Consider the following 57,671-nt stretch of genomic DNA (forward strand, 5'->3'; position numbering starts at 1 on the left):
AACGTCACAAAAAAATTCTGAAACTTGCTAAAGGCTACTACGGCGCTCGCTCGCGCGTATTCCGTGTTGCCAAGCAAGCGGTAATCAAGGCAGGCCAATACGCCTACCGTGACCGTCGTCAGAAAAAACGTCAGTTCCGCGCTCTGTGGATCGCTCGTATCAACGCTGGTGCACGTATCAACGGTCTGTCCTACAGCCGTTTCATCGCCGGCCTGAAAAAAGCGTCCATCGAGATCGACCGTAAGGTTCTGGCTGATCTGGCAGTGAACGAAAAAGCGGCGTTTGCTGCGATTGTCGAGAAAGCTAAAGCCACCTTGGCTTAAGTACCCCCGACAGTCACCCGGCCTCACCTCTGTGGGGCCAGGTGTTAAACGTCATAAATAGGGGAAGAGCCTTCAAGCTCTTCCCCTATTTTGTATCTGGAGTCTGTACATGGAAAACCTGGATGCGCTCGTCTCTCAAGCACTAGAGGCTGTGCAAAGCGCTGAAGATATCAATGCCCTGGAGCAAATCCGGGTTCACTACCTTGGCAAAAAGGGCGAATTGACTCAGGTGATGAAGACCCTGGGGAATTTGCCGGCAGAAGAGCGCCCGCAAGTCGGCGCGCTGATCAACGTTGCCAAGGAGCGTGTCACAGAGGTTCTCAATGCGCGCAAGGCACTGTTTGAGGAGGCCGACCTGGCCGCCAAACTGTCCGCCGAGTCCATTGACGTGACCCTGCCTGGCCGCGGTCAGACCTCCGGTGGTCTGCATCCGGTTACTCGCACTCTGGAACGTATCGAACAGTTCTTCACCCACATCGGCTACGGTATCGCCGAAGGTCCTGAGGTCGAAGACGATTACCACAACTTTGAAGCGCTCAACATCCCAGGCCATCACCCGGCCCGGTCGATGCATGACACCTTCTATTTCAATGCCAACATGTTGCTGCGCACCCATACCTCGCCGGTACAGGTCCGCACCATGGAATCGAAACAGCCGCCGATCCGCATCGTCTGCCCAGGCCGTGTGTACCGTAGCGACTCCGATATCACTCACTCCCCGATGTTCCACCAGGTCGAAGGCCTGCTGGTCGACCGCGATATCAATTTCGCCGACCTGAAAGGCACCATCGAAGAGTTCTTGCGCGTGTTCTTCGAAAAAGAACTGGCCGTGCGTTTCCGTCCTTCGTACTTCCCGTTCACCGAGCCGTCCGCTGAAGTCGACATGGAATGCGTGATGTGCAGCGGTAAAGGCTGCCGCGTCTGCAAGCAGACTGGCTGGTTGGAAGTCATGGGCTGCGGCATGGTTCACCCGAATGTGCTGCGCATGTCCGGGATTGACCCGGAAGAGTTTTCGGGCTTTGCCTTCGGCATGGGCGTTGAGCGTCTGGCCATGCTGCGTTACGGCGTGAACGACTTGCGTCTGTTCTTCGACAACGACTTGCGGTTCCTCGCGCAATTTCGCTAGTCGTAACGAATTCTTAGGAGAGCAGGATGAAATTCAGTGAACAATGGCTGCGTGGCTGGGTAAGCCCGCAGGTAAGTCGCGACGAGCTGGTTGCTCGTCTGTCGATGGCCGGTCTTGAGGTCGATAGCGTTACGCCGGCCGCCGGTGAATTCAGTGGCGTGGTGGTGGGCGAGGTGCAGAGCACCGAGCAACACCCGGACGCCGACAAGTTGCGTGTTTGCCAGGTCAGCAATGGTTCGGAGACCTTCCAGGTCGTGTGCGGTGCGCCAAACGTGCGCCCGGGCCTGAAGATCCCGTTCGCCATGATCGGTGCCGAACTGCCGGGCGACTTCAAAATCAAGAAAGCCAAGCTGCGTGGCGTTGAATCCAACGGCATGCTGTGCTCCCAGGCCGAGCTGCAAATTGGCGAAGGCAACGATGGCCTGATGGAATTGCCGGCCGATGCGCCGGTCGGTCAGGACATTCGTGAGTACCTGAGCCTGGATGACGCCAGCATCGAGGTCGATCTGACCCCGAACCGCGGTGACTGCCTGTCGCTGGCCGGTCTGGCCCGCGAAGTCGGTGCGCTTTATGCTGCCCAAGTCGTGCGCCCGGCGATTGCCAGCGTTCCGGCCGTGCACGATGAAGTGCGTTCGATTGAAGTACTGGCACCGGCCGCGTGCCCGCGTTACCTGGGTCGTGTGATCCGTAACGTTGACCTGTCCAAGCCTACGCCGCTGTGGATGGTCGAGCGTCTGCGTCGTGCCGACGTGCGCAGCATCGACGCTGCCGTCGACATCACCAACTACGTGATGCTGGAACTGGGTCAGCCGCTGCACGCGTTTGATCTCGCCGAAATCAATGGCGGCATCCGCGTACGCATGGCCGAAGAAGGCGAGAAACTGGTTCTGCTTGATGGTCAGGAAGTCAGCCTGCGTAGCGATACGCTGGTGATTGCAGACCACACCCGTGCCTTGGCTATCGCCGGCGTCATGGGTGGCGAGCACAGCGGCGTCAACACCGCGACCACTCGCGATATTTTCCTGGAAAGCGCGTTCTTCGATCAAATTGCTGTCGCTGGCAAGGCTCGTTCCTACGGCTTGCACACCGACGCCTCGCACCGCTACGAGCGTGGCGTGGACTGGAAGCTGGCCCGCGAAGCCATGGAGCGCGCCACTGGCCTGCTGCTGGAAATCACCGGTGGCGAAGCCGGCCCGATCATCGAAACCGTCAGCGAGCAGCACCTGCCGTCGATCGCGCCGATCACTTTGCGTGCCCAGCGCATCACCCAGATGCTGGGCATGGAAATGGATTCGGCCGAAGTCGAGCGTCTGCTCAGCGCTTTGGGCCTGGCCATTACCGCCGATGGGGCAGGGCAGTGGCGCGTAGAGGTGCCAAGCTTCCGCTTCGATATCAGCCTGGAAGTCGACCTGATCGAAGAACTGGCCCGTCTGTACGGTTACAACCGTCTGCCGGTTCGCTACCCGCAAGCCCGTCTGGCGCCGCAAGCCAAGGCCGAAGCGCGCAGCGATCTGCCTGAACTGCGTCGTCTGCTGGTGGCTCGTGGTTATCAGGAAGCGATCACCTACAGCTTCATCGATCCGAAACAGTTCGAGTTGTTTAATCCGGGTGTCGAGCCACTGCTGCTGGCTAACCCGATTTCCAACGACATGGCTGCCATGCGTTCGTCCCTGTGGCCTGGTCTGGTCAAGGCGCTTCAGCACAACCTGAACCGTCAACAGGATCGCGTCCGTCTGTTCGAAAGCGGCCTGCGCTTCGTCGGTCAACTGGAAGGCTTGAAGCAAGAGCCGATGCTGGCGGGTGTGGTGTGCGGTAGCCGTCTGCCGGAAGGCTGGGCACAAGGTCGCGATGTCGTGGACTTCTTCGACGTCAAAGCTGATGCGGAAGCGGTACTGGGCTTCGCCGGCGCACTGGACTCGTTCACTTTCGTGCCGGGCAAACACCCAGCATTGCACCCGGGTCAAACCGCGCGCATCGAACGTGAAGGCCGTTTGGTAGGTTTCGTTGGCGCGATCCACCCTGAATTGTCGAAAACCCTCGGTCTCGACCGTCCGGTCTTCGTATTCGAGCTGGTTCTGGCCGAAGTGGCGTTGGGCAAAATGCCTAAATTCCAGGAGTTATCACGCTTTCCTGAAGTGCGTCGTGACCTTGCACTGCTGGCGGACAAAGACGTTGCGGCCACTGCCGTACTGGACGTAATCCGTGAAAATGCAGGTGAATGGCTGACAGACCTCAGGCTATTTGACGTGTATCAGGGTAAAGGCATTGATCCGCATAGAAAAAGCCTTGCAGTTGGCTTGACCTGGCAGCATCCATCGCGCACTCTTAATGACGATGAGGTGAATACCACGACGCAAAACATCCTCACCTCGCTCGAACAAAGGTTGAACGCCACGTTAAGGAAGTGACGTATGGGGGCTTTGACGAAAGCTGAGATGGCGGAACGTCTGTATGAAGAGCTGGGCCTGAACAAGCGGGAGGCCAAGGAATTGGTCGAACTGTTTTTTGAAGAAATCAGGCACGCTCTTGAAGACAACGAACAAGTCAAATTGTCCGGTTTCGGCAATTTCGACCTTCGGGACAAACGCCAGCGGCCTGGCCGCAATCCGAAAACGGGAGAAGAAATCCCGATCACGGCTCGCCGTGTGGTCACCTTTCGTCCAGGGCAGAAGTTGAAGGCCCGAGTTGAGGCTTATGCTGGAACCAAGTCATAACGACGAACTACCCGTCATCCCGGGCAAACGCTACTTCACCATTGGTGAAGTCAGCGAGCTATGTGCGGTAAAACCGCACGTGCTGCGCTACTGGGAGCAGGAGTTTCCTCAACTCAACCCCGTCAAACGCCGCGGAAACCGCCGGTATTATCAGCGCCAGGACGTGCTGATGATCCGGCAGATCCGCGCGCTTCTTTACGATCAGGGGTTTACCATCGGCGGCGCACGCTTGCGTTTGTCCGGCGATGAAGCCAAAGACGACACCACCCAATACAAACAAATGATCCGCCAGATGATCGCCGAGCTGGAAGATGTTCTGGTGGTTCTCAAGAAATAAATTCCTGCTTTTAAATACTTCCAGTTTTCAAAAGCTTGCGATATATTCTTGAGCGTTCCTCGAGATGAGGGACGGATACAACGCCTAGTCGGGGCGTAGCGCAGTCCGGTAGCGCACTAGCATGGGGTGCTAGGGGTCGAGTGTTCGAATCACTCCGTCCCGACCATATAATTCAAAGGGTTGCGAGATTTTATCTCGCGACCCTTTTTTACTTTTGGTCGTTTTTACCCCTACAAAACGACTGGCTCTGGGTGGAATCTTCGGCTGGTACCTGTGAGTTCGCGCCGCTTTTGGCCCTTCCTTTTTCGCGCTGCCTTTGGCACCAATCCAGTCTGGAATTTTTCTTCCTTTTTCAGCTTTTTCGCATGTCAGATAGCCTTACCAAACGCCACGTTTCCGGGCGATTAGGGCGTTTTTCCTCACCTGCTCTGCAGCGCGAATCCATGGAAGCTCAGTTCCGATTCTTCGTTCTTGAAGGTCACCATCCCAAATCAGCGAAACTGACTGTACGTCACGCCGGCTGTGCCTTTGAAGAAAACGGAAGCAGCGAAAAGCACCTTTAGGCCGGACTTCCGATTGTGCGCTAGGGAAACGGAGCAGAGCGCGGGGAGGGCGCATCTATTCGAATTGATTGCTGACGAACTGTGGGCCTCCTGAAGATCCTTTGATCACAAGGTCCAGGGGCCAATTTGGAATCAAACCATCGCGTCCGCGGCGTTTTTTGGGCCCAAGCCGCAGTGCCAAACAGACCGCAAATTCACCCGACTTCTTGCTGTTTTGGTGACAAACCATTTTGCAGGTAGTTGGCACCGATTGAGTGCCGCTGAACCCACGAAAGATCCGTCGGCCGCGGCTTCTAGCGGTCAGCTCGGAATCTCTTGCAAGGTCCTGGTCGGTGCCAAATCCGCTGCTAACTCACACCAACTCAAAAAACTTTTCTGGTTGGCTGCGGGCATAGCGCCCTAATGGATCTGTACAGATAAGGTCAAGCTTGACCGTTCTCCCTCTTTGATCGGTGAGCGCGGATTAGATTTGTCGACTTTACTCACCCGCATCGGATGCGTCAGTACAGCAGATGGACTATGAGAAATGAAAGAATCCTACCTACCAACATTGCTGCAAATGAGACTGCTCGTTGGCTTCCTTGGCGAGCGCGCTCAGTGTGCTTGGTGGCCAACCGCTTTCTATGAGGCATCAAGTCGGATCTTCCTGGAGCCCGTCTTCTCGAAAACATCTCGCCTCGCCCAGTACCACGGTGTGCTGGAAGCAGCCAGACGATTGCATGACGAGCATTTGAGCGTAGGCAGCTACCACCTGTTTCGGGTGCCGGAAGAGGTTGAGCAGGATTTACATGCGATCGTGCAAAGCATCGTGGGCGAAGAAATCGCCAGTCAGGTCCCTCAAAGCAAAGAAGCTGCACTGGATGCGTTGAAACGCTTGGCCGCGACGAGCGATGTGTCCAGCGTGGGGCCAATGGCGGTCGGGAGCATTAATGATCTCGATTCCACCGACACCCTGAAGGTCATCGCCGCTACCTATCTATCTGCGTTCACTCAGAACGTCAAAGCCTATCCATATTTGGTGGGGTAGCTGTGACCGATAACAAGCCCTACACGACCCAGTTGCAAGCAGGACTTGGTCTCGTCAGTGAGACCAAGACGCTGCTCGATCTGTGGTCGCCCGGTATGTCGGCGAACCAGTTGCAGCAGGTCGCGCTGGAATCCGGTCGATTCCCGACCGTCACTGCACGCCGGCTTCGCAACATTGTCGTTGAATGTTTCGCTCCGCGCTATCTAGTGGCAGGAGGGGCGACAGCCATATACCTCAAGCGCCTTTCCGCAACGATCTCTAGGGCAGACCTGACGCAGCTCATGTTTGTATTTACGAGTCGAGCCAACCCGATCCTTGGCGACTTCGTGCGCCACGTTTATTGGGGGCGGTATGCTGGCGGATACACGCAGCTCACTAATGACGACGCTCGCAGTTTTGTCGAGCGTGGCATAGATGATGGCAAGACCATCAAACGCTGGTCTGAAACAACAGTGCGGCGTGTCTCCGGCTATCTGACTGGGTGCTGCGCCGACTGCGGAATGCTCGAACGCGGATTGCGTTCAAGCCGGCGCATCCTGCCGTTCCGCATCTCACCAATCGTGGCCGCTTATCTCGCCTACGAGCTGCATTTTTCCGGTGTTGGTGATAACGCTCTGCTGACACACGAAGACTGGCAGCTGTTTGGCTTGGCACGTGAAGACGTGCTGGAAGAAATCAAACGGCTCTCGCTGAAAGGGTTGCTCATAGTCCAAGCGGCTGGCGATGTGATCCGGATCAGCTGGAAACAACAAGACATGGAGGCGCTTTGCGATGTCCTCACTCAAAGCTGATTTCGACGAGCTGCGTGAGCGCATCCGGCAGGGGCGTGAACTCGGTCATGCGAGTTTTGAACCGATCTACTTCCTCGTCTTTTCCCCCGAACAAATCCTTGAGGTGAAACGGCAGACGCCCGCCTGGGTGGCGAAGCTCCATCAGGAAGGGTGGGATGTGCACACATTCTCCATTGCAGAACAGGCCTGGGCCTTGCTCAAAGACGACCCGTTCTGGTCGTTGTGCGTGATGGAAGACAAGTCCGCTCCGCTGGATTGGCAGCGCACCAATAAGGCGTTGGCGGACATTCTGACGGCGGACAACGGCCTACTGAAACGTCTGGAAGATGCCCTGCAGCCACTCGAAGGCCAGCAGAACGCGCTGCTTTTGGTGACCGACCTTGAAGCGCTCCACCCGTTTCTGCGCATTGGTGCCATCGAAAGCCAGCTCCAAGGCAAGTTTCACGTGCCGACGATTTTTCTGTACCCAGGCGTGCGAACCGGCAAGACGCGCTTGAAGTTTCTCGGCTTCTATCCAGAAGACGGCAATTACCGATCAGTCCACGTCGGCGGCTGAACAAATAAAAGAACCCAGGGACGAATCTATGACCATCCGATCACTCTTCGATCCAAGCAAGGATATCTCCCGGACCATCGAGAAGGTCATCACCTATGGCGCCTCACAAGAAGGCCGCCTCAAGGCTGAAATCTCCGAGTACGTAGTCACGGAGAGCATTGAGGAGCAATTCCGAAAGCTCCTCGATAGCATGCAGTTGGCGATGGAGTCGGGCGGGGAGAATGAGGTCGGTGTTTGGGTCTCTGGCTTCTACGGTTCAGGTAAGAGCTCGTTCACTAAGTATCTAGGCTTGGCGTTTGATGCTCAGCGCACCATCGACGGCACACCGTTCATTAAGTACCTACAGGATCGCCTGCACAAGCCGCAGACCAAGGCCTTACTGAGCACCGTTGCACAACGGTTCCCGGCAGCAGTGGTCATGCTGGACCTCGCCAGCGAAATGCTCGCCGGCGCCACGATGGAAGATGTTTCCACCGTCCTCTACTTCAAGGTGCTCCAGTGGGCTGGCTACTCACGAAACCTCAAAGTTGCAGCCTTCGAGCGCATGGTCGAGAAGGATGGCCGAACCCACGAGCTGCATGAGCGTATCGCCCAGGCGCTGCCTGGTGCGATCTGGGCTCGGGTTCAAAACAACCCGCTTGCCATCGACGGGCTGATCCCGAAGATCGCCCACGAGATGTACTCGACACTCTTCCCGGAAGCCAAGTCTTTCTCGTCCAGCACCGAGGGCTTCTTCCAGTTCGAAGACCAACGCGTGCAGGAGATGATCGACATCGTCCGCGAGAAAAGCGGCAAGCAGAACATCATCTTCATCGTCGACGAAGTTGGCCAGTACGTTGCTTCGCGCGACAACCTGATCCTCAACCTTGATGGCCTGGCCAAGAACCTTAAACGGCTGGGCGACGGCAAGGCTTGGATCATCTCCACTGCGCAGCAGACGCTTACTGAAGATGACCCGCGCGCAGCGCTGAACTCGGACAAGCTCTACAAGCTCAAGGATCGCTTCCCGATTCAGATTGACTTGGAATCGAGCGACATCAAAGAGATTTGCTATCGCCGTCTGCTCGGCAAATCACCGGCCGGGGAGGCTGAGCTGGGCAAGCTGTTCGACGCCCACGGCCAGGCGCTGCGGCACAACTCAAGGCTGCAGGACGCCAAGTATTACGACGCCGATTTCAGCAAGGAGAGCTTCACCAATCTCTACCCGTTCCTACCAGCTCATTTTGACATCCTGCTGCACCTGCTGGGCGCACTGGCCAAGTCCACCGGTGGCATTGGCCTACGCTCGGCGATCAAGGTGATCCAAGACGTCCTCAAAGGCGAAGGCGGCTCCAAGGCGATGGCCGATCAGCCTTTGGGATGGCTGGCCACCACCGTCACTCTGTACGACGAGCTGGAGAAGGATATCCGCCGAGCCTTCACCTCCATTCATCAGGCGGTTGGCAAGGTCCAGATTCGCTTTCCCGATTTGCAGCTACATCAGGACATCGCCAAGTCCGTAGCCGTGTTGCAGATTCTCGGCAACTTGCCGGTGTCGGTGCAAAACGTTGCTAGCCTGATGCACTCATCTGTCTCTGCGCCCTCGCAGCTCGACACAGTGCGCAAAGCTGTAGAAGAAATGTTGGGTGACATGCACGTGCCGCTTGGTGAGAAAGATGGCAGCCTCGTCTTCCTCAGCGAAAAGCTGCGGGACATCGAACAGGAGCGTGGCGCCATTGCGCTGAGGACCGTGGATGTGAAGCGCATCTTCAACGATGCGCTGCGCGAATCCTTCGACCCGCTGCCGCGCGTCAGTCTCCACGGCACGATGGCTGTCACCACTGGATTGAAGATCCAGGCCGGCAGCGCCATCATCAGTCTGGCGGGAGATCAGAGCACCATCCAAACCCTCGTGGAACAGGTATCTGCCAGCGACTACGAGACCGCTAAAAACCGCATGCTAGACGACTCCCGCAGCCGCTCGGGGCGCAACATCATTGGGCTGTTGGCCCGGTCTAACCCCGAGCTCGACGATCTGGCCAACGAAATCTATCGCTGCCAGCGCATCGCCGAATTGCACCGCAATCAGCCGGACCAGGAGGTCAAGGACTACTGCACCGGCCAACTCGATCGGGCCGCCAAGCTTGCGACTCAACTCCAGAGCAAGATCAAGCAAACCCTGCAGGCCGGCTCATTTGTTTTTCGTGGCCAGGCCACGGCGGTATCGGCACTGAATGCCGATCTGCTGGAAGCAGCCAAGAAGTTGCTCTCCGATGTGGCTGACCAGGTGTTCGACCGCTATGTCGAAGCCCCGGTGCGCGCCGGCACCGACACCGCCGAGAAATTCCTGAAAGTCGCTAATCCCGCCGCCATCGGCAGCAGTCTTGACCTACTCGGCTTGGTGCAAATAGTTGCAGGACGCGCCTCATTCAAGACTGATCACAAGGCGATGACCAGCATCCGCGACTACATTGACAAGCGTGGCACAGTCGATGGCAAGCGCCTGCTCGACGATTTCAGTAGCGACCCGTTCGGCTGGTCGCCAGATACGACGCGCTACATCGTGGCCGTCATGCTGATGGCCGGTGAAATCAAGCTCAAAGTCTCAGGGCGAGAAGTCACGGCCGCAGGCCAGCAGGCGATCGATGCTCTGAAGACCAACAACTCCTTCAAGCAGATTGGCGTCACGCTGCGCGACGAGCGCCCCTCCATTGAAACGCTCGGTCGGGCGGCGGAGCGGCTGACTGAACTGGTCGGCGACATGGTCATTCCGCTGGAGCAGGAGATCAGCAAGGTGTCGGCCAAGCACTTCCCGCGCTTCCAGCACGACTACGGTTCCTTGGCCGAGAAGCTCACTGGCCTCGGGCTGGCGGGAAGCGACCGCATCCGCACTTTGAACCAGGACATTGCCGATGTCCTATTTACCGATGCCTCAGACGCCCCTCAGCGTCTGGGGGCCGAAACCTCCGCCATTTACGACAACCTCAAGTGGGCGATTGAGGTCAAACGCGTGCTCGACAACGGGCTCGACGTTACCTTGTGGGATCTTCAAGCCCATCGCCGCGACATCGAGGCTCTGCCCGACACCGGCGTGCCGGGAGAGCTGCGTCGCGAACTTAGCGAAGACCTGGGCACTCTGTTAGAGCGCCTGGGCAAAGAGGACTTCTACAAGCACACCGCGGGCTTCAATTCGCAGCTCACCCGCCTGAAGGGCCGTGTGCGTGATGCGGTCATCACTCTATCTGAGCAGCAAAAACAGCGTTTGAAGGAAGGTGTAGAGGACCTGCAGCGCATCCCTGAGTGGGAAGAACTCACCCAAGAGGAGCGCGGCAACGCCGTGAACCGGCTGGACGGGCTCGCCCTAGCAGCCACGCAGGACCTAGCTGGACTCAAAAAGCTCCTGGCCCGTGACTACGACATCAACAGCACCCTCAAAGAACTCAAACGCTCCATCCAGAGCCAGGGTCAGGAACGCCTGCGCCAGCGTATAGAGGAGGAGCGTGCCAAGACCGGTGAAAAAGGCCCGGCCAAACTCTCCAAGTCGATCTCCGTACCTGTGAAGATGACATCGGCCGCAGACATCGACGCGCTGATCCAGCAGCTCCACGAGATCAAGGCACAGCTCGGCCTCTATGCAGAGATCGAAGTGACGTTCTCCCTGGGCGACGGGGGCGAAAAATAAGCATGGCCTTCGACCAAGCTACAAGAAACCGCTTGCAGCGCTTCGTTAACGACGCGCGCCGCGTGTTGGAAGAGGAGTTCACCCGTCAACTCCAGAACGACTACGGCATGGACCCAAATGCGGGCAGCGTTACGGATCTGGCCAACCTGCGCCATATCAATGATGCCCAGCGCGAATCCGCGCGCATCTTGCGCGACACCCTGGCGCATTACTGTGCTGGTGGCGACATGGATGCCAAGCAGGGGTTGGACCGGATCGTTCGTGAGCAGGCGTTTACGGTGCTCAACCGCTTGGCAGCATTACGCATGGCGGAGGCACGCGGGTTGTTGGTCGAGTCGGTGGGCAATGGTTTCCAGGCCAAAGGCTTTCAACTCTACGCTCGCCTTGCTAGCACAGGATTGGGTGAAACTGGCGATGCCTACCGCACCTATTTGTTCAGTGTGTTCGATGAGCTGAGCCAAGACTTGCCCGGTCTTTTCGACCGCTTCTCACCGCAGGGCCGTTTGTTCCCGCGCGAAGCAGCGCTGCTGCAAGTACTCAATCTTATCAACAATGCCGACATCGCCCCTCTGTGGAGCGAGGATGAAACGATCGGCTGGATCTACCAGTATTTCAACTCCAAAGAAGAGCGCAAGGCGATGCGCGATGCCTCGCAGGCGCCGCGCAACAGCCGCGAACTGGCGGTGCGCAACCAGTTCTTTACGCCGCGCTATGTGGTCGAGCTTCTGGTGGACAACACTCTGGGCCGCCTGTGGTTCAACGCCACCGGTGGGCAAACATCTTTGCATGAGCGGTGCCAATATCTGCTGGTCAAACCCAACGAAGCGCCTCAGGCCACCACCAAGCTGCGCGATCCGCGTACCTTGAAGTTGCTGGACCCGGCCTGTGGCTCCATGCACTTCGGCCTGTACGCATTCGACCTGTTTGCCGAGATTTATCGCGAAGCCTGGGCCTGGGAACAACAACACGGCCTTGGTTCGCTTGATGTGTCGACTCAGCCCAAGGCGGCACTCAAGCCGCTAAGCCAGACCTACGCCGACGATACGGCATTTCTGCGCGATGTGCCGCGCCTGATCATCGAGCACAACATCTATGGTGTCGACATTGATCCGCGCGCCGCGCAGATCGCCTCACTGGCGCTGTGGCTGCGAGCGCAGCGCGCATGGCACGATGCAGGGGTCAAGGCTAAAGATCGCCCACTGATCGGGCATGGACATGTGGTCGCCGCCACTGCGCCGCCGGCTGAGCGCGAATTGCGCCAGCAGTTTGCCGCTAGCCTGGATCAGCGCGATGCCGAGCTGTTCGAGAAGACCCTGCAACTGCTCAAGGGGCTCCCCGAGCTTGGCGTGCTGCTTCAGGTCGAACGGGAGTTGCCACATTTGATTCGCCAGGTTTATGTCGGCAACGGTACCGGCCTGTTTGCGCAGCAGGAGCAAGAAAACTGGCTGCAGGCCGAGGCACGGTTACGCGTGGCGCTCACTGAGTTTGCCCAGGCAGGGCAGTCCACATATCAAGGCCGTTTGTTTGCTCAGGATGCTCTGCAGGGCCTGCGATTGATCGACCTATGTCGCGAGGTGTTCGATGTTGTGGTGATGAACCCGCCTTTTGGTGCTTTGGCCTCAGGCACAAAAGATCAGCTAGCCAAAGCATATCCGCGCAGTAAGAACGATCTACTGGCCATCATGGTGGAGCGTGGGCTGGAATTGCTGCGCAGCGGTGGGCGTATTGGTGCAATAACCTCGCGCACTTGCTTTTTCCTCTCCAGTTTTCAGAAGTGGCGTGAACAAATTGTCTTGGGTATTGCCAAGCCGGAGGTCATGGCTGACCTGGGGCACGGCGTGATGGATGACGCCATGGTGGAAGCCGCCGCCTACGTTCTGGAGAAACAGGCATGAGTCAATTTCTGAGATTGTTGTCGGAAGAAAACAAGGCGGAGGCGCTCGCAACCACTTGCGCCCGCTGGCGCAGTGGTGAAGCTGACACACGACTTTTCGATGTGTCTCCGGAGTCTTTCTATGCGGTGCCAGGAAGTCCTTTTGCATACTGGGTAAGCGAAGCCATCCGGTGCACTTTCAAACGACTGCAGCGCTTTGAAAGCCAGGGTAGGGTTACGCAGCATGGCGCGTCGACTAAGGACGATTTTAGATTCCTGCGGACATGCTGGGAGCACGATGACCCCCATGATCGATGGGTGCCGTTTGCTAAAGGCGGGAAGCGCTCGAGCTTCTATTCCGATATTTATATGGTCGTGCTTTGGGAACACGACGCGAAAGAGCTTGAGGCCGCTCTATTGAAAAAGTATCCATATCTCGGGGAGAGCGCGAACTGGATACTTCATCGTGAATGCAACTACCTAAAGCCTGGTCTGACTTGGCCACTTCGAGGCATACGCTTTTCATCGCAGCTTGTGCCAGCGGGCTGCATTTTTAGTGTCGCTGGGAAGATGGCCTTCGTTCCAGGCGCTGACCTGATGAGTTGGCTTGCTCTATTCAATAGCAGCGCCTTCGACTACCTAATTCGTATTTTTGCCGGCAAGGTTGGTGGTGTTCAGTATGAAATCGGGCTGATCGGAGGTATCCCTGTTCCTGAGTTAGATGAGTTGTCGCGAATGAGATTGGCTGAACTGGGCTACCTAGGGTGGTTCTGTAGGCGACGCCTGGCGTCCGTTGATGAGCGATCCCAAGCATTCCTGCTCCCTAGTGCCTTACGGGCGCATATCGGGGACTACGACGCGCCATCGCTAGAAGTTGAATTGACGAGCATCCAGGCCCAGATCGACGCCATCGCCTTCGACCTTTACGGACTTGCCGAGTCGGATCGTCAGGCCATCGTGGGTGGTGGTGGTGGTGGTGGTGGTGGTGGTGGTGGTGGTGGTGCGGTGGAGAATGGGGCAGGCGCTGACACGGATGACGATGAGGATGAAGACAGCGAGGCAGAAACCCCTGCGTCGGATGCGCTGCTGTCCTGGGCCGTTGGGGTGGCCTTTGGTCGGTTCGACTGGCGCCTAGCCACCGGCGAGCGCCAAGCCCCGCCCGAGCCTGATCCGTTCGAACCGCTGCCCGCTAAGAGCCCCGGCATGTTGCCGGACGGTGCCACGCCGTTCCATGCCTACGTGGGCATCCTGGTGGACGACCAAGGGCATCCGCACGACCTTGCGCGCCTGGTCGAGGCGGTGCTCGCTCGCGTTGAAGTGACGGTACCAGATGACGCCCGCCGCTGGCTGCAGCGTGATTTCTTCGCCTTTCATCTGCAGCGCTACTCCAAGAGCCGCCGCAAAGCGCCCATTTACTGGCCGCTGACCACGACTTCTTGCAGCTACACGCTGTGGGTCTATTACCCCAGCCTCACCAGCCAAACGCTTTATACCGCCATCAACGACTTCGTCGAGCCGAAGCTGAAACAAGTCGGCGCTGACGTGACCGCGCTGCGCAACAAGGGTTCTGCCCGCACACGTGACAACGAAAAGCAGTTCGAGGCCCTGCAAGCTTTCGAGCTGGAGCTGATCGAGCTGCGCGACACCCTGCTCAAGCTCGCACCCACCTACCAGCCCAATCACGACGACGGGGTGCAGATCAGCGCCACACCGCTGTGGCCGCTATTCCGCCACAAGCCTTGGCAGAAAGTGCTCAAGGACACCTGGGCCAAGCTGAAAGAAGGCGACTACGACTGGGCGCACCTGGCCATGAACTACCGGCCTGAGCAGGTGCGTGAGAAGTGCAAGACCGACAAGTCCCTGGCCATCGCGCACGGCTTGGAGGATCTGTACGTCGAGCCCGAGGCCAAACCGAGAAAGGCGCGCGGCAAAAAGAAGGGCGGGGGTGATGAATGAGTATTGCAGAATTTATCCGCGAGAGCGTGCTGCGTCCGCGCTTAAAACAAGCCGGTGCCCTGGTGGTGTATGACGTTGATAAGCGCTACCGCGAGCAGTGTTTCGACCTGGCAGCTGACAAGGTGCGGGTGGTGGATACCTCAGACAGCAGCATTGAAAGCCGCGAGGCGGCAATGCTGGCGCTGCGTGATGTGGGGCAACCCAAGGCGCCATTGGAAGGGGTGTTGATCTATGTGCCTTTCCGGCGGCCAGAGACTGATGAGCAAAAGCAGGCAGACCCCTTCGCGCTGTACGTCGAATGTGGCGCAGTGTTTCCGCAGGATGATGGTGACGAGTACCTGAGCCTGTGCTTGCGTGCCCGGCCCGACCATGCCACCGAGATCCGCCAGGTGTTTGCCGGGTCACCTGCGGAGCCGAGCTTTGCGGTTATCGATGCCATCGGGGGCGGCGTGAGCTGGCCCCAGTTGCGAGCAACCTTGCGGGTGGAATCTGGCAGGGAGATTCTGGCGGCTCTACTGGCGCCGAGTGTTTCCCAAATAGAAGCGCTGAAGATCCAGGAAGGCTGGGTGCAAGAGGCGCGCGACTTCCTCCGCGCTACCTTGGGGATGAGCATTAAGACGCGCAGCAAGACCTGGGCCGCCCTGGCGGATGAGCTGTGGCGCTATGTGCTGTTCAGTGAGTTCGTTTTTGATTTGCCGGTGGCGCTGCCAGAAACCCTGAAGGGGGTACCACATGCGCCTATTGAGGCCAGGCCTATCGTGGAGGATGTGTGCGATCGGCTGCGCAGCGACCCGAGGTCGCGCGCGATTTATATCGAGCGTGCGGAGGCCATCGAAGCAGAACTCAATCTGGTAGAACTGTGTGGGGCGATTGAAAACCTCGGTGAGCGTGACACCTTCCCCTTCGAGGAGCGGACCTTTCTGCGCACGGCGATCAAGGGCATTGTGACGGGTGATACAGATGCCACACGTTGTGTGCTGACCCGCTACAAGAGTTCAGTTTGGCTCGGCAAGGGTGAGAGCCAGGCGCAGTGGGAGTTGGTGCGTTCTGGCCTTAGTTTGGTCGAGGCCTGCGAAGACCTTGAGCGTCAGTTGCCAGACCATGCCCGCTCTCAGGCGGAGCTGATCGATTTCTACCTGGGCAGCCTGCGCGAAGCAGATCGCCTGCAGCGCGAGTTTGAGCAAGCTGCTGGCGACTTCCTCGACCAACACGGTTTGATGCACGAAGTGATTAATCAAGCGCGGGCCCGCTATCGGCGCCTGGCCGAAAAGGTCCAGGGCGTATTTGTTAAGCATGTCGAGACCGCTGGTTGGCCGCCTACCGGGCGCCTGGCCAATGCCGATGCCTTTGATCGTCTGGTGGCGGATCGCCTCAAGGAAAGCGGACGCAAGGTGGCCTACTTGATGGTAGACGCCCTGCGGTACGAGTTGGGCGTAGCGCTTGAAAAAATGCTGGCAGAAGACGGCCCGGTCGAACTGCAGGCGGCCTACGCGCAGCTGCCGACAATCACCCTAGTGGGCATGGCGAGCTTGTTGCCTGGCGCACGCACGGGATTGAGCTTGTCGCTGGAAAACGAATCACTCCTGCCCAAGCTGGCGGGCGCACCGGTGGGCAACGTCCCGCAGCGCATGAACGTGCTGGCCAAGCGTTACGGAGATCGCTTCTCTGAAATGTTGCTCAACGATTTCGTGCGTGGCAAACCGAATATTGCGGAGACCGTCGATCTGCTGGTGCTGCGTTCCACGGAGATCGACAGTCAGCTGGAAAGCAACCCCGAGACGACGCTGGGTCTGATCCCCGGTACGCTCAAGCTGATCCGCGTCGCGCTGCACAAGCTTCGTGGCATGGGATTCAAAGAAGCGGTCATCGTGACCGACCACGGTTTCTTCCTCAATGCGCAAGCGGAGGCTGGGGATGTCTGCGTCAAACCCCAGGGCAAGTGGCCGGTGAATGCGCATGACCGCATGATGCTGGGTGACGGATCCACCGATAGTCACAGCCTGGTCGTCAGCTCGGAGCGGGTCGGCATTCGTGGTGATTTCTCCCAAGTAGCCTTGCCTCGCAGCATGGCGCCCTATCGCTCAGGGCATCTGTATTTTCACGGCGGGGCATCCCTCGCCGAGGCCGTTGTGCCGGTGCTAGTTGCGCGTCTGGATACCGCAGGCCATACGGAGCTTCGCAAAGTGGTGGTGGAACTGACCTACAAGAACGGCGCAAAGCGAATTACTACAAGGCTGCCGGTCATCGAGGTCATATTGGTCGCCGACGATATGTTTTTGCAATATATGAGCGTCGAGATCCTGCTGGAAGCGCAGGACAGCAAGGGCAACGTTGTCGGTGAACCACGCCCGGGCGGCGATGTGAATCCTGCCACCCGAACCGTGACTTTGATGCCAGGCCAGCGCAAGCAAATTGCATTGCGCATGGATGACGAGTTCAGGGGCAAGTTCTCTGTCAAGGCGCTGAATCCGACTACGCTTGCGGCATACAACGCTCTTGCGATTGAAACCGACTATACGGAATGAGCCCTATGGACGAACTCGACCAAAAGCTAAACGCGACTTTCGACGGGAAAGTGCTGCGCAAGGACTTGCTGCATCGGATCAAGAAAGGCACCAACGTACCTACGTTCGTCTTGGAGTTTCTGCTCGCTAAGTATTGCGCCAGTAATGATCAGGCGGAGATGGATGCCGGTATGGAGGCAGTGCTGTCGTCCTTGCAGGAGAACTACGTTCGCCCCGATGAAGCCAACGCCGCTCAGTCCAAGGTTGCCACTCAGGGCAAACACCGGTTCATCGACAAGGTTCACGTGCGCTATGTCGAGAAAGAGAAGCGTCACTGGGCATCGCTGGAAAACTTCAACTCGCAGCGGATTGCGATCGGCGAGAAGTTCTACCGCGACAACGATCGATTGCTTGAAGGTGGCATTTGGGCCGAGGTGACCCTGGCTCACAACGACATTGAGGAAGACGACTACGCGTTTTCTATCGAAAATTTGCGGCCGATCCAACTCTCGCGCTTCGACTTCGAACGCTACACCGAAGGCCGCGCGGCTTTCACGCGGGACGAGTGGATTGCGGCTGTTCTGCGGTCGGTCGGGTTGGAGCCAAGCAAGCTGTCGAAGCGGGTGCAGATGCATTTCATTGCCCGGCTGGCAGTCTTGGTGGAGCCGAATTACAACTACATCGAATTGGGTCCGCGTGGTACTGGTAAGTCTTACTTTTTTAGTGAATTTTCGCCTTACGCCACGTTGATCTCTGGCGGCCAGGCGACCAAGTCTACGCTTTTCTACAACAACGCACGCCGCAAGGTGGGCCTAGTTGGGTATTGGGACACCGTTGCATTCGACGAAGTGGGTGGGATCAAAGTGCGTGATCCGGACACGATCCAGATCATGAAGGACTTCATGGCCAACGGCCGCTTTTCGCGAGGTGCCGAGATCATTGCCGATGCCAGTTTGAGCTTCGTTGGCAACATCGATGTCTCGGTGCAGCAAGTGGTTAACTCCGACAAACACGATTTGTTCCAGCCACTTCCGCCCGAGTTTGACCTCGCTGTGATGGATCGTTTTGCTGCCTATATTCCAGGTTGGGAGATGCCAAAAAATAGCAGCGAGTTCCTGACCAGCCGCTACGGATTCATCACCGACTACTTAGCTGAGGCCTTCCATTACCAGTTCAAGCACACGAACCGGTATGAGGAGGTCGGCAAGCGTATTCGTCTTGGCAAGTCGATTGAGGGACGCGACGAAAAAGGCATCAAGAAAACCGTCTGTGCCTTCTTAAAGATTCTCCATCCGAATGGGCCTCCGACCGACGACGAATTCGAAGAGTACGTGGCCTATGCGACCGAGTGCCGCCGCCGCGTCAAGGAGCAGATGAACAAGCGTAAACCGGATGACGAGTTTGCACGCATTAACCTGTCCTACTTCAAATCGAGCGGCGAGGAAATCGTCGTCTTCTGCCCGGAGTCTAAGGATGCATTGGCGACGCAACAGCCGGCTCGTCGTAGGCTGAGTAAAACCAACGAGCAGCATGGTGCGGTTGTCGAAGTACAGTCCGTAGCGCAACCTGCACAGACCGTCGAAGTGGCGCGTTCATCGGCGCCGCAATCGATTACTCCGACTCATGCGGTGTTCGAATCTGTCACCTTGGAGGAACTCAAGGAGCAGCACTTTACAATCCTGTACGGGGACACCGGCTACAGCTATGAGTCGATCATAGGGCCGTATCTCCGAGGTGCGAAAACGGTTGTCATTGAGGACCCATACATTCGGCTGCACCACCAGATTCAGAACTTCGTTCGCTTTTGTGAGACGGTGCTAAAGGCCGGCACTGTGAAGAAGATCAGTCTGATCACGGGCTATGACGACAAGACGCAGTTGGCCGAGATCGCCGAAAAGCTCGAAGAACTCAAGCAGAGTCTGTTGGAGTTGGATGCCGAGCTGGAGGTGAAACTCAACCCTAACATCCATGACCGTGAGATCCGTCTCGACAACGGCTGGGTCATCAAGATCGGTCGTGGGCTCGATTTTTACCAAAAGCCTGGGGGGTGGTTCGAGATTGGAGCGAACGATCTGAGCCTTCGTAAGTGTCTGGAGACGAAGGTAGATATTTTCCGAGCTTGAGGTTACGGCTCATGACCGGGTGAGGTATGCGGCGACTCAGCTTGCGCTACAGCTTAGTTTCTATAGCCAGTGTCGAGGTATCTCTATTCCGTAGTTCTTCACCACGGTCTGTAGTGTGCCGATGATCTCAGCGTACCGTGTCTGATCTGCAGTGTGCCAGCTGGCGCGACGATCTAGAAGTGTTTTCAGCTCGCCCAGGTTGTACATGCCCAGTCGATGGAAATGCCCCAGCTGGGGATCACCGAACAGGTTGTAAATGACCACGGTGGCATCACGCTCACTGGCAAGGCGCTTATCGCCGATCAGCTTTTCGCATGTCCTCACAACGGTCTTGCATCGCTTTTTGTGCTGTGGTCTCGAGCTACGCCGGCTGCTGGGACCTGCTGTTGCACGATCTACAAGCGTTTACCAATTGAGAGTGCCTAAAAGTGTCAGCTCCTACCGAGAACACTGCCGAAATATGAGAATAAATATCGCTAAAACCTTGATAAAAATGGTTTTTCATTGGATAGGCCATCTTTTCTGAGTTCATAGTCCCTTGGGCGTACCTACTAGGAAAACAAACACTTAGGTCAACCTGTAATGGCCAGGGTGGTCCTTTGCATTCTATGGAATCTTGCACTACTCTCTACCGAGAAAGTAATGATGAGGTTATCTATGCTTTAAGTTGTATTTAATTGTTTTTATTGGTTTTTATTTCTGTGAATATTGGTTTGGGTAGGGGGTGTAAAACTGGCATAAAGTATCACTTGCTGTTGTTGCATAATATTCTTTAGTCAGGGAGGCTGAAATAGAAGGCAAAAGCCAAAGGCGGGGTGGATTGTAATACTTGTCACTCGGTGATGGCATTGCTGTGATCTTGGCCTTATCAAAGACTACCACTCTTGTAGTGGCAGTGTAACTGCCTGGGTCAATGGTAAATCACACTTGCTGATTGTCTTTATGTAAGTGCATAACAAGAGTGATGCACCGATTGGCCTGATTGGTAAGTTTAGATGCGCCCTAGTAAGGTGTACCGAGTCAGGGTACGGCTTAAATATCTCCAACCGGGCTTTGACCATCAGATGGAATTGGTCAAGTGAGGCTACGTGGTCGTAAAAGTAAAACAGATAGATATCGCTGGCCGTACGTTAATAGTTAATGCATGTCGTCAACTTTTGACGTAGCAGAACCCACAAAGCCCGCAAGTGAAAGGCCATCCATACAGAGAGGCGTAATAGTGGAGGTTGCATGAGCTTTGAAGCTGGCATTGCTGTGAGTAGCATCGATAATCCCGGTCGGCAGGGTGTGGTGACGAACACCCCGCCTCGTAAGAAGCCTTCAGGGCTTTACGTTCAGGTCCGGTGGTCCGATGGCGGTGTTGACTTCGTGCATGAGGAAGAGATCGAGCCTCTTGATAATCTCGACTCGCAGGACCCATTCTCGCTGGTGGACAAGGGGCGGTATGGACGTGCGGCGGATCTACGCTGCAACCTGACCTACGTGCACCTTTCTGGACGGCTGGCAAATCTGGTTTATGCCATGGGTATCACCAATACAGAATTCTACCCCCACCAGTATCGGCCGTTACTCACACTACTCGAATCTCCTATCAACGGTTTGCTCATTGCCGACGAAGTAGGCCTGGGTAAGACCATAGAAGCTGGTCTGATTTGGACGGAGCTTAGAGCCCGTTTTGACATGCGCCGATTGCTGGTGGTCTGCCCCGCAATGTTGCGGGAAAAATGGCGAGATGAGCTGCGCAATCGATTCGGCGTGGATGCCCAGATCGTGAAAGCAGAGGACCTGCTTGATGCTATGAGGCAGCCCCGCCATCAAATTGGTGAAGGCAAAGCCTGGATCATCAGCTACCAAGCTGCGCGTGCATCGCGTGCATGGAGGCCAGATGGAAAAACCAAACCGAAAAACCCCAGCGCGCGCTGGCAGTTGGCAGATTTTTTGTATGAGAACGCAGAAGAGGAGCCGCTTATTGACATGGTGGTCTTCGACGAAGCGCATTACATGCGCAATAGTGAAAGCGCCACGTGGAACTTGGGTGAATTGCTTCGCGGGGTGTCTGACTACCAAGCGATGCTCTCAGCCACACCGATCAGCCTCCAGAATCAAGATTTATTCAACCTATTGCGACTACTTGATCCTGACCATTTCAGTTCGGAGCAGGACTTCACTCGGCTAATTGAATCAAACAAGCCGCTGGTTGCGGCACGGGATGCGGTGCTCAACTATCAATCGAACAGCAAGCAGATAATGTCCCATTTGCAGGCCGCTGCCACCGAACAACTTCTGATGAACTCATTACAACTTGCGGCAGTACTTCGTGACCCGCCCACGGACGAACGGCTGGCAACAAAAGGTTATAGGGCTGAGCTAGCGGATACGCTTGAGCGCATGAATCTGCTCTCACATGTGATTGTAAGGACACGCAAGCGCGACGTGCAGGAGCGCCGCGTAACCCGCGATGTACGCAGAGAGGAGGTGGAAATGAGCCCGGTGGAGCGCGAGCTCTATTTAGCTGTTACCGAGACAACACGAGAGTTCGCCTGGAGACGGGGTATCAGCGACGGTTTCCTCCTAGCCAGTCCCCAGAGACAGGTGACTTCCTGTCCTGCTGCTGTCGCCGAGGCCTGGCTTATGGGAGGGAATAGTGCTGAGGAGTTAATAGAGGATCTGGAGGATGAGTACGAGGACGAACTTGAACTTGAAGAAGTGGACCAGTCACCGCTCCCCTTACGTGAGTTGCTGCGTGCAACCATACCTAGATCGGTGGATCTGGCGGCTCTTCGGCGTGAAGACACCAAGTTCGCCCGCCTTCTAAAAGTAGCAGGCGACTTCCTGAGGAACCACCCACAGGAAAAGATTGTGCTCTTCACCACTTTCCGCGCCACAGCCCGATATCTAGTTGAGCGTCTGCTCCACGAGGGATTCTCGTCCAGGTTACTCTGGGGTAATCAAGCCCAAAATAAGCAGGAAGTAATCGACGAGTTCCGACGGAGCAAGACTCTTCGAATCCTTGTTTCGACCGAGGTAGCCGCTGAAGGTGTGGACCTCCAATTTTGCAGGGTTTTAGTGAATTATGACCTGCCTTGGAACCCTGCCCGCATCGAGCAGCGTATCGGTCGCATCGATCGGCTTGGGCAGCAGGCAGATATAGTCCACATCTGGAACCTCTACTTCAAGGACACGATCGATCAGAGAATAGTTTCCAGGCTTCTAGACCGTTTGCGCATCTTCGAGGAAGCCTTGGGGGAGGCCGAGGCAGTGGTGGGTGATCAGATTCGCAAGCTGGAATCTTCGCTATTGAGCCGCCAGCTGACTCAAGTGGAAGAAGACGCGGAAATCGAGCGAGCAGCACAGGCGCTCGAAAATCTGCGTCTGCGTCGCGAGGAACTGGAGAGTAACGCCGCACACATGATGGCCCACGGTCAGCGGGTTATGGAACGAATCGAGGCTGCTCACGAACTTGCGCGTCGAGTCACGGAAACTGATCTCTACATTTATATTAAAGACTATCTCAACAAATACTGGCCTGGACATCGCTTTGCCCAAGAAACTGATGATAGCCGTCTAATCAGCATCCAACTTCCAGGAGAGCTGGCAGCAAGGCTGGATGATTTCCTCAGAGCGGAAGGATTGATAGGTAAGACACTGCTGGGTGCGGGCGGAGTGAGAATCTGCCGCTTTCTCAACAGGGTAAGCGAAATATCGCGCAGGGGTGAGGAGATAATTCATCAATTTCACCCTCTGATTCGTTTTATAAGTCGAGACCTTAAGGCGCGCAACGAACACTTTTACCCTTTGATTGCACTGCGTCTTGGTGGTAGCGAACAACAGAGCTATTTGCCGAACGGCACCTATGTCTTCTACGTACGCTCTTGGGCATTCTCCGGTGTACGGGAAGAGGAAGTTCTGGCCGTCGCCGCTTTGCGGCTACAAGACGGGGATGTGCTTGATGAAGACGCTGCCGATCAGCTAGTACAGCTCGCTCGCGTGAATGGCTGCGACTGGCTAGGTGCAGACCAGGCAGTAGCCCCCTGTCTTGTTCGAACCCGCCTCGAGGAGGCGGAGACCTTGCTCGATGGACGCTATCGCATAGCCTTGGAGCGGAAGAGGAATGAGAATTCAGACCGTGCGCACTTTCAACTCGACTCGATAGACCGCTACCTCGATCGCCGCCTACCCAAATTACACAACACGCTGCAAACACATATCGACGCGGGCCGGCCTTCCCTCGCCAATATGACGCAAGGGAAGATTGACAAACTCTTGGCCCGTATAAACACACGCCGGGAGCGTATCCGCGAAAAAGAAAAGGTACTCGCCGACCGGTACTTCGTTTGCGCAGGGATCTTGCAGGTCGATGGCTGACTTGAGGGAGGAGAGATGGGAAGCCTACAAGAAGAGCTCGCCAAGGTGTTTCCAGAGTTAGGCAGTCGACTCGTAAAGGAGAAGTCCGTAACAAAGACGGGCGATCAGCCAGTACCCCCATCACAGATCAAGTACTCATCCGAGCAAGATTGGAAAGATGACGCCCGGCCTCTCAAGCATTCCAAGGACTCAAGAACCCCAGAAATCGGCTCGGAGGTAACACATAAAAAAAGCCCACGGCCCGCTGCGAAGCCACCATCGAGTCAAAAACGAAACAAGCAACGAGCCCCCGATACACAAGCCTCGAAAATTGACAGCGGGGATATGAAATTTGTGCACGAGGTATATCACCCTGCATCGAAGACGTCCCCGCGTCCCCCTGCCAAAGTCGATACGATTACGATTGCCGAACTAGGCTTTGACGCCGTCAGCCAGGCAGTACTGACGCGGGTGTCCGAGTTCAAGATGCCTGAGGACTGGGTAAAGGAAGGATCCGCCTTGCAAGCAAATGGTGGTGGGACCTCACGTGCCTTATCCGTCAGAGTGGGCATCGATTTCGGAACAGCCTATACGAAACTCGCCATCAGAGCCGCTGACAAGGTGTTTTTTGTCGACTGGGATGGAGTTCGCAGCAGCCCCCATCGATATTTTCTGCCTGGCGAATTATCGTGCTGCACTGATGGGGGTGTTTGGCTGGGAAGAACGCCTGAGAAGTCCGAGGTGCTCAGTAATCTCAAACTGCCCTTTATCTCCAGCCACCCAGTACAGTCTCGGCAACTGGCGGCTGCAGTAGTTTTCCTTGCATGGGTGATGCGCTATGCGCGTGCTTGGCTATATCGACATCAGGCGCCGCTTGTTGGAAACAGGCGTTTAGTATGGGAGGTCAACCTTGGTATTCCAACGAATTCCTGGTTGTCACCATTAAAAGATGACTACAACCGTATCGGGTGTTGGGGGTGGCAACTTAGCCAAACTCACGACAAGCTGACCTTGGAAGCCGCCGACGCATTGATGCAAGCCACTCCTGTAGGTTTGGCCGACATAGGACTGGATGGTCTCTACCCTATGCCAGAGTTTGTTGCGCAGATTGCCGGCTACGTCAAATCTCCACAGCGTCGGAATGGCCTGCATCTATTGCTGGATGTTGGCGCCGGCACGATGGATGTCGCGGTTTTTAACGTTTATCGAGAATCACAAGAAAGCGAGGATCGATTTCCAATCTTTGCTAGCACCGTCAAACCATTGGGAACGCATTTCTTGATGGCTAGGCGATCTGATGAATTAGGCTTAAGCAGCCATCACTGGGATGATATTGAGGGAACCCCAACGACGGATAAACTCGCCGAACGCCTAGCAATAGATCGTGCTCTGCTTCTAAGCATCGATAAGTATTTCGCTTTACGTGTGAGCGATGTAATAGGTGAGATTCTTCACTATACCAAGGCACACCGCTATCCGAATGCCCCAGAGTGGACTGCGGGGATACCGGTTTTTCTCGCCGGCGGCGGCTCCACCTGCGATGTTTACCTACGCGCCTTAAAGCAAGCTTTCGAGAAGATCAAGGCGCAACCTCTGCGCACTCAGTTCCCAATGCTTGAGACTACGGCGGTCAGCAGCATAGGCCCCGATGATTTTCACCGGTTATCAGTAGCTCACGGGTTGACCTACGACGCAGTAAGCATAGGCAATATCATGCGCCTCATGAGATAGAAGACATTGAACGCCACGCAACGGTGCGAGAAAGACCGGATCGTGACGAACTTTATCCGAAATGACGTTTTCCGGCGGCCGCTTGCTGGAAGTGCCTGTGCTGGTCGAGGTATTGGGCCATGAAGGCTGACGAGATCTGTGCCTAGGAGCTCCGCCTCGTAGCGCTGACCATTGAGCAATTGCCGTTCCGGGTCTGGATATGTCCACTTTGCGTCGAAAGCCTCCGAACTATGAAGGGGAGGAGGTTGTATCGAATCTCACATTTACTGCGAGCATTGGAGCGGTTCAGCATTGAGGCGCTTTTTGACATTTAACGTAAATCACTTGTTCGTAAGCGTCCGGCGAACACATCCCCCTGAAGCTGATATGGAGCCATCGCCTCCATTGAACCGAGGCAGTAGTGGTTATGCGGATTCTGTTCTCTATAATGACTGACCGGCCATGTTTAGGGTGCTTGTTATGCCAGCCTCCGCTGATCAAAACTCCGCTGTCGTTTTATGCGCAGCTTCCAATAACGACCTGGAAGATCTGGTAGCCATCAGGATTGAGGCCATGCGCGAGAGCCTTGAACGGCTTGGACGATTTAACCCAGATCGTGCGCGCGAACGATTTCTTGGTGGGTTCGACGCTAACAGCACACGCCGCATAGAAGTATCAGGTGATCTGGTCGGTTTTGTCGTTATCAAAGACCATCAGAGCGAGCTTCTGCTTGACCACTTGTATGTGATACCCAGTGCTCAAGGAGCAGGAATCGGCTCTGAAGTTCTTACTCAGATTTTCAGAGAGGCTGATGAGATCGGGCGTCCCATCAAGGTTGGTGCTCTCAAGGAAAGCGCTTCAAATCGTTTTTACACTCGCCATGGCTTCGTGTTCGTCGAAAGCGGTGAATTCGATAATTATTATGTCCGGATTAACGGTAATGCCGTTAATTTGGGCGACTAGGCAGATCTTGATACGGTGCCCCGTCAGAGGTTGCACCGTTAGATGGGCATCCACCTGTGCGGCAGTAGGTCGGTAATCTCATTCGCCCGCTGCGTCGGCAGGCGCGTGAGAACATCCTTCAGATACGCGTACGGATCATGACCATTCAGCCGCGCAGACTGGATCAAGCTCATGATCGCCGCCGCTCGTTTGCCAAGTCCTCCTGGCCAAGCAGATCCTTGGCGCGGTCACGCTGCAATCGCTGAACTCGGAGCGCATCTACCTGTATGGCGCTGATGAGCAGCAACACGCTGCCTGGCCCGTGTACAGTTGCCTTGAGGCGGAGATCGAGTTCGAAGAAAAAATCTACCTGCTCAGCGAGGGGGATTGGTACCAGATTGATCGAGACTACACTGATCAGGTCAACCAATACTTCGAAGCGGCTACCCGATCCATCCTGCAGTTCCCTCGGTACGATACCGACCAGGAAGGCCCGTACTTAAGACGGGTCGTCGACAACGTAAATTTCTTTCTGCTTGATCAGAAGCTGATTCGTTTGAGCGGCGCTGCGGGCCCATTCGAGTTCTGTGACCTTCTGACGCTGGAATACCACATCATCCACGTAAAAAAGTACTCATCGTCCAGCGTCTTGAGCCATCTGTTCTCCCAGGCGTACGTGTCCGCAGAGGCGCTCATCAATGACCCCGACGTAACGGCTCAGGTCAATAGATATCTCGCTCAGGAGGGGGAGTTTCAGTTCGTATTCGACTCGGCCACGCAGCCTAGAAACAAGATAGTGTTCGCCATCATGCAAACCAACGAAGTCCTGCATATGCCCTTCTTCTCAAAGGTCAACTTCAGGCAGTTTTCTCAGCGATTGATCGCTATGGGGTATCAGGTTGAGGTGTGTAGGATCGCTAACTGAAAAACAATGGTGAATCGAGAAGATAGCTTTGACTGTAAGGTTGATTTGCATGACTTCCCCGCAATCGTAGAGGCCATGTCTCTTTGTGGGGTATAGCCCTCTTGAGGTTGGAAATTAGTGCAGATGAGCATCGGCTGGTACTTCACGCCAAGTCATCCAAGGATGAAAGACTTTTGACAACACCAAATTGCAGCAACCTCATCGCCCATCTGCGTTTGTCAACCTGCACCAATGGTCCCGCCTTAGACCCGGATGTTTCAATGGAAAGCATGGCCACCGAAGCGCCGAGCCTGTGTGCAACTGACGTCAGGAAAACTCGCCCGAGTGTACCGCAGCCAGCTGGTGTTGAGGCGACATCAGCGTTTTCCTCGCGATTGTTAACGACGCCAGGTATCTTCAATCTCGCCAATCTAAGTCCGACAGGGTGCGTATTTTTCAGATACTTGCAGGTGCAATAATACTGAAATGAAATAATTTTTATTGCAATTATGTATAGAGTGCGAAATTGGCTCTGACATACTCTGACGAATGGAAGTGAGCACTGGTATGGATAATTCTGGCACAGGTTAAAGTAATCGGTTTTTTATATGACAGCGGTTGCGGCTCTTGCGTCGAGCAGGAAATCTTCAGAGCGCATATTTGGCTACGATGTATTTATTTCTTTTGCATTGGGTGAACCGCCACGCGGTAATTTTCTCTACGCTTCCGACTTGACTCGGCGGTTACAAGATGCTGGGCTGGTTGTATTTTTTTGCGAGGAGGAGCTGGGCTATGAAGATACTTTGACCGCCTCAATACTCAAGGCGCTGGCCAATACAAAAGTGCTTATTGTAATTACCAATGCTGAAGTTCTTAAATATCCACGGTGGATCCAAACCGAGGTAGAGCAGTTCAGAAAATGTCACCCCCAAAGACCCATTATTCCTATCTCTCTCGATGGCTGTCTCCAAGCAATAGCAGCTGAAAAGACGGTAGTCGACAACTGGCATGGCTTCGAGAAACGAAAGTTTATTGTTGAGACTTTCGATGGTGGGGCTTCAAATACTGCTTCCTTGCAGACCTTCAACAGTATTGTTGCCAGCGTCGGACGTCTTCGTGCGAATACAAAATGGCGAGTGCTGGTAGTGTCCATTGTATTGTTGTTACTTGTGCTTACCGTAATTTCTTGGCGTATGAAATTTGCAGCCGATAATGCTCGTGACGAAGCCCTACACAAGCAGCATGCAGCGAATATGTTGGTAGTCGCTGCTGAGCAAACAAACGGTGAATTCCTCAAGGCCGCAGACAGGGCATCAGAAAGCAATGTCTTCCCGAAATCATTTCAGGAAAATATACAGCAGGCTTTATTTCAAAAAGCCGTGGTAGCCGATATCCAGGGTGTAAGTAGTATAAAATTAATTAAGGGCGGGTCGTCCAGTAACTTTGTCCTTGGCAGTCGTTATCAAAGTGTTCGTATATTGCCTGTGAGCGGCAAACAGGACGCTTATGATTGTGAGAATTTTGCACGCGATTTTTCTAACGTGGCAGTTTCAGCTGATCATTTTTTTTGGGTAGGATATGATGTTGGGACTTCGGATGAAGGATCAGCGATAGTACGACGTTGGCCTGATTGTGAGGCATTGGGGTCAGAACTCTCCCGTTGGGAAGACATGTTGTCGCAAACCCGCTCTAATATGCCCCTGCAATCGTTAGTGCCTCTGCCGAAGCAGCGTTTGCTGGTGGGATGGTTAAATGGCCGGTTAGAAATTTACAATGCTAATGCTCAAAGCATATCTCTCCCTATTAAACCGCTCCCTTTAGCGGCGGTGTGGGCAGATAGCGAAGGAAATCGACTTGCAGTGCTTGATCAAGGAGATCAATTGCGGCTCTTCGATCTGGAAGGTAAAACAATTGGCTCGCCAATGAAACTGACCATAGGAAAACCAGAGCGCACTACCTCAAGAGCTTGGATGAGCTTTTTCGGGAACTTGGCAGATGGGAAGCCCCAGGTGTTGAAGGCTAAAATACACAACAAAGTAGTTCGTAAAGATTTGGTGTTGATAGTCGTACCTGAAGAAACCGGGGCGATTCTGTTGCTTCAGTATTTTGAAGGTGAGAGTGACCCGCTTTTGGATGCGGCTGCGGTGAAAGATGAAGTGAGTGGCTGTAGCTATTCTTATTATTTAACATCGAAGAGGATTGGGAGAGTTTTGCTGCATGATCGGTGTTTAGGTGACGATGAAGAGCGGAAAGTTGAAGTTGATTACCCTCGTTCAAGTTTAGGTTATACGGCCGGGGGTTTTTGTCAGAATGGCGGATTTGTTGTAGGAGATTGGGAGGGAAATGTTTATTGGATGCGCTATGCTCACTCGCTTTTCGAAGATTTGAAAGTTGAAACTGAGCATGTTGAGCACTCATGGCCTGATGCAGTATCTGGTGTTGCGTGCGCTGTCGATGATTCAGCTTATGTGTCATTCAGAGATCACGGCGTGAAACTGTTTACACCGTCATGGCGATTGCATGAGCGTGAACTAGACAGAAAGATAATCATTCCCGCTTCAGATGACTCCTCTTCAAGTGATTTACCGGAGAAAGACGTCGTGTGGGAGGTGAATACGTTCCATGGGCCTGCAACTCTGTACTTGCACCCCGGCCAGGGGGATATTGAATTGGTTTCCCAAGAGCAACTGGTCTGGAGAAAAAATTTCGCTCGACCAAGAGCCTATGAAACAGGAGACTTTACCGATGCGATTCAATCCGTCGTTATGGATTTCGCTCGCAATCGATTTTGGGTTTTGACTTCTTTCGGTCGTCTTTCTCTTGTTGAATTGAATACCGGCAGTATTTTAGCTCGCTTTGCTACTAATTTTTTCTCAGCAGCTCAAGCAATTCCTTCAGGGTTCGATAAACTAGTTGTGTCTAATCAAGGCGGTGTTTCTTTCAGTTATGAGCTGAATGGAAAAATTATTGAGGTGGCTGTAACGCCAAAAGTCGAATAGCGCCAACCAAGATGGTTGCTTCTTGGTTTAAAGAGATACTCAGTAATAGCCTGCTCCCCATTCTTGGCAAATTGAGTACCTCTAACCAGCTACCTTGTTGGCGCTGGTGCGATTTTGACCCCGACTGCTGATTTTGACTGACCCACATGCTGCATCCGAAATCGCCCGCAAGGTCTTCATTTTTGAGTACTCGGGTGGTTCAATGAATTCCGGCAGCCTAGGTCAAATCAGCGCCAAGACATCGGAGCCTGCGGCGTCGACGATCCGAACCAGACCTTTGCCTTCGAGTTGAAACCGACGACGCTCAATGCCGACCCGAAGGCGTTGGAAGTAACAGGGCTTTCGCTTGAGCGCCTCGCGAAGGTGGGGGGCTTGAACCTAGCAGGGTATGCGAGCTTTCAAGGCGTGGGCGGTGCAGATGACAGGAGATGACTCAATAGCGGTTTTTGTGGGGTTCACGCACTGTTTGATTGGTCATTCGTGAATTATTACTTCCATCGGTATCCGGGCGAAAATCCTTTTGGTTTCGCTGCGCTGGATATTAAGTCTATGTATATGGGCGCGATGAAAATGGACGGATACTCGCTCCAGTAGAATCGCAGAGGCACTTAATCCGAAGCGAGGAGGCGATCATGACGCGCTACACGATGCCCTTTATCAAGCTGAGCTTTTTTGTATTACTCGTAAGCTGATGAGAGACGAGTAACGCCTGTTCCACTATTTAGAGTCACGGGGCAGGCACACGCCCCGATAGTTAATACCTGCGCTTGATTTGGGTGGTGGTATCCATGATTTTAATACTCGCGGCCGTCGGTGTTCTGGAATATCGCGGCAACCTCGTGTATGTGCTCTCGAACTATGGCCAGGTATTGGTATAGCATCGTCAAGTCACTGCCTCGATCGGAAAAATTGTTGTTTGTCGCCAATTCAGTACTGGATTTTTTCTCGCGGCAGCCAGTAGGGAGTACAGCTTCAGTGACGTTTTAGATGCCAATATTAACTATCTGAGTAAGCCATGGAAGAAGTACGAAGCACCTGCACTAATGTTCGAAAGTACCGGGCATTCATCAGCTACTCTCACGAGGATGGCGAGGCCGCAAAATGGTTACACAACGCCCTTGAGACTTGGAAGCTGCCATCAGGCATACGGGCGCTGGTGCGGGAGCAATGGGGGGGGGTGCGTCGTCTTTTTCCTGTCTTTATCGACCACGGAGAGTTGTCAAGTTCGCCCAGTCTTCAGGAGGCGCTCAAGCAAGCACTGGACAATTCCGATGCCTTGATCGTGCTCTGCTCACCCCTATCGGCTACGTCCAAATGGGTGAATGATGAGGTTCTGCATTTCAGGCGCACGAGACGAGGCGAGAAGATCATCACCGTCATGGTCGATAGCGCCCCAAAGCGCACGAATCATGGGTTGCCGAGTGACGAGTACTTTTGTCCGGCCTTGCGTCATCCGTTAGGTGAAGACAACGAGCTTGATGTGAGTCTGCGTGAGGAGCCTCTTGCAATCGATATGCGTGAACGGTCCGGCATTAGTCGTCGGGACGTATTGCTCAAGGTTATCGCCGGCATTTTGGGGGTGGATTTCGACCAGCTAAAACGGCGCGAACGTAACCGTAAGCGAAACTGGTGGATTGCCTGCTCGGTAGTGATTTTTGCTGGGTTGATGTTACTTGTCTGGAGTCTTTATTCGAAAGATCAAGCCAGGAGGGCCGGGATCGAACGTCAGTCGGTTGAGCTGCTGTCCATTGCGGATGCGCGCTTTCGCCGTCTTGACTACGACGACGGAAGTGACTTTCTGCAATCGTCGATCAAGTTACGCCAGGGGCTGGGGCAGGCGCCGTCCTCGGAACAGTTGGCACTGATCTACCGGACACTGCTGGACAAGCGGGTCAGCATGCCATTCAGCGAAGTGACGACAAAGTACGATTTACAGAGCCTGGCCCAAGGCTCCGTGTTTTTGGTGCTGTTAGAAGGTGCACGTGTCGCGCTGATCAATAATGCTGATCCGAGTGTGCTGAGTTACATCGATATGGCGCCGGTTCTCGAGCATTTCCTTCAACAAGGTATGAGCGCCACGGACCTGCAAACGGCGCTGCAGGGACAAGGCGTCGAAGCCGACACGCAGGGCCGCAAGTTGTACCTGCTGATCAAGAATCAGCTGTTTACCTTCAATATGGATAGCGGCAAATTCCAGGACTCGCTGGACCTCGCTCAGGAACGTGACTTTTCGAGTATTCCACCCATTCAACGAACAGACTTTCAGCTTTACTGGGTCGGTGAGCAGTTGATTGTCGAGTTTGGTCGAGAAGCCAAGTCCGTTGCCTTTCGGCTTCCCGGTGGCGGCTGGAAAGTGATTAGCGGTCGTAGCGTCTCTGATTGGGACGATCACACCGGCGACGTTTTCCTGAATGATCAGGGGCAGGCCATTGAGCGCTATCGAGATGCTCAACTGCAGGGTCGTCTGCCCATCAATGTGAATCGCGATTTTGTCCTGGGCTCTCGAAACGGTTTGTTGAGCGTCATCGACATTTCAACTGTGGGCACGTCAGTGATCACGCTCGAGACTGAAAAACTCAAGCCCCTGTGGCGCTGCCATATCGTGTCGGGGAAAGTCCTTCAGGCCGACCCTATCGCTGCTGATCAGTTGCTGGTGCAAACCGAGTCGCCCGCCATGCTATGGCTCTATCGCCGCGACCAGCAGGACTGTCATGTCGTGGGCATCTACCCCAGTGCCGCAACATGGTTCGACTACGTGCCTGAGTGGCGGCAATTGGTCCTCACGCAGTCGAATGGCAGCGAATGGGTCAGGGTCACCGATGAAGGTTTCGAGAGGGTTGCGCAACTGCCTTATTCGCGTGCGGCCATCACACCCAAGGGCGAGGGATATGCCGTCCACAACGAAAAGCTGCTGAAAGTCTGGCCTCAAGGCCGGTTTTTTGGAGAATCGTTGAAAGGGAAATATCGGGCGTCTGGGAAGACTTCAATGTTCTTTGCGACGACCGATGGCATACGCGCGATCGCGGCAGGTAGTGACATCGCGCCCGATGCGCATTGGGTGCGCTCCTATAGTGGTAAGACTTATCAGCTATCAGATCAGCACGGTGAAGTTTTGAATGAACTCAACCCGGTGATAGATGACATAACGATTGGCACCATTCTCCGCCGCGTATCCTTCGATGCGAACTCGCCTTCGAACAGTGATGGGTTGAGTCGCCTGCTGGCTCAAGATATACGCAGACACGGCAGTTTTTGGCACACGCCTATTCTCGACAATCCCTGGAATGGCAACATCTATGGTGAGACGTTCAGTGTGCTGACTCGCATCAATATTAAATCCAACCAATTTCAGGTACTGCCCGCGCCCGCCGGCAGGCATTCAGTCAACGAGGCAACTGGCGAGGTGTGGACCCGAAGTTCTCTGGATGCGGACTCGTTGACCTATCTGCCGCCGCAGGCCCAAAACGCTACGAAGATCGAAGGCAGCTCGGCCTATTTTTCCGTGGGCCTTGGTGAGTCGCCTTGGCACAGTCTTCGCGGCCAATCCGGTCTTGTATTTTCGGCCGATGGTCACAACACGCTGGTGTTCAACACCAAAGGCCGATGGGCGATTATTGACGCTCATCAATTGCAACCGGCTGTTAGCCCGGCCACTCGGGACCTTGCAATAAAATCAGCGGTTTTCCAGGCACAAGGCTGGCTAATGACAACCCGCGATGGTCGCTTGGTGCGGATGTCTACCGACGGCACTACGCTTTTGCAGCAGGCCCCATTGCGCCCGGGTGCCAGTCAGATCGTCGACCTCAGCGACCAAGGTCTCGTCCTTGTGCAAACGAGTGAAGGCGTCGCCTTGCACGATGCTGTGACTCTGGCTGAAGTAGCGTTGATACCCGGTTACGGGGAATTTCATGCCTTGGGCGCTGGTCAGCAGGTACTGCTGGCAGTGAGTAACAGTGAGGGTGATGAAAAATGGAACATCTATCGATTGCCTGCCTTCGGTAACCACCTGCTGGAGCGAGTGGATGAACTGCGTCTGACACAACGGGGAGCCTCTGATATCACCCGATAAGCCAGCCCAAAGTCTTCCCGGTGATCAGGCGCCTGCATTCTGGATGCGTATGAGGTTGTTGTACCAGGACATGAGGCCAGCGTTTTCATAATCGTGTAATGCTGTTGTCACTGATCCTGCGGTTGCTCCGATTTTTCTGAGCTAAAGTGAATGCTGAGAACTAAGCTCCGGAAAATCGGAATGGCTGTCGAAGTCATGAATGGCTAACGGTAATTTCAGAGTTTTTCTGAACAATTGCGATAGATGCTACGGAGGGCCTATGAAAAAGCTTTTTATTTCGTACCGTCGTCAGGACAGCGGCCCGAGTGCAAGATATATCGCCGCCGAATGCACGCATCGCTTTGGCGAAAAATCGGTTTTTATCGATACCGACTCCATTAGGATGGGCGATAAGTGGGGCGAAAAAATAATCGATGCGCTTCATGAGGCCTCCATCATAATCGTGATTATCGGGCCCAACTGGTTGCATGCGCATGATGAACACGGGCGAAGACGAATAGATAACGAATCTGATTGGGTCAGGAACGAAGTTTTATATGGTCTGTCATCCCGAGCCAAAGTCATACCGTTGTTGGTTCAAGGCGCCAAGGGCATGGGCCACTCAAGTCTGCCCGATGCTTTGGTCGAGCTCGCCAATATTCAAAATTACGAAGTATCAGATGCCCACTGGAAAAGGGATATGCGAAGTCTTTTTAAAGTGCTTGAGGGGCATGGGCTTGCCTCGATTAAAAGAAATGCGAAATATATTTATCCGGCCGCACTGGATCAAACACTATGTTTGACTGAGCTGGAAATTAGTCAGTGCCTTCGAGAGTTGCCTGAGTGGGAAATCAAAGAGTCAACGGAAGAAAGTGGTGAGGGTGTCATTGATGTTAAAGAGTTGTGCAGAAATTACATGTTCAGCTCTTTTGATGACTGCATGCATTTTATGATGGTCGCCTCTCGCGCTATTTCGAAAATGGAACACCACCCGCGCTGGGAGAATCTGTGGGTTAATTTAAGTGTTAGTCTTTCAACGTGGGATATTGGCAGCACGTTGTCTTATAAAGATGTCCGGCTGGCGAAGTATCTGGATGAGTTGTTTATAGCCTATAAGAAAGCCAGTATTTACTGAGCCTCTCAGAGACTCGTTGCGGTCGTCCTTGGCCTGCACGTGGGCCACGGACAACGACTAGACGATCCATATTTTTATCCTATATTGGTGGACACGGTGCTTATTACCCAAGGCAAACGTTCCATGCAGTTCCCATTTCAAGGAGAAGCGCTTGAAGCTCCACGCCTTTGTGGCCATGCCTTTTGGTACTAAACCGGCGCATGACGGGAAAATGATCGACTTTAATCGTGTTTACGCCGAGTACATCGAACCGGCGTTGCGTGATGCCGGTCTGGAGGTGTTCCGCGCTGACGAAGAAATCCGAGCGGGGGACATTCGCACCGACATGTTCCAGGAGTTGTTGATGGCGGATGTCGTCATCGCCGACTTGACACTGGACAACCCCAATGTCTGGTATGAACTTGGCGTGCGACATGCGCTTCGTGCGCGAGGTGTGGTGCTTGTCCAGGGGCCGAGACAGAGCCAGCCTTTTGATATCTACACTGATCGTAAATTGCGTTACAACCTGAAGGACGGCGCCCCTGACCCGGCTACACTGGCCCTCGATCGCAAGTGTCTCACTGACATGGTGCGTGCGACGCTTGATGCTTGGCATGGGCGCAAGGTGAGTCCGGTGTACAGCTTGCTTCCGCACTTGCGCGAGCCTGACTGGAAGAAGCTGCTGCTCGAACAACACAACGAGTTCAGCGCTTCCTATGAGGAGTGGTCCAATCGGCTGGAAATAGCACGGCAGAAAAGGTTGGCGGGCGATATTCTCGTGCTGGCCGAAGAAGCGCCGACAGTGGCGTTGCGCATCGAGGCAAAAAGCGCGGCAGGGGACGCACTGCTCAAGCTTCGGCATTACGATTTTGCGCTGGAGCAATTTAACGCCGTACTGGCTCTCGATCCGAAGAACAAGTTTGCGCGTGAGAAAAAAGCGATTTGCTATGGTCGTCTTGATCGCAAGGTTGAGGCGCGAGAGGCGATGCGCCATCTGACCATGGACTATCCAAACGATCCGGAAATCCGGGCGCTTGCCGGGCGTGTGGAGAAGGAGAACTGGATCAATCGTTGGCGCTCTCAAGGCTCTACTCCGACAGAATGGACAGACGCCGCGCGGTCGCAGGACTCGGCGCTGACTCAAGCCATCGAGCCGTATTACAAAGCGTTCAGCAACGCTCCGGATCACTATTATTCCGGTATCAATGCACTGACCTTGAGCTTTCTGCGCCGTCATCTCGGAGGGGAAGCCAGCGCCACAGCGATAGATCTGTTGACCGGGGGCGTGCGCTGGTCGAGCTTCGCTGCGCGAGAGCGCAACCGCATGGACTACTGGGCTCAAGCGAGCTATGCCGAGTTTTGTTTATTGGTGAGTACGCTTGAGGACGTGAGGAAAGAGTATCGAGCCACTGCCGCCGCTACGAATCGTGACTGGTTCGCGCTGGACTCCATCCGCCAGACACTTTGCCTGTTGCGCGATCTTGAGTTCCGGCCCGCCGAAACAGCCGTCGCGCTCGATATTATCGATCAGGAAATAGCCATTAGCTCCCCCCCATTCGAACCGCGCCAGGTATTCCTGTTCAGTGGTCATATGATCGACACCCCTGATCGCGCGGTTCCTCGCTTCCCGGCAGACAAGGAAGCCGTCGCTGCCGAAAGTATTGCCGCAGCGCTTAAAAGCTTCGGTGCTGGCCCCGGTGACCTCGCGTTAGCGCAAGGTGCATGCGGTGGAGATCTGTTGTTCCTCGAAGCGTGTCAAAAGCTCGGCGTGCGCCTGCAACTGATGCTGCCACTTCCCGAGCCCGAGTTCATTGAACGCTCCATACTGCCCTCCTTGGGTGGTGAGCAGTGGCGTACCCGCTATTTCGATCTCAAGAGTCAGCTAGAGGTTGCGCCGCGTATCATGCCGACCGAACTTGGTTCACCCCCCAAATCCAGCCCCGATGAAGCCATGAGTCCTTTTGAGCGCTGCAACCTGTGGTTGCAATACAGTGCGCTTGCATGGGGGGTAAACAAGGTGCGGTTTATCTGCCTGTGGAATGGCAGCGGTGGCGACGGACCGGGTGGCACCGAGCATATGTACAAGGAAGTGAAGCGCCGGACGGGGCGAGTAGCCTGGCTGGATACACGCAAGCTTTGGTAGGGAGGCGATTGAATCGACTGCGTATCGTCAAATATGAGCTACACCTAGCAATGTCCGGAATTCACTGATTCACCCTAAGCCGCCAACCAAATATCTGAGCATTCACCATGAGCCAACAACTCGTCAGCCGCATCGAATCTGCTGAACCGAAAAAAATCCTTGCCTGTGACGGCGGTGGTATTCGCGGCCTGATGAGCGTCGAGATCCTGGCCAAACTCGAAGCTGATTTGCGTATCGCTAAAAATGCGCCAACGCTGGTTCTTGCCGATTTCTTTGATTTTGTTTGCGGTACCAGTACCGGTGCAATTATCGCTGCGTGTATTTCTGCGGGGATGTCCATGGACGATATTCGTGCGTTTTACGTGGGCAGCGGCAAGGACATGTTCGACCCCGCATCGGTGTTTAAACGTCTGCAGTACACCTACAAGGCCGATCCCCTGGCGACAAAACTGCGTGTGGAACTGGACCGAGCACTGAAACATTCGTCGACACCGCAAGAGCCCAACGCCACGCTGGGTAGTCATGGACTACGCACGTTGTTGATGATGGTGCTGCGCAACCACACCACCGACTCACCCTGGCCGGTGTCCAACAATCCTCGCGGAAAATACAACCAGCTTCAGCGCAAAGACTGCAACCTGCGTTTGCCGCTATGGCAGTTGTTGCGTGCCAGCACCGCGGCTCCGACTTATTTCCCGCCCGAAGTTGTAACCTTTGCCCCGAATACCGACGCTGAGTACCAGTTTGTTTTCGTTGACGGTGGAATCACGACGTACAACAACCCGGCCTTCCTGGCGTTTCAGATGGTGACTGCCGAACCTTATGCGATTAACTGGAAAACGGGCGCCGACAAATTGTTGATCGTTTCGGTCGGCACCGGCAGCGCCGCTGAAACCTGGCAGGATTTGAAGGTGAGTGACATGAACCTGGTTCACTACGCCAAAAACCTTCCGGGGGCACTTATGAATGCGGCCAGTGCAGGGTGGGACATGGCTTGCCGGACACTGGGGGCGTGTCGTTTCGGAGGGGCGATTGATCGAGAGTTTGGCGAAATGATGATGGTGAAAGACAACGTCAAATCGACCTGCCCGAATTTGTTCAGCTATGTGCGTTACAACCCTGAGTTGACCCGGTCCGGGCTGGATGGGCTAGGTCTCACAGACGTCGACCCCGGTACCATTTCGAAACTGGACTCAGTGGCGAACATTCCGGATATCCAGCGTGTTGGTGTGTCTTATGCGGCGCGGAGTGTCTCGCTCTCACATTTGAAAGGTTTCGTGTAATTCATTGTGCTGCCCGCGGTCGGGATTTGCGTAACGAGGTCAGGACGTATGCCTCAACACTTTATTCACTATGTGCCTAGGCGAATCGTATTGCGATTCCCTGATGATCCCAATCATCCCTGGTTCGCAGGTGTACAAGACCTCGGTGCCGGTTTTTCCTGCCCGAAATTTCATGTCAGTCGCCGTAAAACCGGACCCACACAGCAGGTGAGAAAGGGGGATACGATTTGGATTTTTGGGCAAATTTTTTCACCGTGGGGTGCTCTTCCTCCGGGCCTTTGTGCGCGCATTGAAGTTAAACACGTTGAAAAGTCAAACGATGGGAAACTTCGGTTTATTGCAACGAGGCACTCGCATTGGTTTCCGTTATCCGATGTTTCACAGGTTCTTCCTGATCTTGAATCGGTAACGGGGCAAGGGCGTATAAACCCATTGTTCAAAGATCCTGAGGCCCCCATTGGCCGGAGCTTGCAGAGCATGCGGCTTTTGGCCTCGGCTGATCCTTTGGAGGAGCATCTTGGGAGACTGAGTCTTCAACCGGTAAACTTCATCAGTTACCGGATTTGCGATGGTACCCATTCTGCGTTCATAAAGACGCAGGCGCTTCTCGCGCAGGGGCAGACGGTCTTCTGGGATCGATGGTGCCTTCCTCGCCGACTGGCAGAGCGACGTGAGCTGGTCGGTAGTGAGGTACTGGATCGTCACCTGATGAAGCAACTTGCGTCAGCGGGGGTGGTATGGGGAGTCGAGTCCCCCGCTTATTCGGCGCGGGGTAGTTACTCGGCGAAAGAAAAGCGCAAGGCTGTTCGCTTGGGTACTTACCAATCTGTGCCTGACTTTTAGTTAGGGTAAGTGTGTTTTTACAGATAAACTGTAAACTTACTGTGTTTGCTCTGCATCACGAACCTGTTTGCTCCTGAATCGACTTCAATGAGGAGTGTCGCCCATGAGTCATCGAGTCTTTTTGTCCTCAACATTCACGGATTTGGTGGAGCACCGCAAGACTGTTCAGGCAGCTATTCGCCAACTGGGCGCAATTGATGTTTCGATGGAGAACTTTGGCGCACGGGAGGAGCGACCTGCCGACGAATGTATTCGCTTGGTGCAGCAAGAAAGTGATGTTTTTGTGGGTATCTACGCCCATCGGTATGGTTATGTACCCGACGGTGCTGAATTATCCATTTCCGAGATGGAGTACAAGGCAGCTTCAGAGGTGTCACTCCCAAGGTTCATCTATATTGTTGACGAAAGCCACCCTTGGCGTCCTGGATATATTGACATGGGAGAGAGCCGGGCGCGTCTGGTGGCGTTCAAAGGGGAGCTTCAGAGGCGTCACATATGTCAGGTTTTTGATACTCATGACCACCTCGCGGCTAAAGTCGCTGCGGATGTTGGCCGACACATTGCCCTGCAAACAACTCAGAAAGTGGGAGCCACCAGTCCTGCGCCTAGTATTAGTTTTGAGTCCCTCCAATTCGCTTCTATCGAAACACCTGAGCAGTGGAATGAACAACGTAATGCGCTCTATGCGGAACATCGTGGGGTATTTCTCACCCATATCATCAAACCATCGTCGATTCCCGGTCAGACGTTTGATGCTTTCATCTACCTTATTCGCCATAAAACTGAGGATCTGTCTGATGTTCGGATCGCAGAATTTTTTCTGGGTTCGTATTGGGGGAATAAGGTCTTTCCAGCTGTTGAGCAGAATGGATTTATTGGTATATCTACATCCGCATTCGGTACATTTCTTTGCATTTGCCGAGTTACCTTCAAGGATGGTACGTATGTAGATCTTGAGCGTTATATCGACTTTGAAATGCAGCGTACAGGAGGTGCCAGCGTGTACAACGTGTGATCGTGCATTTCAAGGCCTGAAGCGGTTCGGCGCTTGGATAAATATATGTAGCCGCTGGGCTGTGCCGGTACTTAGTGGAGCCTTTTTTGTTATGAGTAGCCAAATGCGTCGATATCAATTTTATTGTCACTAATAAAATCAATGAGATGTCGATAGCTTGCCAGAAGGGCTCCCCTAGATGACCAATTGTTGGATTCATCCTCTATACCAGGATTGATAAAGTTTGCGTGGCGTGCGATATAGTAATCTGGGATGTTACCGCCGAGACAAGATTTAGTATGTCCCCAGTCTTGGCTGAATACATTATTGAAATTGCTTAAAAAATAAGAAACAGCTTCATAAAGCTGTTTGTTGTTGCCTGCGCTTGACTCGACTCCTTTACTTCTTGATAGAAGTCTTGTGAGCTCCAGGACTTCTTCGAGTATGTCACGATCTGGTCGAGACGGCCGATTAATGCTATAGCTGCTTTCTTCAAGGATCAGAGCAACTTTTTCTTCAAGTTTTGGCCACCACATGTCAAACACTTCACTTAATACTTCGTCGCTTAGCTTTGAGGAGGTGTTGGAAGAGTTAATTGTTTTAATTAGTGTCTTAATATCCATCCTTGAAAAAATGGTTGTCTGGAACTGTGTGAGTGGTCCAGAGATATCTGAGTTTTCAAGATCGAATAGTATTGGGCATACCAGTGACTGCTCAACCTTCTTTGATATTGCTCCAGCCTCGAACATGATCCATGGGCTGTTCAAATTGTCTCGGGTAATACAGAAGATTCCAACCGTTGAACTATCAAGTTCCTTGGCAATTTCAGAGGACCATCTGTTTCCTTTTTCTATGTCACTCGGTGTGAAGTAGGGTTCGACCGTCTGAAGTACTGCTGGCAACCATGTTCGTATCGCTTCGGCCAGTTTTCGGCTGCGCTCTCCAGACCAACTGATAAAAACCTTCATTGCTCACGTCTTCCTTAATGGTTATTTTTTCATCCAAGCATGAAATGCCGAGGGCTGGGAGGCAGACCACGATAGTCTATTGAAGAGCATTCAACAGACGTTAATGAGCAGTCGGTGCTCTGCCAACAAGCGAGTATTGTAGATCGTTACTGACATCCATCGCTATGGTGCAGGGCTTCAGCCTTGCGGCAAACTCAAGCAAGCGGCTGCGATTGAATTTCTTGCGCAGTACTTCCTTGCCTTTGGCGTCGTGCCCTATTAGATGAAAGGTGCTTTTTCCAATATCCAGGCCGAGGAAGTCCAAGATGTCCATGAGAGGTCTCCGCAAGTCAGTGAGAACCCCGGTAAGTTTAGATTTACCAAGGCTCCCGTACTGGGCTGACCATCTCATTAGGGTGCGGTATTGAAGAGGTTGGCCTATGAAGGCGGCAGGAGGGGGAGTCGCTGCGTACTCGGGAAAAGCATCATCGACTCGGTCGGTGTGTGCTCATAGGTTGATGACAGTATTGCACTGAGTCGATCGCCCAACAGGTTCCAGGCACACTTCTTCTCTTCGGCATAATCGTGATGCAGGTAGTGGCGTCTCACCCGGGAGCCGGCCAGCACATGGTTTTGGCAGCGATCGATGACGTCCAGGCTGACCCCCAACGCCTGCATCATGGTCGCGCCCGTGCGGCGTAGGTCATGCGGCGTCCAGTCGCCGTTTTGGCCGTCGGCAAGCACCAGCGTGTCGTCGTGACGCCTTCTTGAGAGGGCCTTGCGGTTTTTGAATCGGGCCTGGCGATCGCCGACCTGTTTGCTCACCACTTTCACGTCTACATGCCCATCATCCTGCTTGTTCGGAAAGCACCACCGGGAGTCTCCCGTCAGGGTCTTGAGTTCCTCAAAGAAATGCAGGGCGAAGGGGGAGAGGAAGATATGATGGTCCTGTTTCTTGCCACGGGTACCTTTGACGTTTTCGCTGGGGAGGAACCAGGTCTGTCGGGCCAGATCGACATTTTTCCATTCGGCCTGCAGCAACTCGCCTATCCGACACAGGGTGCCCAGACTGATCCAGAGCGCGAGTTGGGTTTCCTTCTTTAACGGCCGTATGCCGTCGTATTTTTGCCCAGCGGGCAGGGCGTTGTAATCGGCCGTCATTTGCTGGAAGCGGTTGTGCAGTTCCAACAGCTCAGCCGGGGAAAGGATGCGGCTTCTTTCGGCCTCGTAGTCGGCAGGGATCAGCGGGGAGATGTCGACCAGCTCAGTCGGATCGCCCTCGATCAATAAGGCCCGCCAGGGCTGACGCTTTCTGGCCCAGCTGAACATCTGAGTGAGGTCGGCGAAGAAACTGATGGCTTGTCGGTGAGCGCCGCGATTGACCACGGCCCGGATCAGCGCCCGAACATCGTGTTCGGAGACGCTGCTCACCGCGGTCTTGCCGAGTGCCGGAAAAAGGTCCTTGTTAAAACGGCGCTGCAATTCAGCATTGCCATCTTTGCGCGCCACGCCATCCAACAGCCAGGCCTTGGCTAGATCCTGGACGGTCAGCGTTTTCACCTTCGTCGTTTTTACTAGTTCAGCTTCTACGTTAGCAGCGGCGTATGCTTGTGCCTTGGCGGTTTTCTTTTGCTCGTTGGGATTGATCTGCTCATCAATGAGCGCCCTGGCCTGATTACGCGCCTTGCGGATGTCTGTCAGGGATTTGCGCGGCCAGGTTCCGCAGGCGTACTCTTTGTTCTGGTCGCCCCAGCGATAACGATAGAAAAAGCTGACCGACACACCGTCCTTGCGGACTGAGATTCGACCGGCCAGATTGCCATCCTCCCGGAGGATTCGGCCGGCATCGTTGGCAGTCAGCGACTCGAGTTCTTTGATGGTGATTTTGGCCATGAAACGGACTCCCCCTACTTTTACCCCCACAAAAACGTCGGCTCTTGATGGACGTTGCTGGACTCTCGTAGAGCAGAACACCGCTGGAGCTCAAGTAAATACTAGCTTAGAAAAATCCAGAGTAAAATTTTGGAGTCTTTCAAGAAGTATGAAAAAGGAGATGGGGTGCTAGGGGTCGAGTGTTCGAATCACTCCGTCCCGACCATATATTCTGAGTAAAATCAGACAATTAAGCCGATCAGATAGATCGGTTTTTTTGTGCCTGCGTAAAACTGGCGCAAAACTACCGGTGATTTCGCTTATATTCCAGCATTTCCGCGATCATGCGATTTGGTCAACGGCCTTGCCTTCGAAGTGCCTCCGGAAGCGGCGGAAGTGGACGGCGTACAGGCTAGGGTACCCTTGCCCAACTCCCTTGGCGGCAGGACGTCGCGTTCGTAGGTTTCGAGGAAGTCTCCGAATGATTCCGACGAGCTCCCCATGACGGTGCCGATCAGGTCAGCACCGCGCATTGAACTCCAGGTTCAACTGTTTCGCCGCGTTGATGGCCTTGATACGGTCGGTGCCGTACGTTCTTGTAAATGAGCTAGAGAAGCAACATTGGATCATTCTCAGCGGGAGCTGCAACTGCAACTGCAGCTGCAACAGCAACAGCGGCTCTCCTGGCTTGTACCGCAGTCCTTTGTACTCCCACTCCATTAGAAATTCCTTGCAACTGAATTCTCAAGCTCTGAAGTGATGGCATTAATACAGCTGGGCCAAGTAAGGTTTGGAGTAGAAGCGATGCTTGCAGTCTCTCATTTTCAAGGTTGGCCAGGCTTGTATCGAGAGCATCAGCAACTGTGAGATAAGTAAGTCTGCTGGGATGATTTTGCGCAGCTATCACTTTTATCTCTACGCCATGCCGTATGGCCAGCATCATGTGAGATGCTGGCCATTTAGTGCATGCGCTGGAAATGATTCAACGCATTTTTTGATGCTATTGATTATTCGAGGCGAGTGGTCTAATAGTTTGGCCGCGATCTTTTACAAGATTGTCTTCTATGACGATTTGACTGTCAAAGGCAACGTAATATACACCTGATTGGGAGTGGCCTTTTATAGCCATCAAGTAACCTCTTAGGTCATTACGCCCCCATGTATCACCTTTGCCGGGTTCTAGTGAGTAATAGTCGTCACTGCCGCCTTGCGCCCATACGCTGACTGCAATTTGAACTGTTCTGCTTGCTCCGTTTGTGATCGTGATGCTCATATTTATATCCTTTTTGGATTGAGTGTTCCATGAGTAGGCTCCCTATTTTTAAAACATAGATGCAGACTTTCCACTGCTACAGAAGAATCAGTAGTTAGGTTAGCTCAATGAAAATTTTCATAGATTATAGGCGGTTGAATTGATCGGTACTGGATGTGTTAGTTTGTTGGCTTAACACGTTTTTTTATCTTGTCTCAAGTTGATGCAAGGCTTCAGTCAAGCTTGTAAACGCGCAAATGCAAGGTATCCTCACCTTAATAAATTGACGTCCGACGAGTGGTAAGGCCTTACAGCGTCACCACTTCGGCCGCTTCTTGATGCTCGTCTAACCAGCATGGCAACGCTCGGCTTCATGTTGAGTGGTCAGGAAGAGGTCGACGGTGTTCTGTACACGCAGTCTTGGTATTGCAGGGAGGTTTGATTGTGTTTCGGTCGGCAGGACGCCGGAGCGTAGGGGGCTTTCTTGTCGAAAGCTTGTAGGGACTTTTGCGGGGACTGCTTTAGGTAGTTCGCCAAGTTCTTGTCGTGCATTTACTTCTTGAGGAATCCGACGGCGCCATCGACATTTCCCCATGCCAAGATCGCTTCGCAGGCCTCATGCGTGGCGAGCTCATCACGGTCGCGAACCGACAGGTGCAAGCGAATGCGCAGCCGGCGAAGCTCCGCCTTGACCGTCTTCCAGTCCCCACCCCACTGGTATTCCGCTTGAACCGCTTCGATACCCTGCATCTTGCGGTCGATCGCTTTGCGCAGGAACCTGCTGCGCGAGTTCATGCTGGTCAACCAGCTCTATCTCTTGGAAGCATCGGCGGTGGCGCGGTTAACCAACCTTGTCTCCTCTGAATGAGGCGCTGCCTATACTTCAAATTCGGAGGCGGTTTTCGGCATCAGGAGGTGACTGTATGAGTGGTAATGGAGGAAGTGGTGGCGGTGATGTTCCGTGGCCTTGGGCACTGTCGCTGTCGGTGGCTCCAACGACGATCAAGGATCTAGTCGGCAAAAAATGCCGTGTTGTTCGAAACGGCGACGCAGTTACTCAAGAATATGAGCCAAGTCGAGTAACACTGTTTCTTGACGAAGAGGGCAGGATCATAGATGTGTATTTCGAGCCTGAGCCTCCAGTGATATAGCCTGTTAACAGTTTCATTACCCTTATCAGCGGTAGCAAAAAGACCGCTGATAAAGGAATGGACTAGGCTTCTAGCTGTCGCATGATCGAATCTGAGGTGGGCACATGGATGTCATTTCGCTGAAAACCCAATGTGAAGCTTTGCGCAGCAATTTTCTGACTGGGCAGAAGGCTTGGAGTGCCGCGCATCACGCTGTAACTTTCGGTGGCATTCTCTGCAGCTTGGGAGCAATTATTTTTATCCAGATTCAAGCGCCCACCTGGGCAACCCTTTCCACTGCGTTGGCCGCTTCTCTTGCGGGGATGGCAACTGCTGGCGGATTCGAGCGGAAGTGGCGTAGAAATCGGATCAGCAGGAGTAAAATCGACGGGTTACTTATTGATTTAGGCGATGAGTCAGTGGATCTGCACTCTGCAGCAGCCGAACTAAAAAATATAATCTTGCAGCATGATGAAGGAATCGTAACTCCGACCCCAGTAGCAGGTCGCGCTCGGTGAGTGGTCCTTCGTGAAGGACAGCCTGAATTGAACTTGGAATAAATTTTAAGGATCGATGATCTCATCGCCTGGATCACACTTGAGCTCGGCCAAGCTCTCATTCCGAAATATCCGAGCCACGTTTTCGCTTATCTGCACTTTGTGGCGCGGACTTTCCATTGCCTGATAGTACAGCGTCGGCCCGAACGCATGAGCGTTCAGAGTCAGATGCTGCATCGCCTCGTTGATTACCTTGATGCTGTTCCAGGCCATCAGTTCATCAAGCTTCTGCCGGGTGCCGAGCCGGGCCCGGCGCCGCAATTTCTTCTCTGACCCTGTACCGCAGGCCGTCGTAGATCATCTCTTCGGGGGACCACGACAGAGCACATCTGATTCTCACAAAGATGCGCAATCAATCACATGCTGCGGTAGGTCGCTGGTGAAACGACGTAATTCAATGTTACTAACGTGGTGCCGATACTCCTGTATCCATATACCAACGGAGTGACAACGCATGGAAATCAGCAACACCCAAAGCGAGTACCAGAAGCCCAATAATCTGGCTGGCCTGGGACGTCGGTGGGGGGGACAAATGATTGACTCCATAACCACCTTCTTTCTGTTCTACGCCGTAGGGCGAGCAGCCGAGTTTGTTGGTTTACCGCCAACCGTGGTCGCCCTTCTGGCTTTAGGATCAGGCGCGGCGTATTACCTGTTTTCCGATGCAATGCCCAATGGTCAAAGCTTGGGTAAAAAGCTGCTGGGGATGTCCGTGATTGATGAGCAGAGCTACCTTAACTGCAATCTATATCAATCTTTTATACGCAACATCACTACGCCGTTTCTGAGCATTTTTGATTGGATATTTATTTTCTTTGGCTCACGAAAACGGCTGGGTGACATGCTCGCATCTACGATCGTGATCCGATCCAAGTAATGACAAATGCTACGGTCCCCACTTTCAGAATGCGGATTTTGATAGGGATGGTGGCCTGAAACTCCACATGTCCTGACGTGAAAAGGCCCAGTCTAATGCTGGGCTTTTTGCTATGTGCGGGACTCGGATGGAATCAAAACGACTAGATCCGTATCGCCTACGTCGACACCCGCCTGCGAAAGCAGAGTTGTAACCTGGCCGCGATGATGGGTCTGATGGTTAAAAAAATGCGACCAGGCTGTAAAAATCCTTAGCGGACACTACACCCTTCATGTTTGCATAATTGAAGGGGGCATCTAAATCGGACTCCGTAATGGATTGAGCCCATTTGATGATTATTCGGTCGAGCCATTCTCGATACGCTGAGAGCTCTCGAATATTAGAGAACAACAATTGATCGAGGCTTTTCGGATCAGGAAGCTGCTTCACCGGCTCCAGTGCCAAGTGGTTCGTTGGGTGCTTGGCGAATCGCTTCAGCCAGATCGTATCTCCGACCGCCAAGTGGTTCAGAGTCCCGAGAATAGAGCCAAAAAAAGCTTTCCTATCTGCCGAGAGTTCTTCATCGGACAAGCTCCTGGCTGCTTCATGGACCTTGGCGCTCATCCACTCGTTATAGGTCGCCATCAGACAGATATGGCTAGTGCGGCTCATTGTGTTCATCCTTTGAATAGATATTTGATAAGCGATCCACGCTCATCGAAAAGCCCAGTCGAGTGCTGGGCTTTGGTGTTTCTGGTGGGCGGCATAAAGCCTGGGCGGGCCGGGCTGGATTTTAGCAGAGACAGTGTGCACATCGTTTGATGCGGCGGCGGGCGTTCAAAATTTCATCCACTCGAGTTGAGGTGACTAACCATCGGCCCGCTGGCTGGGGCACATTGCCCCCACCCGTTGGCTCGCTGACGTTGACCGAGCAGACTCGTCAGCTCCTCAAACGCCGGGCTAGGAAAAACCCCGCAAAAACAGCCGCTTCCAGATGGATGGCTGATTGTGTAACTTGTTGATACAAATATGAATCTGTATCATTTAGTTTCAAATCAAGGGTGCGAGGGAGTGCATTGCCCATATAAAAATAAGGTCAAGGTAATGCTCAAAATGCTACTCGTGTATGGTCATCTGATTGCCACCTGTATTGCTCTGGGGAGGGTGTTGCAGGCGGATCAAAAGCTATGGGGCTGGCGCAAGGATGTGTTGAGTGAGGTGCAGCGTGAGTACCTCGAAGAGACTCAAAAAATCGTCACGCTCGCGCTATTGGCTCTTTGGGGAAGTGGCTTGTTGCTGGTGCTACAGGGTTACCTCTATGAGGGGAGCGCGTATTTGCTTAATCAAAAGCTCTGGGCCAAGGTGAGTATTGTCGTGCTGCTTAGCCTCAATGGCGCTTTGTTGCATCGGATCGGTTTCCCGCTGTTGCAGAAGGCCCCCTTTGTCTTGTTACGCAACTCCGGCCGCACTCGCCTCGCTCTCTTGGGGGCTCTCTCTATGAGCGGCTGGTTATTTGCCGCTTTCCTGGGGGTAGCTCGAGCGTGGAATCACGTACTGCCTTATTTGCATGTGATGGGGGCTTTTGCTCTGTTCTCGTTGGTTGCCTGTGTAGTGGCGTTGATAGTCGCCAGTGCAGCGAGCGCCAGGGAGGATGAATGGTCACGTACTGGCAGCAAGTGAAGCCTGGTCAGTTGTTCCTTCTCGTTTCTGCGGTGCTGCCCTTGCGGTCTTCCGAGGTGATGCGAGTTCAAACTGTCCTCAATAAGTAAACCATGTGCCGCCGCTAAGGCGGCACGTGTGGATCAAGAGGTTGAATACTCGATATACAGTCTTTCGAGCGCCTCTTGGTACTTATCTCCCTTTAACGTTTTTTTCAGCACTGCCAGTGCCTCGAGCGCTGAAGCTGCAGCCAGTGCCTCGTTTTCTCCCCGGTAGGCGGCGCGCAGCCTTGCTGCTGCGATTATCGATTCTTCAGTCGTTGGCATGTTATTGCCCTCGAAGGATTGAACCTCACTGATAGTCGCAACCCTCAACGATTTCAAGTCCAGGGTGAGAGCTCCACCGATCAGTTTTGCACCGCACCAATCCCACCCATTGCCACCGATTTATTCCGCACGCTCCTATACAACACGCTGGACACCATGAATCCAACAATGGCCAACAGGCTCATCAAGCTGAAGACATAGTTGTAGCCTTGCTGACCCGGGAAATGGTCGAGGATTGCGCCGTAGATGACGTAAGCGAACATGCCCGGTGCGTAGCCGATCAGGCAGCCGATACCGAAGGCTGACCCGGTGATGTGCGAAGGGATGCCGACTTCACCCATGGGCGCCCAGAACACGCCGCGCATGGAAAATACGATCAGCGCGAAGGACAGTGTGGCGGCCATGCCTGCATAGATAAAGCTCGGGCTTTTCGGGATCAGCAGGATGACGCCCATCAGCGGCAGCAAGGCCAGGAATGCCCATTTCAAATAGCGGCTGGTGCTCTTGAATTGCTTGTCGGCAATGAAACCACCGGCGGGGCCACCGAGGATTTTGAGGAAGTACTGATTGATGATGCCGTAGGCGCCCACCAGTGCCACGGGCAGCCCGTACATTTCCTTGAGGTAGGGAATGAAATAGGTCAGGCCGCAGTAGACGATGTAGACCATGAACACGTTGAGGCTGACCAGCCAGATACCCGGCACCTTGATGGCTTCGAACAGATTCGCCATACCGTTCTTCGGCTTGGCAATCGACTGTGCGCTGCCGCCCTTGAGCAGGAACCAGGTCAGGGTTCCGGCCAGAATGTCGATGACCGAGTAGAAGAGGATGGCCGATTTCAGCCCGGCTTCGCCGGAGCCCATGGCGACGAAGACGCCCAGTGCAGAAAAGGCGACCAGGGTATCAATGACGCCACGCCCACCTTCCAACAGTCCAAACAACCGACCCTGTTCCTGATCGTCACCCAGATTGCGGATGGCTTTGAGCAGCGAGGGCCAAAAGAAGCAATCGGCGCAGATGGCCAACAGGCTGAATACGATCAGCAGATTGCTGAAGGGCGGAAAGGTCGCCAGATACAGCCCCAGGCCGCCGGTACCGATCAGGCCGATGGGAATCAGTTTGCGCGTGTCGTAACGGTCGGCGAGCATGCCGCCGACGACAAACAGTGCAGTGGCGATGATGGCGTTGGCGCTCAGCAGCAGGCCGATTTCAGTGTGGCTCAAACCCATGAATTCTTGCATGGGGATATAGAAGGCGTCCTTGAGGTTCGCCAGCTTGTAGATGGTGCCACCACCGAGGATGAGAATCAGGAATCTGAGCCATTTGGCCTTGTCACGAGTTGTCATTATTGTTCTCCAGGCGTAATTGGGTAGTAACGTCGGGTTCAGGCGTTTTCGCGGTTGGCCAGGGTCAACTCGGCCAGGGTTCGGAACTCGGCCAGCAGGCTTCGTACATAGGCGACCTGGTTGTTCGCCCAACGGTGTTCGTCGGCGAGCATTCGTTCGAGCGAGTAGCCGTCCGGGAGTGGCGTGTCGCTCATTTCCCGGTAGGCAATGAATGGATCGGCAGCCTCAGAGGTCTGGCGGAACGCCGGGGCGACGTAGTGATTTTCCTGCTCAAGAATGAACGCAATCACTTGCGGGGTTGAGTCGCCGAGCATCAACAGTTCGAACAGCATGCGGGCGCTCGGCAGGTCGTCATCGTCGCTGCCCTGCAGCACGCCGTAATGGCCGAATCCGTGTTGCTCGGGGACGATGCGCACACCCTTGAGGTGGGTCTGGCGTATGTGCGGTGCCAGGGTGCGCAGCGCCGGCAGGGGCTGTTCGCAGGCGTTGATCATGTTGCCGAAGTCGAACAAGGCATGCAGCCGTGGGTGGTTTAGCCGGCTCAGCAGTTGCGCGATCTCGGCACTCTTGAGTTCCTCATGCTGCTCGAAGTCGAAGAACAGGTCGTGCTCATCTGCCTGCTGCGCGAGGTAATGCAGGTCTGACTCGATCACGTCCATGACCCGGGACAGCGTCCCCTCGTAACGTGAGTAAACGCGGATGTTGCGAACCCCAAGCGCCTTGGCAATGGCGATCACTTGATCGACATCTTTTTTCAGCGTGCTGCTGATTTCCAGGTGCACATCCAGTGCGAGCGCATTGGCCTTGTCGGCAAACGCTTGCAGCTGTGCGGGCGTCATTTGGCTCAGGCTGTTTTCTTCGCCGTCGAGCAAGTGCAGGCTCAGACCCTGCAGCTCGTGGCGATAGGCGAAATCCAGCAGGTCGGCAGGCGTGACACGGCCATGGGTGAGGTTGGTCAGCAAGGGATAGGCATGCGCAAACAAGCGCATCTGCCCAAGGCGGTCGAGCAGTTGGCGAGCCAGTGCTTCAGTCAGTAGGGGAGGTGTTCCTGCCTCGGCAGCCTTGTGGCTGAGCAAGGCATTGAATCGCTCTTGGATCTTATTGTTCATTCGAGTCGTTCCTGGTCAGACGCCGGGTCTACCGGCGCAGCCTTTATCGCGCCAGTCAGGAACTCTCGATAGATCCATTATCAGTTAAATCATAAGACCACTTGCCTTGTTTCAAGTGGCCTGCAGGTACCCCATTTTGCTCAAGGCTCGGGCCAGTGCTGCGACGCGTTCTTGCGCCTGGCCCTCAGGTGTACCGGCGAAACCGATGAGCAGGGCAGGTGGCAGGACATGCTCAAGGCAGTAGTCGCTCAGGGCATAGGTGTGGATGTTGTGCCGGGCCAGTTCCCTGGCGATGGCGTCGTCATCAAGCGTGGGTGGCAGCCAGGCGATCAGGTGCATGCCGGCTTCCACCGGGGTGATGTTGAAGAAGCCGCCCAGCTGTTGCTGAAGTTGCTCGACCAATGCTTGCTGGCGAGCCTGGTACAGCGCACGCATGCGGCGAATATGGCCGAGGAAGTGGCCTTCGCGCATGAAGTCCGCCGTCGTCGCCTGGAGCAGCGTGGGCGGGCTGCGATCCATCACCGCGCGCAGGGTACAGAAGGGTTCGATCAGGGCTTGCGGCAAAATCACATAGCCCAGTCTTAGCGAGGGGAAGAGCACTTTGCTGAAGGTGCCGACGTAGATCACCCGCGCCATCCGGTCCATGGCGTAGAGCGCGGGGAGGAGGCGGCCGCTGTAGCGGAATTCACTGTCGCAATCGTCCTCGATGATCCAGCTCTGATACTGCGCGGCCCAGTCGATGAGTGCCTGGCGCCGCGCATAACTCATGGTCACGCCCAAGGGATGCTGGCGAGATGGCGTGGTGAATACCAGGCGGGCGTCAGGGCACTCGGCCAGGCCTTGCCGGATATCAATTCCCTGTTCATCGATCCGCAACGGGACCACCTGAGCCCCCTGGGCCTGCAACGCAATGCGCGCCGCGATGTGTCCCGGGTCTTCCATCCACACGCTGTCCTGCGGATTGAGCAACAGCATGCCCAACAAGTTGAAGGCTTGCTGGGCCCCTGAAACGATCACCACCTGCTCGGCACTGCAATCGATGCCACGGGCATCAAAGACGTACTCGGCAATCGCCGTGCGCAAGGCCTGTAACCCTTGCAGTTCGCCATAGCCAAGCATGGCCTTGGTCGGCTTGAGCAGGTGGCGGTTCATCAAGCGCCGCCACACAGCGAGAGGGAACGCGTCGTAGGTACTGTGGCTAGGCAGGAATGAGGTGGGGGTCGCAGGGTCCCAATCGGTATAGGAAACCCCACGAAAGTGACTGCTGCGCAGCGACAGCATGGACTGGCTCAGGTCGGACAGGCGAGGTGGCTGGTGTTGCTCTTCGTCGGCAATCCCTCGGCTCTCCCACTCATCGCCGACATAGGTACCGGCCCCGGTACGCGACGCCAAAAAGCCTTCGGCAATCAGCTGATCGAATGCATTGAGAATGGTGATCCGCGACAGCGCCAACTCCTTGCTCAGGGTCCGCGTCGACGGCAGGCGCACGCCCCCTTGCATTTTTCCGCTGAGAATCTGTTTGCGAATCTGCAAATAGAGTTGGCGGTACAGGGGGATGGCGCTGGCACGGTCCAGCTCAATAGCCGACAGCAGCAAACCGGCAGGGGATTTCATTACATGCTCGTCTGGAGGGAGGTGGTTTGACCTGGAACACCATCAGGCACCGAGATGCGCAGGGTATCGAGAGGCACTGGATAAGTCATCCATCGCAGGGGCCGATGCAGTGCCCACTGTCATGAAATGAAAAGCCATTGTCGTCTGATGAGAAGCGACTCGCCAGACGGCGTCCTACAGTCCAATCAGCGCAATTCGACGCAGTACGCCCAACTTGAGACTGGAGAATAAGAAAAAATGGCCAAAGCCGTACGCTTCTACGAAACCGGTGGTCCCGAAGTCCTTCGTTATGAAGAGGTCGAAGTCGGCGATCCCGGTCCAGGCCAGGTTCGTCTTCGTCATGTGGCGGTGGGCCTGAACTATGCCGACACCTACTTTCGCAATGGCACTTACCCGATTCCGATGCCCAACGGCATGGGGGTTGAAGCGTCCGGTGTGGTCCAGGCCGTTGGCGAAGGGGTGACCAACGTACAAGTCGGCGATCGTGTCACCTACACCGGTTTCCTCAATACATTGGGCGCCTACAGCACCGAGCGTTTGATCCCGGCTGCGCCGCTGATCAAGCTGCCGGAAACCATCAGTTTCGAGACCGCCGCGGCCATGACCATGCGCGGCTTGACGTCCTCGTACCTGATGCGACGCATTTACGACTTCAAGCCCGGCGACAGCATTCTGCTGCACGCCGCTGCCGGTGGCGTAGGCCTGATCGTTTCGCAGTGGGCCAAGCTGCTTGGCCTGACCGTCATTGGCACCGTGTCCACCGAGGTCAAGGGTGAAATCGCTCGTGCCCATGGCTGCGCGCATGTCATCAACTACAGCCATGAAGACGTCGCCCAGCGGGTTCGCGAGCTGACGGACGGCGTGGGGGTCAACGTGGTGTTCGACAGTGTCGGCAAGAACACCTTCATGGGCTCCCTGGATTCGCTCAAGCGTCGCGGTTTGATGGTCTGTGTCGGCACGGCATCCGGCCCGATCCCGGCCTTCGATCCGGTACTGCTGGCGATGAAAGGCTCGCTGTTCATGACCCGTCCGGCCCTGGCCGATTACATTGCCGACCCGGCGGAAAAAGCCGCCCTGGCCGGCGAGTTGTTCGACCATGTCGGCAGCGGTCGGATCAAGATCGAGATCAACCAGCACTATGCTTTACAGGATGCCGTGCAGGCCCATCGCGACCTGGAATCTCGCAAAACCACGGGCTCATCGATTTTCGTCATTTAAGGGAGTCGTCTGCCATGAAAGTCGAACAATTGACCTGCAGCATTGGCGCGGAGTTGGTGGGCGTCAACCTCGCCGACGCAGTCCATGACGACGGTCTTTTTGCCGAGATTCGTGCTCAGCTGCTCAAGCATCGGGTGGTGTTCCTGCGTGATCAGGACATCACTCGCGCCGAGCATGTGGCATTCGCCCGGCGCTTTGGCGAGCTGGAGGATCATCCGGTGGCCGGCAGTGATCCGGATCATCCAGGGCTGGTGCGCATCTACAAGCGGCCGGACCAGCCGATGGACCGCTACGAAAACGCCTGGCACACCGACGCGACCTGGCGCGAGGCGCCGCCGATGGGCTGCGTGCTGCGTTGCGTAGAGTGCCCGCCGGTGGGTGGCGACACCATGTGGGCCAACATGGTCGAGGCCTATGCGCGCTTGCCCGAAGACGTGAAGGTGAAGATCGCCGACCTGCGCGCGCGCCACAGCATCGAAGCGAGCTTCGGTGCCGCCATGCCGATCGAAAAGCGTCTGGCGCTCAAGGCGATGTACCCGGACGCCGAGCACCCGGTGGTGCGCACCCACCCGGAAACCGGGGAAAAGGTGCTGTTCGTCAACGCCTTCACGACGCACTTGAGCAACTACCACACCCCCGAGCGGGTGCGCTTCGGCCAGGACGCCAACCCGGGCGCAAGCGAGTTGCTGCGCTACCTGATCAGCCAGGCCTACATCCCCGAGTATCAGGTTCGCTGGCGCTGGAAACCCAACAGCATCGCCATCTGGGACAACCGCAGTACCCAGCACTACGCCGTCATGGATTACCCGCCGTGCCATCGCAAGATGGAACGCGCCGGCATCATCGGCGACAAGACTTACTGATCGACCGCCGCTGCATTCGCTCTCGTAGACACGCCTGCCCGGCACGATCCCGGGTGGGCGGAACAATCATAAGAACAGGAGTAACTCATGCAATTCTTCGACGATTCCCTGCACCCGGAAAACATGGAAAAAGTAGTCATCACCGTGGCCCCGTATGGCCCCGAGTGGATGCCGGAAGACTTCCCTGAAGACATCCCGCTGACCATGGACGAGCAGGTGCAGAAGGCGGTTGAGTGTTATGAGGCGGGTGCAACGGTATTGCACCTGCACGTGCGTGAATTGGACGGCAAGGGTTCCAAGCGCCTGTCCAAGTTCAACGAGTTGATCGCTGGCGTGCGTGAAGCCGTGCCGGACATGATCATCCAGGTCGGTGGTTCGATTTCCTTCGCGCCGGAAAGCGATGGCGAAGCCGCCAAGTGGCTGTCTGACGATACGCGGCACATGTTGGCCGAGCTGACGCCAAAACCGGATCAGGTCACGGTGGCCATCAACACCACCCAAATGAACATCATGGAGCTGCTGTATCCGGAATACCTGGAAGGCACGTCCCTGGCCAATCCTGCCTATCAGGCGGCCTACAGCGAAATGACCGTACCGGCCGGCCCGGCTTGGGTCGCCGAGCACCTCAAGCGTCTGATGGACAACGGCATCCAGCCGCACTTCCAGCTGACTGGCATGCATGCCATGGAAACCCTTGAGCGCCTGGTGCGCAAGGGCGTCTACAAGGGCCCGTTGAACCTGACCTGGATCGGTATCGGTGGCGGTTTCGATGGCCCCAATCCGTTCAACTTCTTCAACTTCATCCACCGCGCGCCAGACGGTTGCACCCTGACCTCCGAGTCGCTGCTCAAGAACGTCATGCCGTTCAACACCATGTCGATGGCCATGGGTATGCACCCGCGTGTGGGCAATGAAGACACTATCATTGATCACAAGGGCGATCGTTTTGGCTCGGTTGCGCAGATCAAGCAAACCGTACGCATCGCCCATGAACTGGGTCGTGAAATTGCCACGGGCAAAGAGGCCCGCGAGATCTATCGCATCGGTGTGCAGTACCAAAACATCGAAGAAACCCTGTTGGCCAATGGCATGGCCCCCAACCGCAAGGCTGGGCAGAAAGGTGTGCCGCAACGCGGCTGATCGGCAGACGAAGCGGGGGGCGATGGCTTCCCGCTCGCTGCACTGCAACACGCTTGATAACAACAATAAAACGAAGCTTTGAGGAGGCTGCATGGCCTTTCACCCAATCGCCGCAGACGATGATGACTGCAGTGGCGTCGGCGTTGCGCGCAAGTACGCCTGGATCGTCTTTGCATTGACGTTCGGTCTGTTGATTTCCGATTACATGTCGCGCCAGGTGCTGAACGCGGTGTTCCCGATGCTCAAGGGCGAATGGGCCCTGAGCGACGGCCAGCTCGGCCTGCTCAGTGGCATTGTCGCGCTGATGGTGGGGCTGCTGACTATTCCCCTGTCATTGCTGGCGGATCGCTTCGGCCGGGTCAAGAGCCTGGCGCTGATGGCTTTGCTGTGGAGCCTGGCGACGCTGGGTTGTGCGTTGGCGCAGGACTATCAGCAGATGTTCATTGCACGGTTCATGGTCGGCGTCGGCGAAGCGGCGTATGGCAGCGTCGGCATCGCAGTGGTGATTTCGGTGTTTCCCAAACACATGCGTGCAACCCTGGCCAGTGCGTTCATGGCGGGCGGTATGTTTGGTTCGGTATTGGGTATGGCGCTGGGCGGTGCAATCGCCGCCAAGCTTGGCTGGCGCTGGTCTTTCGCTGGCATGTCGCTGTTCGGCCTGCTGCTGGCGGTGCTTTACCCGGTCATCGTCAAGGAAGCACGCATTGCGCCGCAACGTGCCGCCCAAGCGGCGAACAAGACGACTGCCGCGGTCAAGCGGCCGTTGCGTACGTTGTTTTCCAGCCGCTCGGTGATCGCTGCCTACATCGGCAGTGGCTTGCAACTGTTCGTCGGCGGCACCGTCATTGTGTGGATGCCCAGTTACCTCAATCGTTATTACCACATGGCCACCGACAAGGCGGGC

Annotated in this window: 42 protein-coding genes, 1 tRNA gene and 4 pseudogenes (2 of these 47 cut by a window edge); 33 read left to right on the plus strand and 14 right to left on the minus strand. The window is 54.8% G+C overall.

Annotation, left to right across the window (positions count from 1 at the left end; translation table 11 throughout):
* The 14 genes from rplT to brxL all read left to right on the plus strand — a co-directional run.
* Nucleotides 1-323 carry the 3' portion of a 50S ribosomal protein L20 gene (gene rplT, locus AB7M22_RS07015; RefSeq protein ID WP_007905879.1) on the plus strand. It extends 34 nt beyond the left edge of the window, so the window shows 323 of its 357 coding nt (coding positions 35-357); its start codon lies off the left edge, out of view; its stop codon occupies nt 321-323.
* A gap of 109 nt (nt 324-432) precedes the next feature.
* A complete protein-coding gene (gene pheS, locus AB7M22_RS07020) occupies nt 433-1,449 on the plus strand; it encodes a phenylalanine--tRNA ligase subunit alpha (protein ID WP_007905876.1) in 1,017 nt (338 codons plus the stop codon).
* Nucleotides 1,450-1,475: 26 nt separating this feature from the next.
* A complete protein-coding gene (gene pheT, locus AB7M22_RS07025; protein ID WP_454185679.1) occupies nt 1,476-3,857 on the plus strand; it encodes a phenylalanine--tRNA ligase subunit beta in 2,382 nt (793 codons plus the stop codon).
* A gap of 3 nt (nt 3,858-3,860) precedes the next feature.
* Nucleotides 3,861-4,163 carry an integration host factor subunit alpha gene (gene ihfA / locus AB7M22_RS07030; RefSeq protein ID WP_002553164.1) on the plus strand — a complete coding sequence of 101 codons (303 nt, stop codon included), beginning with the start codon at nt 3,861-3,863 and terminating at the stop codon, nt 4,161-4,163.
* Nucleotides 4,144-4,500, plus strand: a complete 357-nt coding sequence (locus AB7M22_RS07035) for a MerR family transcriptional regulator (RefSeq protein ID WP_003179985.1) — start codon at nt 4,144-4,146, stop codon at nt 4,498-4,500. The genes ihfA and AB7M22_RS07035 overlap by 20 nt, the downstream gene beginning before the upstream one ends.
* Before the next feature lie 89 nt (nt 4,501-4,589).
* Nucleotides 4,590-4,666: transfer RNA gene (locus AB7M22_RS07040), tRNA-Pro, on the plus strand.
* Between the two features lie 923 nt (nt 4,667-5,589).
* The gene (locus tag AB7M22_RS07045; RefSeq protein ID WP_454185680.1) at nt 5,590-6,090 is read left to right on the plus strand and encodes a BrxE family protein; all 501 of its coding nucleotides are present in this window, start codon (nt 5,590-5,592) and stop codon (nt 6,088-6,090) included.
* A 2-nt stretch (nt 6,091-6,092) separates the two neighbouring features.
* Nucleotides 6,093-6,881: a DUF1819 family protein gene (locus AB7M22_RS07050; RefSeq protein ID WP_454185681.1), complete on the plus strand. Its 789-nt coding sequence runs from the start codon at nt 6,093-6,095 to the stop codon at nt 6,879-6,881.
* Entirely contained in the window at nt 6,862-7,437 is a 576-nt protein-coding gene (locus tag AB7M22_RS07055) for a BREX protein BrxB domain-containing protein (protein ID WP_454185682.1), read from the plus strand. Before AB7M22_RS07050 ends, AB7M22_RS07055 begins: the two co-directional genes overlap by 20 nt.
* A gap of 28 nt (nt 7,438-7,465) precedes the next feature.
* The gene (brxC, locus tag AB7M22_RS07060) at nt 7,466-11,098 is read left to right on the plus strand and encodes a BREX system P-loop protein BrxC (RefSeq protein WP_454185683.1); all 3,633 of its coding nucleotides are present in this window, start codon (nt 7,466-7,468) and stop codon (nt 11,096-11,098) included.
* A gap of 2 nt (nt 11,099-11,100) precedes the next feature.
* On the plus strand, nt 11,101-12,993 hold the full coding sequence (locus tag AB7M22_RS07065) for an Eco57I restriction-modification methylase domain-containing protein (RefSeq protein ID WP_454185684.1): 1,893 nt from the start codon (nt 11,101-11,103) through the stop codon (nt 12,991-12,993).
* A complete protein-coding gene (locus AB7M22_RS07070; RefSeq protein ID WP_454185685.1) occupies nt 12,990-14,927 on the plus strand; it encodes a hypothetical protein in 1,938 nt (645 codons plus the stop codon). The genes AB7M22_RS07065 and AB7M22_RS07070 overlap by 4 nt, the downstream gene beginning before the upstream one ends.
* Nucleotides 14,924-17,452: a PglZ domain-containing protein gene (locus AB7M22_RS07075; protein ID WP_454185686.1), complete on the plus strand. Its 2,529-nt coding sequence runs from the start codon at nt 14,924-14,926 to the stop codon at nt 17,450-17,452. Before AB7M22_RS07070 ends, AB7M22_RS07075 begins: the two co-directional genes overlap by 4 nt.
* A 5-nt stretch (nt 17,453-17,457) precedes the next feature.
* Nucleotides 17,458-19,554: a BREX system Lon protease-like protein BrxL gene (gene brxL / locus AB7M22_RS07080; protein WP_454185687.1), complete on the plus strand. Its 2,097-nt coding sequence runs from the start codon at nt 17,458-17,460 to the stop codon at nt 19,552-19,554.
* A gap of 60 nt (nt 19,555-19,614) precedes the next feature.
* On the opposite strand, the gene AB7M22_RS07085 is transcribed toward brxL, so the two are convergent.
* A complete protein-coding gene (locus tag AB7M22_RS07085) occupies nt 19,615-19,878 on the minus strand; it encodes a hypothetical protein (protein ID WP_454185688.1) in 264 nt (87 codons plus the stop codon).
* Between the two features lie 906 nt (nt 19,879-20,784).
* Here AB7M22_RS07085 and AB7M22_RS07090 point away from each other — a divergent pair.
* The 3 genes from AB7M22_RS07090 (at nt 20,785) to AB7M22_RS07100 (ending at nt 26,571) form a co-directional block, all read left to right on the plus strand.
* A complete protein-coding gene (locus tag AB7M22_RS07090) occupies nt 20,785-23,919 on the plus strand; it encodes an SNF2-related protein (protein WP_454185689.1) in 3,135 nt (1,044 codons plus the stop codon).
* A 15-nt stretch (nt 23,920-23,934) separates the two neighbouring features.
* Nucleotides 23,935-25,629 carry a hypothetical protein gene (locus tag AB7M22_RS07095; protein WP_454185690.1) on the plus strand — a complete coding sequence of 565 codons (1,695 nt, stop codon included), beginning with the start codon at nt 23,935-23,937 and terminating at the stop codon, nt 25,627-25,629.
* A 459-nt stretch (nt 25,630-26,088) separates the two neighbouring features.
* Entirely contained in the window at nt 26,089-26,571 is a 483-nt protein-coding gene (locus AB7M22_RS07100) for a GNAT family N-acetyltransferase (RefSeq protein WP_032830703.1), read from the plus strand.
* A 38-nt stretch (nt 26,572-26,609) separates the two neighbouring features.
* On the opposite strand, the pseudogene AB7M22_RS07105 reads toward AB7M22_RS07100, so the two are convergent.
* Nucleotides 26,610-26,765: pseudogene (locus AB7M22_RS07105) on the minus strand (transposase domain-containing protein); the annotation flags it as partial.
* Between the two features lie 38 nt (nt 26,766-26,803).
* Between AB7M22_RS07105 and AB7M22_RS07110 the strand changes: the two are divergent.
* The 8 genes from AB7M22_RS07110 (at nt 26,804) to AB7M22_RS07145 (ending at nt 40,899) form a co-directional block, all read left to right on the plus strand.
* Nucleotides 26,804-27,475: a TIGR04141 family sporadically distributed protein gene (locus AB7M22_RS07110; RefSeq protein ID WP_454188763.1), complete on the plus strand. Its 672-nt coding sequence runs from the start codon at nt 26,804-26,806 to the stop codon at nt 27,473-27,475.
* A gap of 587 nt (nt 27,476-28,062) precedes the next feature.
* On the plus strand, nt 28,063-30,453 hold the full coding sequence (locus tag AB7M22_RS07115; protein ID WP_454185691.1) for a hypothetical protein: 2,391 nt from the start codon (nt 28,063-28,065) through the stop codon (nt 30,451-30,453).
* Nucleotides 30,454-31,468: 1,015 nt separating this feature from the next.
* Nucleotides 31,469-34,522 (plus strand): toll/interleukin-1 receptor domain-containing protein, encoded by a 3,054-nt coding sequence (locus tag AB7M22_RS07120; protein WP_454185692.1) that lies wholly within the window; start codon nt 31,469-31,471, stop codon nt 34,520-34,522.
* Between the two features lie 259 nt (nt 34,523-34,781).
* Nucleotides 34,782-35,636, plus strand: coding sequence for a 4a-hydroxytetrahydrobiopterin dehydratase (locus AB7M22_RS07125; RefSeq protein WP_454185693.1), 855 nt, complete (start codon nt 34,782-34,784; stop codon nt 35,634-35,636).
* 151 nt (nt 35,637-35,787) lie between these two features.
* A complete protein-coding gene (locus AB7M22_RS07130; protein WP_454185694.1) occupies nt 35,788-37,758 on the plus strand; it encodes a TRAFs-binding domain-containing protein in 1,971 nt (656 codons plus the stop codon).
* Between the two features lie 107 nt (nt 37,759-37,865).
* Nucleotides 37,866-39,041: a patatin-like phospholipase family protein gene (locus AB7M22_RS07135; protein WP_454185695.1), complete on the plus strand. Its 1,176-nt coding sequence runs from the start codon at nt 37,866-37,868 to the stop codon at nt 39,039-39,041.
* Between the two features lie 48 nt (nt 39,042-39,089).
* On the plus strand, nt 39,090-39,884 hold the full coding sequence (locus tag AB7M22_RS07140) for a hypothetical protein (RefSeq protein WP_454185696.1): 795 nt from the start codon (nt 39,090-39,092) through the stop codon (nt 39,882-39,884).
* A gap of 103 nt (nt 39,885-39,987) precedes the next feature.
* Complete coding sequence (locus AB7M22_RS07145) at nt 39,988-40,899, plus strand: DUF4062 domain-containing protein (RefSeq protein WP_454185697.1); 912 nt, start codon at nt 39,988-39,990, stop codon at nt 40,897-40,899.
* A gap of 89 nt (nt 40,900-40,988) precedes the next feature.
* Here AB7M22_RS07145 and AB7M22_RS07150 read toward each other — a convergent pair whose 3' ends face one another.
* The 6 genes and pseudogenes from AB7M22_RS07150 to AB7M22_RS07175 form a co-directional block, all read right to left on the minus strand.
* Nucleotides 40,989-41,846 (minus strand): toll/interleukin-1 receptor domain-containing protein, encoded by an 858-nt coding sequence (locus AB7M22_RS07150; protein ID WP_454185698.1) that lies wholly within the window; start codon nt 41,844-41,846, stop codon nt 40,989-40,991.
* Nucleotides 41,847-42,000: 154 nt separating this feature from the next.
* Nucleotides 42,001-42,159 (minus strand): annotated as a pseudogene (locus AB7M22_RS07155) (IS110 family transposase); the annotation flags it as partial.
* A gap of 104 nt (nt 42,160-42,263) precedes the next feature.
* Nucleotides 42,264-43,718: a tyrosine-type recombinase/integrase gene (locus tag AB7M22_RS07160; protein WP_454185699.1), complete on the minus strand. Its 1,455-nt coding sequence runs from the start codon at nt 43,716-43,718 to the stop codon at nt 42,264-42,266.
* Between the two features lie 324 nt (nt 43,719-44,042).
* A pseudogene (locus AB7M22_RS07165) lies at nt 44,043-44,288 on the minus strand (integrase); the annotation flags it as partial.
* Between the two features lie 409 nt (nt 44,289-44,697).
* On the minus strand, nt 44,698-44,970 hold the full coding sequence (locus AB7M22_RS07170) for a hypothetical protein (RefSeq protein WP_454185700.1): 273 nt from the start codon (nt 44,968-44,970) through the stop codon (nt 44,698-44,700).
* 531 nt (nt 44,971-45,501) lie between these two features.
* The gene (locus tag AB7M22_RS07175) at nt 45,502-45,744 is read right to left on the minus strand and encodes a hypothetical protein (RefSeq protein ID WP_454185701.1); all 243 of its coding nucleotides are present in this window, start codon (nt 45,742-45,744) and stop codon (nt 45,502-45,504) included.
* Nucleotides 45,745-45,872: 128 nt separating this feature from the next.
* Here AB7M22_RS07175 and AB7M22_RS07180 point away from each other — a divergent pair, with 128 nt between their 5' ends.
* Both AB7M22_RS07180 and AB7M22_RS07185 read left to right on the plus strand, forming a co-directional pair.
* Complete coding sequence (locus tag AB7M22_RS07180; RefSeq protein ID WP_454185702.1) at nt 45,873-46,100, plus strand: I78 family peptidase inhibitor; 228 nt, start codon at nt 45,873-45,875, stop codon at nt 46,098-46,100.
* A 104-nt stretch (nt 46,101-46,204) separates the two neighbouring features.
* Entirely contained in the window at nt 46,205-46,597 is a 393-nt protein-coding gene (locus AB7M22_RS07185) for a hypothetical protein (protein WP_454185703.1), read from the plus strand.
* Nucleotides 46,598-46,642: 45 nt separating this feature from the next.
* Here AB7M22_RS07185 and AB7M22_RS07190 read toward each other — a convergent pair whose 3' ends face one another.
* Nucleotides 46,643-46,849 (minus strand): hypothetical protein, encoded by a 207-nt coding sequence (locus AB7M22_RS07190; protein ID WP_454185704.1) that lies wholly within the window; start codon nt 46,847-46,849, stop codon nt 46,643-46,645.
* Nucleotides 46,850-47,090: 241 nt separating this feature from the next.
* Here AB7M22_RS07190 and AB7M22_RS07195 point away from each other — a divergent pair, with 241 nt between their 5' ends.
* The gene (locus AB7M22_RS07195) at nt 47,091-47,513 is read left to right on the plus strand and encodes an RDD family protein (protein WP_454185705.1); all 423 of its coding nucleotides are present in this window, start codon (nt 47,091-47,093) and stop codon (nt 47,511-47,513) included.
* Between the two features lie 110 nt (nt 47,514-47,623).
* On the opposite strand, the pseudogene AB7M22_RS07200 reads toward AB7M22_RS07195, so the two are convergent.
* Nucleotides 47,624-48,164: pseudogene (locus AB7M22_RS07200) on the minus strand (DinB family protein).
* A gap of 432 nt (nt 48,165-48,596) precedes the next feature.
* On the opposite strand from AB7M22_RS07200, the gene AB7M22_RS07205 reads away from it, so the two are divergent.
* Nucleotides 48,597-49,172, plus strand: a complete 576-nt coding sequence (locus tag AB7M22_RS07205) for a hypothetical protein (protein WP_454188764.1) — start codon at nt 48,597-48,599, stop codon at nt 49,170-49,172.
* 122 nt (nt 49,173-49,294) lie between these two features.
* Here the strand turns inward: AB7M22_RS07205 and AB7M22_RS07210 are convergent, their stop codons facing one another.
* From AB7M22_RS07210 to pdxR, 4 genes are all read right to left on the minus strand, one after another.
* A complete protein-coding gene (locus AB7M22_RS07210) occupies nt 49,295-49,477 on the minus strand; it encodes a hypothetical protein (protein ID WP_007897082.1) in 183 nt (60 codons plus the stop codon).
* 80 nt (nt 49,478-49,557) lie between these two features.
* Nucleotides 49,558-50,823 (minus strand): MFS transporter, encoded by a 1,266-nt coding sequence (locus AB7M22_RS07215; protein ID WP_454185706.1) that lies wholly within the window; start codon nt 50,821-50,823, stop codon nt 49,558-49,560.
* Between the two features lie 38 nt (nt 50,824-50,861).
* Nucleotides 50,862-51,932: a sugar phosphate isomerase/epimerase family protein gene (locus tag AB7M22_RS07220; protein ID WP_454185707.1), complete on the minus strand. Its 1,071-nt coding sequence runs from the start codon at nt 51,930-51,932 to the stop codon at nt 50,862-50,864.
* A 111-nt stretch (nt 51,933-52,043) separates the two neighbouring features.
* Nucleotides 52,044-53,546: a MocR-like pyridoxine biosynthesis transcription factor PdxR gene (gene pdxR, locus AB7M22_RS07225; protein ID WP_454185708.1), complete on the minus strand. Its 1,503-nt coding sequence runs from the start codon at nt 53,544-53,546 to the stop codon at nt 52,044-52,046.
* Between the two features lie 237 nt (nt 53,547-53,783).
* Between pdxR and AB7M22_RS07230 the strand changes: the two genes are divergently transcribed.
* The 4 genes from AB7M22_RS07230 to AB7M22_RS07245 form a co-directional block, all read left to right on the plus strand.
* Nucleotides 53,784-54,764, plus strand: a complete 981-nt coding sequence (locus tag AB7M22_RS07230; protein WP_454185709.1) for a quinone oxidoreductase family protein — start codon at nt 53,784-53,786, stop codon at nt 54,762-54,764.
* Nucleotides 54,765-54,778: 14 nt separating this feature from the next.
* On the plus strand, nt 54,779-55,627 hold the full coding sequence (locus tag AB7M22_RS07235) for a TauD/TfdA dioxygenase family protein (protein ID WP_123721011.1): 849 nt from the start codon (nt 54,779-54,781) through the stop codon (nt 55,625-55,627).
* Between the two features lie 87 nt (nt 55,628-55,714).
* Nucleotides 55,715-56,767, plus strand: a complete 1,053-nt coding sequence (locus AB7M22_RS07240) for a 3-keto-5-aminohexanoate cleavage protein (RefSeq protein ID WP_454185710.1) — start codon at nt 55,715-55,717, stop codon at nt 56,765-56,767.
* Nucleotides 56,768-56,858: 91 nt separating this feature from the next.
* Nucleotides 56,859-57,671, plus strand: the 5' portion of a protein-coding gene (locus AB7M22_RS07245) for an MFS transporter (RefSeq protein ID WP_454185711.1). The gene runs 519 nt beyond the window's last position; 813 of the gene's 1,332 nt are visible here — the first part of the coding sequence; it begins with the start codon at nt 56,859-56,861; its stop codon lies beyond the right edge, outside the window.

Source organism: Pseudomonas sp. ADAK2 TE3594, from assembly GCF_053628675.1.

What these genes read in the sequence shown, in the direction of transcription:
- AB7M22_RS07190 (WP_454185704.1), bottom strand. Translation starts at nt 46,849, where the DNA reads ATGGCCTGGAACAGCATCAAGGTAATCAACGAGGCGATGCAGCATCTG.
- pheS (WP_007905876.1), top strand. Translation starts at nt 433, where the DNA reads ATGGAAAACCTGGATGCGCTCGTCTCTCAAGCACTAGAGGCTGTGCAA.
- pheT (WP_454185679.1), top strand. Translation starts at nt 1,476, where the DNA reads ATGAAATTCAGTGAACAATGGCTGCGTGGCTGGGTAAGCCCGCAGGTA.
- AB7M22_RS07210 (WP_007897082.1), bottom strand. Translation starts at nt 49,477, where the DNA reads ATGCCAACGACTGAAGAATCGATAATCGCAGCAGCAAGGCTGCGCGCC.
- AB7M22_RS07120 (WP_454185692.1), top strand. Translation starts at nt 31,469, where the DNA reads ATGGAAGAAGTACGAAGCACCTGCACTAATGTTCGAAAGTACCGGGCA.
- AB7M22_RS07035 (WP_003179985.1), top strand. Translation starts at nt 4,144, where the DNA reads ATGCTGGAACCAAGTCATAACGACGAACTACCCGTCATCCCGGGCAAA.
- AB7M22_RS07185 (WP_454185703.1), top strand. Translation starts at nt 46,205, where the DNA reads ATGGATGTCATTTCGCTGAAAACCCAATGTGAAGCTTTGCGCAGCAAT.
- AB7M22_RS07205 (WP_454188764.1), top strand. Translation starts at nt 48,597, where the DNA reads ATGCTCAAAATGCTACTCGTGTATGGTCATCTGATTGCCACCTGTATT.
- AB7M22_RS07150 (WP_454185698.1), bottom strand. Translation starts at nt 41,846, where the DNA reads ATGAAGGTTTTTATCAGTTGGTCTGGAGAGCGCAGCCGAAAACTGGCC.
- AB7M22_RS07065 (WP_454185684.1), top strand. Translation starts at nt 11,101, where the DNA reads ATGGCCTTCGACCAAGCTACAAGAAACCGCTTGCAGCGCTTCGTTAAC.
- AB7M22_RS07170 (WP_454185700.1), bottom strand. Translation starts at nt 44,970, where the DNA reads ATGAGCATCACGATCACAAACGGAGCAAGCAGAACAGTTCAAATTGCA.
- AB7M22_RS07140 (WP_454185696.1), top strand. Translation starts at nt 39,090, where the DNA reads ATGCCTCAACACTTTATTCACTATGTGCCTAGGCGAATCGTATTGCGA.
- AB7M22_RS07215 (WP_454185706.1), bottom strand. Translation starts at nt 50,823, where the DNA reads ATGACAACTCGTGACAAGGCCAAATGGCTCAGATTCCTGATTCTCATC.
- AB7M22_RS07235 (WP_123721011.1), top strand. Translation starts at nt 54,779, where the DNA reads ATGAAAGTCGAACAATTGACCTGCAGCATTGGCGCGGAGTTGGTGGGC.
- brxC (WP_454185683.1), top strand. Translation starts at nt 7,466, where the DNA reads ATGACCATCCGATCACTCTTCGATCCAAGCAAGGATATCTCCCGGACC.
- AB7M22_RS07125 (WP_454185693.1), top strand. Translation starts at nt 34,782, where the DNA reads ATGAAAAAGCTTTTTATTTCGTACCGTCGTCAGGACAGCGGCCCGAGT.
- AB7M22_RS07095 (WP_454185690.1), top strand. Translation starts at nt 23,935, where the DNA reads ATGGGAAGCCTACAAGAAGAGCTCGCCAAGGTGTTTCCAGAGTTAGGC.
- AB7M22_RS07230 (WP_454185709.1), top strand. Translation starts at nt 53,784, where the DNA reads ATGGCCAAAGCCGTACGCTTCTACGAAACCGGTGGTCCCGAAGTCCTT.
- AB7M22_RS07070 (WP_454185685.1), top strand. Translation starts at nt 12,990, where the DNA reads ATGAGTCAATTTCTGAGATTGTTGTCGGAAGAAAACAAGGCGGAGGCG.
- ihfA (WP_002553164.1), top strand. Translation starts at nt 3,861, where the DNA reads ATGGGGGCTTTGACGAAAGCTGAGATGGCGGAACGTCTGTATGAAGAG.
- AB7M22_RS07045 (WP_454185680.1), top strand. Translation starts at nt 5,590, where the DNA reads ATGAAAGAATCCTACCTACCAACATTGCTGCAAATGAGACTGCTCGTT.
- AB7M22_RS07240 (WP_454185710.1), top strand. Translation starts at nt 55,715, where the DNA reads ATGCAATTCTTCGACGATTCCCTGCACCCGGAAAACATGGAAAAAGTA.
- AB7M22_RS07195 (WP_454185705.1), top strand. Translation starts at nt 47,091, where the DNA reads ATGGAAATCAGCAACACCCAAAGCGAGTACCAGAAGCCCAATAATCTG.
- AB7M22_RS07175 (WP_454185701.1), bottom strand. Translation starts at nt 45,744, where the DNA reads ATGAACTCGCGCAGCAGGTTCCTGCGCAAAGCGATCGACCGCAAGATG.
- AB7M22_RS07145 (WP_454185697.1), top strand. Translation starts at nt 39,988, where the DNA reads ATGAGTCATCGAGTCTTTTTGTCCTCAACATTCACGGATTTGGTGGAG.
- AB7M22_RS07090 (WP_454185689.1), top strand. Translation starts at nt 20,785, where the DNA reads ATGAGCTTTGAAGCTGGCATTGCTGTGAGTAGCATCGATAATCCCGGT.
- AB7M22_RS07220 (WP_454185707.1), bottom strand. Translation starts at nt 51,932, where the DNA reads ATGAACAATAAGATCCAAGAGCGATTCAATGCCTTGCTCAGCCACAAG.
- pdxR (WP_454185708.1), bottom strand. Translation starts at nt 53,546, where the DNA reads ATGAAATCCCCTGCCGGTTTGCTGCTGTCGGCTATTGAGCTGGACCGT.
- AB7M22_RS07135 (WP_454185695.1), top strand. Translation starts at nt 37,866, where the DNA reads ATGAGCCAACAACTCGTCAGCCGCATCGAATCTGCTGAACCGAAAAAA.
- brxL (WP_454185687.1), top strand. Translation starts at nt 17,458, where the DNA reads ATGGACGAACTCGACCAAAAGCTAAACGCGACTTTCGACGGGAAAGTG.
- AB7M22_RS07055 (WP_454185682.1), top strand. Translation starts at nt 6,862, where the DNA reads ATGTCCTCACTCAAAGCTGATTTCGACGAGCTGCGTGAGCGCATCCGG.
- AB7M22_RS07115 (WP_454185691.1), top strand. Translation starts at nt 28,063, where the DNA reads ATGACAGCGGTTGCGGCTCTTGCGTCGAGCAGGAAATCTTCAGAGCGC.
- AB7M22_RS07075 (WP_454185686.1), top strand. Translation starts at nt 14,924, where the DNA reads ATGAGTATTGCAGAATTTATCCGCGAGAGCGTGCTGCGTCCGCGCTTA.
- AB7M22_RS07160 (WP_454185699.1), bottom strand. Translation starts at nt 43,718, where the DNA reads ATGGCCAAAATCACCATCAAAGAACTCGAGTCGCTGACTGCCAACGAT.
- AB7M22_RS07180 (WP_454185702.1), top strand. Translation starts at nt 45,873, where the DNA reads ATGAGTGGTAATGGAGGAAGTGGTGGCGGTGATGTTCCGTGGCCTTGG.
- AB7M22_RS07100 (WP_032830703.1), top strand. Translation starts at nt 26,089, where the DNA reads ATGCCAGCCTCCGCTGATCAAAACTCCGCTGTCGTTTTATGCGCAGCT.